A 56431-nucleotide genomic window follows, 5' to 3' on the forward strand; every position below is an offset into this window, starting at 1 on the left:
CTGTATCAGGATGAGCGGCCAGGCTAAGGGGATCCTGGAAGGGAAGTTTACCCTGAAGGCGGTGGCTCTGGACAGGGAGGCGGAGCCGAGGGTATTGCGTTTGAACGAGTCGCTGACGGCGGTGGTGTGCGGGAAGATGAAGGTGAAGGGAAGCTGTACGGACGGTGAGGAGATATTTAGGGGTAATGATGCGGAGTGTCGGCCTTTTATGGGGTGACAATCGGAGGGGAAGGGATATAAGAAAGAAAAAAGGGCGTGAGACACGTCCTTTCGGGAGAGGGGTTATTCGCTCCAGCTGACCCAGCCCAGCATCCAAGTAAGGAGAATCAGACCACCAAATACAATACGGTAGTAGGCAAAAGGCACATAGTTTTTACTGGAGACAAATTTCAGCAAAGCTTTTACTGCCAATAAACCGGCGATAAATGCTGCGATAAAGCCGATGGCAATTTGTCCGACATCTTGCAAGGTAAAGAGTTTGTAATTTTTTAAGATGTCGTAACCTGTTGCCGCAATCATCATTGGTACAGCAAGGAAAAATGAAAATTCGGTAGCCGTTTTACGTTCCAGTCCCCACAACATACCTCCCATAATCGTACTGCCTGAACGTGATGTACCAGGGATAAGGGCGCAAATTTGGGCGCATCCTACAACAAATGCGTCGATTGGGCGCATATCATCTACATGATTGACTTTAGGTTTGGCTGTTGCTTGGCGTTTTTCAACCCATAAAATGAAGAAGCCACCCAGTACCAGCATGGTAGCAACGGTAATTGGGTTGAAAAGGTGTAGTTTGATTTGTTTACTGAACAAGAGGCCCACAACCGCAGCTGGTATGAAGGCAATAAATAAATTCAGTACAAAGCGATTGGCTGTTCGTTCTTTACCCAGTCCTTTTATGATATGGGTAAATCGTTGGCGGTATTCAAATACGACGGCTAATACTGCACCGAGTTGGATAGCAATTTCAAATACTTTTCCGTTGCTTTGAAAGTTCATTAAGTCACCGAATACAATCAAGTGACCGGTACTGGAAATAGGGAGAAACTCGGTTAAACCTTCGATAATACCGAGAATAAGTGCTTTAAATAAAATCAGAATGTCCATAAGTTTTCAGACGGCCTTGAGGCCGTCTTTCTTTTGTTGAATAGTTAAATTGGTTTTGAGGATTGTTCGCGGCGGACTTTGACGATGAGCTCGTCTATGGTTTTCATACCGGCTTTCCAGTCGGTACCGTTGAAATTGACTTTGTATTTACCACCGACGATGACAGTTGGTGTGTTTTCAATTCGATAAGTTTCCGTTAATTGCTGCATTTTTGCAGCAGCCGACGCAGCAGCAGGACTATTGTAGGCTTGAAGCAGTTTTTTACTGTCAAAACCGGTCTGTTTACCCACCCATGAGAGGAATACATTGGTATCGGCCAGGTTGATTTTTTGTTCGTAAACTGCTTTGAAGATGACTGGATTGGCTTGATATTTCAAACCTGAAAGATTGACGGCTGCGGCTACTTTGGCCAAACCCAACATTTCAGGCATCCAAACGACGTGCTCTGTCCGTAAGGAAACATCTTTAGCAAAGGTTTTGCTGTGTTGCAACAAAACAGGATCGAGATGGTAACAATGGACGCAGAAGTAGCCGAAAAACTCAAGCACTTCAATTTTTCCGGTTTGTTGCTGCGGAATAGGGTGACTGAGGACAGTATAGTCTACGCCTTCGGTAGCAGCTTGCGCACTCAGACTGAGTAGGCTCAGGCTAAGTGCGGCAATGGTTTGTTTTATACGCTGCTTCATCAGTGATTCCATTATTTGGTAGAACGAATCAAGCTGTTGATATTATGGCCTTGCAGGTTTTTTTGCAGTTTTACAGCAGCTTCTTGCGGCATGGTGTTACTTTGAACTCGGTAAATGGTTTTATCGCCGTTTTGCGATTCAACCACTTTGGAAGACACACCTAAAATAGCCAGTTTTGCACGTTGTGAGTCTGCGCTGGAGCGGTCTGCATATGAACCAAGTTGCAGGAAGGCTTTTTTACCGCTGTTAGCAGCTGTTTCGGCTTTTTCTGTTGACTGTTTACTTACAGAGTTGCTGCTTTCTTTTGTTGCAGAGGTATTTGCAGCTTTACGTGCTTTTTCGATGCTGCCGCTATTGAGGATTTGTTCAGGTGTCGGCTTGTTTTGCTTTTTGGCTTCAGCCGCTTTTTTTTCGGCCAGTTTGCGCTCGGCACGCTCTTTTTGTTTGGCAGTCAGCTGGTCGGCTGCTTTTTTGTCTTTAGCAGCTTTATCGGCAGTTTCTTTTTCCGCTTTGGCTTTTTCTGCACGTTTTTTCTCTAACTCGGTTTTTTTCTCGGCCAGTTTTTTCTTAGCAGCTTCTTTTTCTGCTTCAGCTTTTGCCACTTTTTCTTTGGCTTCGCGTTCAGCTTTATCGGCAGCAGTTTTGTCTGCTCTTTCTTTGGCTTCACGTTCGGCTTGTTCGGCAGCGGCTTTTTCAGCTTTTTCTTTAGATTCGCGTTCGGCTTTATCAGCAGCGACTTTCTCTGCTTTTTCTTTAGCTTCGCGTTCTGCTTGTTCGGCTTTTTCTTGAGCTTCTTTTTCCGCTTGAGCTTTTTCTTCAGCTTCTTTGGCAGCTTTTTCAGCCTCTTCTTTAGCTTTTGCTTCTTTTTCTGCTTTGGCTTTTTCTTCATCTGCTTGGGTAGATGAAGTGTCGGTAGCTGGGCGTTTCTCTGCTTTGTCCTGAGGTTTCAGGATTTCAGGTTCTTCGCTTTGTTTAGGCTGAGTCAGCTCTTTGAAAACGTTTTGGTTGCCTTGGTTCAAGAAGAACAAAATACCGGCAATAATACCTGTTGCCAGTATTAGGCCGAAAAAGAAACCGGACAAGCCTTTACCATATTGTGTAGATTTTTTCATGACTTACCTTGTAATAATGTGTTCAGACGGCCTGAAGTGAGACTGTCTGAGTTTGGATTCGATATTTTATCAATAACCGTTATAGACGGCAAAATCCTGATGCTTTGTTTACTCTAGTTTTACTTAAACATAAAGATTCAGGCCGTCTGACAAGTTAAAGGGCGCGACGGAAGCCGATGGCTTTCATCACATGGGTTTTGCTGACTTCTTCGTCGCCTGCCAAATCGGCCAGCGTACGGGCGACGCGCATGATACGGTGGAAACTTCGGGCGGAAAGGGACAGTTTTTCGAGCATGGTTCCCAAGGCTTCTTGCGCTTCTTTTTGGATGCGGGCTTTGCCATCGAGCTCGCCGACACTCAGTTCTGCATTGACTTTGCCTTGTCGGTTGTATTGGATTTTGCGTGCGGCGGTAACTCGTTCCAATACGGTGGCACTGGATTCGCCTGCTTCTTGTTGCATCAATTCGGCAGCGGAAAGGCTGGGTACTTCGATGGTTAAATCAATACGGTCGAGCAATGGCCCTGAAATTTTGTTGCGGTAGCGGGCAACACTTTCAGGCGTACAGCGGCAAGGTTTGGACGGATGGCCAAGATAGCCGCAAGGGCAGGGATTCATGGCGGCGACAAGTTGGAACTTGGCCGGATAAACTGCTTGGCGTGCGGCGCGGGAAATATGGATTTCGCCATTTTCCAAAGGTTCGCGCAATACTTCTAATACTTTACGGTCAAACTCGGGCAATTCGTCTAAAAACAACACTCCGTGGTGTGCCAATGAAATTTCGCCCGGACGTGGGTCTGAACCGCCACCTACCATGGCAGCCGAGCTGGCGCTGTGATGAGGGCTACGGAAAGGACGGTTGCTGTCAAGTTGCTGTTGATGGTTGGGCAGGAGCGAACGCAATGCCCATACTTCGACCAATTCGTCTTCAGTCAAAGGCGGAAGGATACCGGGCAAACGTTGCGAAAGCATCGATTTGCCCGTACCCGGAGGGCCCATCATCAACAAGCTGTGTCCGCCTGCCGCTGCGATTTCCAAGGCAAGGCGGGCGGTATGCTGGCCTTTAACATCGGCTAAATCAGGAATTTTACTTTGTTCAGACGGCCTTTGCGTCAGCTTGCATTCGGTTTGTATCAACGGTTCGATGCCGTTTAAATGCGCGGCCACTTCGCCCAAAGAACGCGCGCCATAAACCGCGATACCGCGCATAACGGCAGCCTGTTCGGCATTTTCTTGCGGCAAGACGAATGAGCGGCCGGCCTGCATTCCCTGCCATGCCATGGCCAGTGCGCCGCGTACGGGACGCAGCAGGCCGGACAGTGCCAATTCTCCGGCAAATTCATATTGGGCGAGCTTTTCAGGGTTGATTTGTCCCGATGCGGCAAGAATGCCCAAGGCAATCGGCAAATCGAAACGGCCGGATTCTTTTGGGAGGTCGGCCGGTGCGAGGTTGACGGTAATTTTCTTGGCAGGAAAGTCGAAGCCGCTTTGGATGATGGCGGCACGCACACGGTCGCGGCTTTCTTTGACTTCAGTATCAGGCAAACCGACGATATTGAAATGTGGCAAGCCGTTGGCAAGGTGGGCTTCCACTTCGACCAACGGCGCATTCATGCCGCTTAAGGCGCGGCTGTAAACCAAAGCAAGCGACATGTTTCAGACGGCCTTATTCGGCAGCTTCGGTTTGTTGTTTGATTTCTGCAACAGCTTCTTCCGCAGCGGTTTCGGCCGCTTTCAAAGCCGCTTCTTCAGGCTCTTGAGCGGCTTCGAGTTTGGCCAAACGGGCTTCCAATTCGGCCAGTTTGGTACGGGTTTTAATCAAAACCTGTTGTTGGATGTCGAATTCTTCGCGGGTCACCAAATCCATGCGGTTGAACGCGCTGCCGAGCATGGCTTTAACGTTTTTTTCCATGTCTTTGGCAGGGCTGTTGGCGATGGTTTCGCTGATTTTGGAGCTGACTTCTTCAAAAAGTTGTTTGCCGAACATAATCCGTATCCTTTATTCAGAATGTATATAGAAATTCAAGTGGCTATTGTATAAGGAAAAAGGCCGTCTGAAAACGTTTTGCTTTTCAGACGGCCTCAAATGCGGAAGTTTACACGCCTGCGGCTGCTTTTAATGCGGCTGCTTTGTCGGTGCGCTCCCAAGTAAATTCAGGCTCTTCGCGGCCGAAGTGGCCGTAGGCGGCGGATTTTCCGTAAATCGGGCGCAGCAGGTCGAGCATTTGGACGATGCCTTTTGGACGCAGGTCGAAATGTTCGCGAACCAGGGCGATCAGTTTTTCTTCGCTGATTTTGCCGGTGCCGAAAGTATCGATGGAAATCGAAGTCGGTTCGGCAACGCCGATGGCGTAGGAAACTTGGATTTGGCATTGGGTTGCCAAACCGGCGGCTACGATGTTTTTCGCAACATAGCGGCAGGCGTAAGCGGCGGAACGGTCCACTTTGGACGGGTCTTTGCCGGAGAATGCGCCGCCGCCGTGCGGAGCTGCGCCGCCGTAGGTATCAACGATGATTTTACGGCCGGTCAAACCGCAGTCGCCTTGCGGGCCGCCGATAACGAAGCGGCCGGTCGGGTTGATCAGGTATTTGGTTTCGTCGGTCAGCAGTTCAGACGGTAGAACCGGTTTGATGATGTGTTCGATCACGGCGTTTTTCAGCTCTTCGTAACCGATAGACGGATCGTGCTGGGTAGACAGGACGACGGTGTCGATGCGTTTTACTTTGCCGGTTTTGCTGTCGTAAACCACGGTCAGTTGGGCTTTGGCATCAGGGCGCAGCCAAGGCAGGCGGCCGTCTTTGCGCAATTCGCTTTGGCGTTGCATCAGGCGGTGGCTGTAATAGATGGCAAATGGCATTAGGGTAGGGGTTTCGTCGCAGGCATAGCCGAACATTAAACCTTGGTCGCCCGCGCCTTGGTTCAGGTCGATGCCTTCGCCTTCGTTCACGCCTTGAGCGATGTCGGGGGATTGTTGGTCGTAGTACACGCCGACTGCGCAGCCGTTGGCGTCAAAGCCCAGCTCGGAGGAGTTGTAGCCGATGCGTTTGATGGTCTCGCGTGCGACTTTGATGTAGTCCACTTGGGCAGTAGTAGTAATTTCGCCTGCCAATACGCACAAGCCTGTATTGACCAAGGTTTCTGCGGCGACACGCGCTTTTGGGTCTTGCGTCAAGATGGCATCCAAAATCGCATCGGATACTTGGTCGGCAACTTTATCCGGATGGCCTTCGGATACCGATTCGGAAGTAAACAGATATTCGCTCATTGCTATTCTTTCATTAAAAACAGGCTGCTGTGTTTTCAGACGGCCTTTTATTTCGGACAGCGGAAATCATAACAAAAACTCCGCTTTTTCTCTATACAAGTGAGAAACATTCGCACTTGCCTGCTGTTTCGGAATCCTGTTGCGCGTTTCTTACAGGCAAAAAAATTCCCGCATTAAGCGGGTTTGGATTGCTCTGGCGAGCCACATCGGTTTTTCAACCGTCCACCTTACCTTTCCGTTTGAAAAGCAGGTTGGCATGGAATTCCCAACTCTTAATGCAGCGCGGATAGTAGCAGAAAAGCAGGTGTACCGCAATATATTTGCCCGAAGTCTGTTTTGTTCAGACGGCCTGTTTCGTTTACAATCTATCCACTTCATTTTGGTAAACCCTTATGCAAACGCTTGTTACCTTTGTTTTTAAATTTTTGGCCGCGCTGCCTTTGGCTTGGTTGCACAAATTAGGCAACCTGCTCGGCAGTTTGGGTTTCCGCGTGCTGTCGAAAGATCGCCGGCGTGTTTTCGAAAACATGAAACTTGCCGGATTGAACCCGACGGACGAGGCGGTGAAAAAAGTTTTTCGTGAAACGGCAAAAGGCGGCTTGGAATTGCCGGTGGCGTTTTTCAGACGGCCTGAGGAAATTGAAAACCTGTTTGTCAGTGTCAACGGTTGGGAACATGTTCAGACGGCCTTGAGCGCGGGCGAAGGTTTGCTGTTTATCACGCCGCACATCGGCAGCTATGATTTGGCGGGCCGCTACATCAGCCAGCAGCTGCCGTTTCCGCTGACGGCGATGTACAAACCGCCTAAAATCAAGGCTTTTGATGCGGTGATGCAGGCAGGGCGCGTGCGCGGCAAGGGCAAGACTGCGCCGACCAGCATTCAGGGTGTCAAACAAATCATCAAGGCCCTGCGCGGCGGCGAAGCGACCATTGTGTTGCCGGACCATGTACCGTCTCCAGAGGAAGGGGGCGACGGCGTGTGGGTGGACTTTTTCGGCAAACCTGCCTACACCATGACGTTGGCGGGCAAGCTGGCGCAAGTCAAAGGCGTGAAGGCTTTGTTTTTCTGCGGCGAGCGTCTGCCCGACGGGAAAGGTTTTGTCTTGCACATCGAGCCTTTGCGCGGCGAGTTGAACGGCGATAAGGAGAACGATGCGCGCGTGATCAATGAAAATACCGAGTATTGGATACGCCGTTTTCCGGAACAATATTTGTTTATGTACAACCGCTACAAACATCCCGAAGGCGCGCCTTTCCCGCCGCCGGAAGTATAGGCTTGCCGAATGTAAAAAACCTGCTTGGATTCAAGCAGGTTTTGTATTTGGTCGGAATGAGAGGATTCGAACCTCCGACCCCTTCGTCCCGAACGAAGTGCGCTACCGGGCTGCGCTACATTCCGAATGTGGGGAATTATAGGATAGGAGAAGCCGGTTTGTACAGGGGGTCGATAAATAATTAATAATTGGCCGCCGATGGATTTGTTTTGTTTTAGGCCGTCTGAAGCGATGTGTTTCAGACGGCCTGTGTTTTTGTTTGCTGCTTCTGCTGAAGCATTTGTCCTAATGGCATTATAATGTGGGCAATTGTTTTTTAGATTGTCTGCTATGTTTTATCTTTATCAGTCTGACCGTTTGGAAGCGCTTGCCGAAATGTGCGCGCATATTCATCAGGCCTTGCCTTTGGATGCGGTGTTGGCGCAGGAAGAAGTGGTGGTGCAGAGCCAGGGAATGCGGCGGTATCTGAATGTGTTTTTTGCGCGCAAACTCGGCGTGGCGGCGAATTTGAAGTTCAGCCTGCCGGCCGGTTTGGCGTGGCAGCTGATGCGTAAATTGGTTCCCGATGTGCCGCCGCTCAGCCCGTTTTCGCCTGAGGTCATGCGTTGGCGTTTGCTGAATTTGTTCCGCAGCGAAGCGTTTCAGACGGCCCCGGAATACGAAAACGTGCGCCTGAAGCTGGAAAGTTATTTGCACAGCTCGGCATCGGCGGATTATCAGCTTGCCGGACAAATGGCGGATATTTTCGACCAATATTTGGTGTACCGGCCGGATTGGATTGATGCGTGGCAGGCTGGGAAGTTACTGGGTTTGGGCGATGATGAGGATTGGCAGGCGCGGTTGTGGCGTTATTTGGACGATGGCAGCCAATCCGCGCCGCACCGCGTGGCCTTGTGGGAAAAGCTGTTGGCACAGTTGGATAAATCGGTTTTGCCGCAAAGGTTGTTTGTATTCGGCATTTCGACAATGGCGCCGATGTATCTGCAACTGCTGCACCAAATTTCCAAGCATTGCGATGTGTTTGTGTTTGCGCTCAACCCGAGCAGCCAATATTGGGGCGAGGTCATCGACGAGGCGCAGATTTTGAAAAGGGGCGATGAGGCGGATTTGTCGCAGGCAGGGCATCCGCTGTTGGCTTCTTTGGGCAAGCAGGGACGCGATTTCTTTGATTTTCTGTCGGAAGTGGAAACAGAGCAGGATATTCAGGTTTATGAAGAGGGAAAAGACGATACCTTGTTGCATTGCCTGCAAAACGATATCCAAAACTTAATTATGCCGTCTGAACGCTTATACCAACAGGAAGAAGGCGAGGCAGGCGCGCAGCAGGCTTGGGTTCAAGTCCACGATGCGGACGGCAATCCGGTGTGTGTCGAGCCGGACAAGCTGTTGAACGACGGCTCGGTCAAAATCGTCACGGCCCACAGCCCTTTGCGCGAACTGCAGATTTTGAAAGAAGAGCTGTCGCTGGTGTTGCAAAATAATCCCGACTGGCAGCCGCACGATATTGCCGTTTTGACGCCGAACATCGAGCCCTACAGCCCGTTTATCGAAGCTGTTTTTGGACAGGAGCAGGCCGGCAGCCAGGCTTTGCCGTATTCGATTTCGGATGTAAAACTCAGCCGCCGTCAGCCCTTGTTGTATGCTTTGGCGCAAACGTTGGACTTGCTGGAAAGCCGGTTTGAAGTGGACAAGGTTTTACCTTTGCTGGAAAGCCGGTTGGTGCTGCAACGCTTCGGTTTGAGCGAGGAAGATGTGCCGCTGCTGCATGAGGCTGTTGCCGGATTGAATGTGCATTGGGGGTTGGACCAAACCATGCGCGAGGGCAAAGACAACCTCTTTACTTGGCAGCAGGCGGTAGAGCGTTTGGCCTTGGGCTGGATGCTGCCCGAAGGCGGCAACGGCATGTGGCAGGGCGTGAGCGCGTGGCATAGCAATGTCAACCAGTTGGACGTGTTCAGCGGTTTTGCCGAATTTATCCGTACTTTGGCCGATATGGCGGCGCAATGGCAAGAGCCTGCCAATGTGGAAAGCTGGGTGCAGCGTTGTCGCGATTTGTTGGAGAAACTGTTTGCTCCGGATACGGACGACCAATACGCCAAGCAGCAGTTTGAGCAGTCTTTGGCGAAATGGCAGGAAGAGGCGCAGTTGGCCGAATTTGACGGATTGTTGCCGTGTAAAACCGTTATCCGCCATATCCGCCGCTTTTTGGATAGCGAAAGCCAAGCCGGATTTTTGAGCGGCGGCATTACTTTTTGCAGTATGGTGCCGATGCGCAGCCTGCCGTTTAAAATGGTTTGCCTGTTGGGTTTGAATGACGGCGATTTTCCACGCAATACCAAAGCGGCGGTGTTCGATTTGATTGCCAAACATCCGAAAAAAGGCGACCGCGCCCGCCGCGACGACGACCGCTATCTTTTCCTTGAAGCCTTAATCAGCGCACGTGAAATGCTGTATTTGTCTTATATCGGCCGCGATATACGCAATGATGCCGAGTTTGCGCCGTCTTCGTTAATCAGCGAGCTGCTGGATACCATTGCCGCTATGACAGGGAAAAGCGGGCGCGAGTTGTCGGAGAAATGGGTGAAACATCATCCGTTGCAGGCGTTTTCACGCCGTTATTTCCAAAAGGACGCGCTTTCAGACGGCCTCTTCAGTACGCGCCAAGATTATGCCGATGCGTTGAACCAACCGCAAGCGGAAGCGCAGCCGTTTTTCCTTGAGGCTTTAAGTCAGGAAGAGCCGGACAAAACCATTCATCAAGGCGAGCTCGTCAGTTTTTGGCGCAACCCTGTCAAAGTTTGGCTGAAGAAAAATTTAAGCTGGGATCAGCCGTATCTGGATGGTGCATGGGAGTCTGCCGAACCGTTTGAGCCGCAACATGAGGGTCGGATTGCCGATGCCTATTTGGATGCACGACGCAAAGGGGAAGACTTTGAAGATACGGCCATTCGGCTGAATGCCGAAAGCCTGATGCCGGTGGGTGAGTTGGGCGGTTTGTGGCAGAAGCAGTATCAGATATCTGCGAAAAACGTGGATGCCGAGCTGATACGCAGTAACAAAAGGCCGTCTGAACCTTATGAAGAACACTTTGACGATTTGGTTTTACAAGGCACCATCGGCAATCTTTATGAGTGCGGCCGCATTGTGTTCCTAAATCAAAAAGACAATGCGCCCAACCGCATTGCCCGTTTATTGGAGCATTTGATTTTTTGCGCCGTCGCCCCTAAATCCGTTGCAAACCGACAAACCTATATTGTCAGCTTGGGGCAGACCGAAACCTATGCCGCCATCGGGCAAGAGGCCGCGAGAGAGCTTTTGAAAGAATGGTTGGTATATTTCCGAATCGGACAAAATACCCCCTTGCCGTTTTTTGCCAAAACCAGCCTTGCCGCGGCGGAGGAATACAGCAAGAAAGAGGATTGGGATGCTGCCTTGAGAGAAGCCTATAAGGTTTTTAACGGCAATAAAATGAGCAAAGCGCAGAAAGAATATACCGAAGTGAAGTTGGTGTTTGGTCATTCGGATGAATCGCCTCTTGATGAGTCGCTATTTGAAAATCTCGTCGTCAATCTGCTTGTACCGCTTTTGACCGGCGTGGCAGGTAAAACCAATACAACAGAACAGGAGTAAAGCATGGCTACTTATGCAGAATATTTGGATTTTGATACCGAAGAAGATAAATTGAAACAGCAGCAACTATATCAGGCAACCGAGCTGTCGGCGCAAACGGTAGCGGCGGTCAAAAAGATCAGCCGTCCGCAAAACTGGCTGCTTGCCGCTGCGCCATATTGCCCTGATTGCCGCGTGTTTGTGCCGTTTATTCAAAAAATGGCGGAGTTGAATCCCAATATCCGCGTCAACTATATTGCCCGTAACGATTTTGACGACAGCAGCCGTTTTGAGAATCCGCGCCAACAGGAAATCGTCCGCGCCAATCAAAAAATCCCTGCGCTGTTTTTGATGGGTCATGAAGAGGCCGGGCCTGTATTTAACGAGTTTCCGCAAGTGGTGTTGAACCAAATTGCGGCAGATGAAACCCGTCGCACAGAATTGCGCGATGCGTATCGTGCCGGCGAATTTAATGCCGATATTGAGGCTCAGATTGTAGCGGCGTTGGCATGGGCAAGCCAGCGTTGTTGAGCAAATATTGCTGGTGTGTAAGGCTGTATTTTGAACCGCTTTGATATTTTGCTTTTTCATAAAAAGGCCGTCTGAAAAGATTTCAGACGGCCTTTTTTAATGCTTAACGCTCGATTAAATCTCGATTTTATTCGGCGTAAAGGTTTGCCATTTGTTGCAGGCTGGGCAGTGCCAGAAGAAGACTTGGGATTTGAAGTGGCAGTTGCGGCAGCGGTACATGAAGCTTTTTTGCAGCTGGCGGCCGATGATGGAACGAATCATATCGGTATCGGCTTTCCACTCCGGATTCATACTGCTGAGTTTCAAACCAAGCAGGCGGTACACGCCGTTGAGGTCGGGTTTTTGGCGGACGAGTTCGACAGCGATTTGCGCCGCTTCGGTTTCGCCTTTGAGCAGCAGGGCTTTCTCGTAAATGACGTTGATCAGGTCAAGATCGGGAAAGGTCTGCATATAGCCGATAAGGCGGTTGAGGCCTTCTTCCTGTTTGCCTTGCGCGGCATAGGCTTCATAGAGTTTCTCGCCGACCATGCTCAAATAGGCGTGGTTTTGCTGCTCGATGGCGGAATACGCTTCTACGGCGGCAGGGAAGTTGCCCTGACGGTATTCGATGTCGCCGAGAATGATGTTGGCGCGCGTACATTTTTTGTTGGCTTCGAGCGCTTTGCCGATGTTGTAGCGGGCGGCGTCGAAGTTAGATTTGAACAGCGCGGCTTGGGCGATTTCGCAATAGAACTGGGCGATTTCAAACTGGTAGGTTTGTTCGTCATGGCTCAAGAGCTGTGCCATTTCGATGGCCTTTTCCCAGTCGCGGTCTTGTTGGTAAATACTCAAAAGGTGTTGGCGGGCTTCGCGTGCCATATCGCCTTCCTGCAAACCGAGGAAGATTTGTTCGGCACGGTCTACCAAGCCTGCGCTTTGGTAGTTTTGCGCCAATTCAAAAAGCACGCGCGCGCGTTTTTCGTTGACTGTGTCGGGCGAATCAAGCAGGGCGCGGTGCATATTGATGGCTTTGTCGTTTTCGCCGCGTTGGCGGTAGAGCTTGCCTAGGGTCAGGTTTAGGTCGTATGACTGCGGCTGTTGGTCGATCACTTCCGCCAATTCGCGCGCGGCGCGGCCGCTGTTGCGGTCAACGAGGGCATCAAGGCTTTTGTAAAACCCTGCCGGTATGCTTTTGGCCTGTTTCAGGACGGTCTTCATATCGACGCGCGCGGCAAACCAGCCCATAGCGAAGAAAACGGGGAGGAGGACGATGGGCAGTAAGATAACCCACAATTCGTTGTCCATGGTATTCCTTTATTGATTGGTGGCGTTACGCTTTGGGAGTGGCTTCGGAAGTCGTTGCCGGTGTTTCGGTTTTGATCGGAGTCAGGTCTTTTTCGGAAAGGTGGGCATGTTTTTTCACTTCGGCGCGCAGGCGGTTGTTTTCGCTGCGCAGAGACAGCAGACGGCCGAAGAGGGCAAACATACCGAACACGATACCGATAATAAATGCACCGAAAAGCACGACAATCAGCGGCAGATTGATGTTTTGGCCGGGCAGGTAGAAGAAGGATACGGTGTGGGTATTGGTGATGGCCAGCAGGAGGAAAACAAGAAGAATCAGGATTTTGATGATGGTAGAGATGAGTTTCATGGGTTACTCCGGGTTGGCTGCGGTTGGGGCAGGCCGTCTGAAAAATGGTATCAGTTTAAACGATTTGCCGGATTTCGGATAGGACGGCATGTTTCAGACGGCAGGGGGACGGTGTCTTTATGCTGACGGGTACTTGTCAAACCCATATTGAAAGGCGTATTGTTCAGTCTTTAGTTATTATCTTACAAATCAGAATAAGAAAGGCAATCATCATGAGCAGACCAGTTCCAGCCGTATTCGGCAGCGTGTTTCACGCTGAAATGCCCGTTATCGCTTATCGTGAAGGTAAATGGCAGCCGGTAGAATGGCAATCTTCCAAAGACCTGACAATCGCCCCCGGCGCGCATGCCTTGCATTACGGCAGCGAATGTTTTGAGGGCTTGAAGGCATTCCGTCAGGCAAACGGCAAAATCGTGATGTTCCGCCCGACCGCCAATATCGCGCGCATGCAGCAAAGTGCGGATATTCTGCACCTGCCGCGCCCTGAAACTGAGGCTTATTTGGATGCTTTGATTGAATTGGTCAAACGCTCTGCCGAGGAAATTCCTGATGCGCCTGCCGCTTTGTACCTGCGTCCGACTTTGATCGGTACCGATCCTGTGATCGGTAAGGCCGGTTCTCCTTCCGAAACTGCTTTGCTGTACATTCTGGCTTCTCCTGTCGGCGACTATTTCAAAGCCGGTTCGCCCGTTAAAATCTTGGTGGAAACCGAACACATCCGTTGCGCCCCGCACATGGGTCGTGTGAAATGCGGCGGCAACTACGCTTCCGCCATGCCTTGGGTATTGAAAGCCAAAGCAGAGCACGGTGCAAACCAAGTATTGTTCTGCCCGAATGGCGATGTTCAGGAAACCGGCGCGTCTAACTTTATCCTGATTAACGGCGATGAAATCATTACCAAACCGTTGACCGACGAATTCCTGCACGGTGTTACCCGCGATTCCGTACTGACAGTTGCCAAAGATTTGGGCTACACTGTTACCGAGCGCAACTTTACCGTTGATGAGCTGAAAGCAGCTGTGGAAAATGGCGCAGAGGCGATTCTGACCGGTACGGCTGCGGTTATTTCTCCGGTAACTTCTTTCGTGATTGATGGTAAAGAAATTGAAGTGAAGAGCCAAGAGCGCGGTTATGCAATCCGTAAGGCGATTACCGACATCCAATACGGTTTGGCAGAAGACAAACATGGCTGGTTGGTCGAAGTTTGTTAAATAGAACGCATTCAATAAAAAAGGCCGTCTGAAATATTTTTTCAGACGGCCTTTTTTATTGGATTTTAGAGAGGGAAGACAAATAATAAAATGCTAAATTTTACAAACAAACGGTAGCATTTTAAGATAATCGGTATATAATGCGCAATTATGTTGTAAAAACACACATTGAAAATATCGAATTTTATTGATTTTTCGATGAAGTTAAAAACATTTATAGATATTTATTTTGTATATTTTGTAAATTTAGTTAAATGGGGAATGCTAAAAACATATTGTGTTAGAATTCCCCTCCTTTTTGGCTTCGCGGTATTAACTCTGTCACGCCAAAAAGAAAAACAATGCAAGATAAAACCATTTTTATTTTGCTATAAAAATCAAAAATAACTTAACTTTGGATGAACTAATTAATTAAAAAGGGACTCTGATACATTTTCCGTCAAAAATAACCGGACACATGGTACGCGGACAGATTGCCTATAAAAGCCATCCAAGGGTTCTGTCCAAACACCATTACCGTTTTCAATCAGAAAATCGGCAGAAGGGGAAACGCTGCCGAGTTTCTCAAAGTGGCTAGCTTTATACAGGCAATTGCTGTTACGACAGAATCCGTCTTACCTCTTTATTCATCGAACTTTTTTGTTGCACGCTTGTGCGGTGGAAAAGGACGATATTTGATACAAGGAAATACGCTGATTATGTCACATAAACTTGCCCCTCTTGGCCGTACCCATATCCGTCAAGGCTCCTCAACTCCTGAAACCACTTCCGAATCATCTTCTCCTCTAAAAGAATGGATACACACCCAAAATTTTGGGGGAAGTCCGTCTGTTTTTCCTGAACCCAAGCAATTAAGCGGTAAAAATACTGTAACGAGAGATGCGGTTCATGTGGCTGAGGCGGCAAGATTGAACAGTACCTCATCATCTTCAGACGGCGTTGTAACAAAAATGCGTGTCGTACGGGCCAGTGTTGCTTCTGCAAGTAGCGTTTCTGGTAAAAATACCATTGCGTCTAAAGTAACGGACAAACAGGTTGTTTCAAAAGAGCTGGTAAACAAACCGGTTAATCAATCAATGGAAAAAATTCTGGCTGAAAAGCAAAAAAAATACGAAGAGGCTAAAGCAAAAAAAATAGCCGAAGCCGCCACAGCCAAAGCAAACGCAGTCGAGCATGCAAAAGAAGCGCATAAAGCAGCAGTCGAAAAAGTGATTGCAGAGCGTAAAGCCAAACAAGACGCTGCCCGCAAAGAAAAAGAGGCAGAAGACAGAATTGCCGAAGGAAAAAAAACAGTCGAAATTGTGCATAAAAAGATTTTGAACGATTCAGACGGCCATAACAAAGTCGTGAGCGTTTCTTCCGGCAAAAAAACAGCCATGAGTCACGATAGCCACCTCAGTTCAGTCAAAGAAAACAAAATTGACGATCATGCCGAAAGCAGGGCTGTTGTATCTGGAAAATACCGCGTGTATCAATCTAAAGAGTACGGTAATTATGTTCGCGTGAATGATTTTGGTGCCGATGCGCAGGGTAAAAAAGACAGCCTTCAGGCATTTAAAGCGGCTTTAGAAGCGGCTCATAAAGAAAAAGCCATGGTCTTCTTGGATGGTACCTACTATATTTCTAACCAGATTGTGATGGATAAAACCATTTCCGGCGCACGCGGTTTGTTTGGTTCGGGGATGGGCAAAACCAAAGTAACGTTTGATAAGGCGCAGACAGGCGTGTTCAATCCGAACACCAACCATGATGACATTCGCCAATTTGCCGGTATCTTGATCGATGGACAAAACAATAAAACCATTGCCAACTTGTCGGTTCAATATACCAACCCTGATTTTTACCGCAAAGGCTTAAGCTATTTTGGCAAGGTAAACGGCATTTTGGTGAACGATGCGGACAATACTTTAATCAGTAAAGTAGAGGTTTCCGGTGCCAATCGTGCTGGTGTGATGTTCACGTCGACTGCTTCTTTGGAAAAGGAAAAAGGTCAAAAGCTGACCTTTAAAGAGCGCGTACAAAGCGGCGAAATTGATGAAAAATATGAAGCGCTGCCTTTGGGTGAAAACAACCGTATTGTTGATTCGTATCTGCACCACAACCGCGTTGCCGGTGCGCTGATCGGTTTCCAACAAAACTTTATCGGCGAGGGCAACCGTTTGGATTGGAACGGCCACGAAGCGGACGGCGGTACCGGTTACGGTATGGCTGTGGTTGCGGGCAGCTACAACTACGGTGTCACATACCGTAAAAACACGACCGACCACAACTACCGCAAAGGCTTGGATGTGCATGATGGTACAGGCATTGTCATTGAAGACAATGTGCTAACGGGTGACCGGCTGTATGGAATTGCTGCCTACAACCGCCAGTTTTCTATGGATAAAGTCAAAATTACCGGCAATACCATTATCCAAGACCCGAGCTTCCGTTTGAATGTTGATGATGACTTGGGCAAGTACTATCACATGTATTCAGGGATTCAGGTGCAAACCAATACCCAATACAAAGATTTGCACTCGGCTAACAAAGGCTATTTCGATATCAGCAATAATGTCATTAAAAATCTGACGGTTTATCAAAACAATATTCAGACTTACGCGATTGAGTTCCGTAACCATGAAAGCAAAATGGATTACACGCTCAATATGGCAAATAACAAGATCAGCGGCGAATCCACCAAATATCTGATTGCCGTCATCAACGATACCTACGACCGCGTTTTATCTAAAAACGGCATTGGCAGCGGTACTATTACCATTAGCGGCAATGATGCCGATATCGGCAAGATTATGAAAGGCGCAGTACCGGTTTATGTGGAAGAACACCATGGTAATGTCGCTATGCATGGTGCGGTGACAATTCACAACAACAAAATTTCCGTGCGTGAAAAATCTGACGGCTATGTCGAATTTGCTTATTTGAAAAGCAATGCCAAAGAGTACAACATCACTAATAACACATTGAAACTTGGTGGTGCCCTGGATGATGTTTTGGTAGACGTATACAGTACCAACCCTAAGGGCAAGGCATCTTTAAATGTAGCCAACAATAAAATCATGACGGACATCAAAGATGAACTGTATGATTCATGGCTGCGCTTTGAAAATAACATCAAAACGTATTCAGAAGGCAATAGCCATAATGGTGCAGCACTGACAAAGGTGAATACGACCGGCAGTAAAGTTGCCTTGAGCGATATCTTGTCAGAAGCCAACTATATTGTCGCAACAACTAAAGATGCTGTGTATCACCATACTAAGAATGTGTATACATCAGGAGTGGAAGAGCATCATACAACGACAGGGATTTTGTAAGCTGTTGAAGCTGTAATCTTTATGGTCTAAATATCGATAAATAAAAAAAGGCCGTCTGAAAATTTTCAGACGGCCTTTTCATCTAACTCACATTATTTAGCCAGTTCGGCACGCAGTTTGTGGGTTACATTCATCATCACTTGGAGTTGTTCCAGAGTTTCTTTCCAGCCACGTGTTTTCAGGCCGCAGTCTGGGTTAACCCACAGACGTTCAACCGGTACAACCTCGATGGCTTTGCGCAACAGATGCTCAACTTCAGCTTCAGTCGGTACGCGTGGGCTGTGGATGTCGTAAACACCTGGGCCGATGTCGTTCGGGTATTTGAATTCGCCGAATGCAGTCAAGAGCTCCATGTCGGAACGTGAAGTTTCGATGGTGATGACGTCAGCGTCCATAGCGGCGATGGCTGGCAGGATGTCGTTGAACTCAGAGTAGCACATATGAGTGTGGATTTGGGTGCTGTCTTCGCAACCGGTAGAGGACAGGCGGAAAGATTCACCGGCCCAGTTCAGGTAGGCATCCCAATCGGCACGTTTCAAAGGCAGACCTTCGCGGATGGCAGGTTCGTCAATTTGGATGACTTTGATGCCGGCTTTTTCCAGATCCAATACTTCGTCGTTCAGAGCCAGTGCGATTTGTTTGCACACGGTAGAGCGAGGAATATCGTTGCGGACGAAAGACCATTGCAGAATGGTTACAGGACCGGTCAACATACCTTTCATCGGGCGATTGGTCAGGCTTTGTGCGTAAGTAGACCAGGCGACAGTCATGGCTTCAGGACGGCTTACGTCACCGAAGATGATAGGTGGTTTAACGCAGCGTGAGCCGTAGCTTTGTACCCAGCCGTATTGGGTGAATGCAAAACCGCTCAACAGTTCGCCGAAGTATTCGACCATGTCGTTACGCTCGGCTTCGCCGTGTACCAGTACGTCCAAGTCCAGTTTTTCTTGCTCTTCAACTACCAAGGCGATTTCTTTTTTCATCGCAGCTTCGTAATCGGCGGCAGACAGTTCGCCTTTTTTGAAGGCTGCACGTGCTTGGCGGATTTCGGTAGTTTGAGGGAAAGAACCGATGTTGGTAGTCGGCAGTAGAGGCAGGTTCAACCATGCTTGTTGCGCTTTGATACGGTCGGCAAATGGAGATTTGCGTTGGTCTGCGTTGGCAGGCAAATCGGCCAGGCGTTTGGCAACGTCTGCACGGTGGATTTCGCTGCTGTTGGCACGGGAGTCGGCAGCAGCTTGGCTGGCAGCCAGTTCTTCGGCAACGGAATCACGACCTTCGTTTAATGCGGCTTTCAGAACGCGCAATTCTTGGGTTTTTTGCAGGGTGAATGCCAACCAAGAGTACAGGTCAGGTTTGTTGGCTTTCAGTTTTTCTTCAACTGACAAGTCAAATGGAGTGTGCAGCAGAGAGCAAGAGCTGGAGATCCACAAACGGTCGCCCAGTTTGGCTTGCAGAGGCTCGACAGTTTCCAAAACTTTGTTCAGGTTGGCGCGCCAAATGTTGCGGCCGTCGATAACGCCGGCAGACAGAACTTTGTCGTAGTCAGCAAATGCGTCCAGCTGCTCAGGAGCGCGTACCAGGTCGATGTGCAGGCCGTCAACAGGCAGGGATTTCAGCAAAGCAGCGTGTTCGGCAACAGAACCGAAGTAAGTGCTCAACAGGATTTTGGCGCTTACTTTGCTCAAAGTAGCGTAAACGTCTTTGTATGCTTCTACCCATTCTTTAGGCAGGTCAACAGTCAAAGCAGGCTCGTCGATTTGAATCCACTCGGCACCGGCTTCAACCAAAGCAGTCAGGATTTCAACGTAAACAGGCAACAGTTTAGGCAACAGGCTTAGACGGTCGAATTCAACAGCGCCTTTTTCTTTACCAACCCACAGGAAAGTCAACGGACCCACAACGGTCGGTTTTGCTTTCAGACCCAAAGCTTGAGCTTCTTGCAGTTGTTGAACGTAGTGTTTGGCGTTGGCTTTGAATTCGGTATCGGCGTGGAATTCAGGCACCAAGTAGTGGTAGTTGGTGTCGAACCATTTGGTCATTTCGATAGCGAATTGGTCTTTGTTACCACGGGCCAGTTGGAAGAATTGTTCCAAAGACAGGTTTTGGCTGTCGAAGCCGAAACGGGCAGGGATGGCACCGGTGGCAACTTGCAGGTCGAGGATGTGGTCGTAGAAAGTGAAATCGCCTACGGCAACGTAATCAGCGTTGGCCGCGGCTTGGTGTTTCCAGTTTTTCTCGCGCAAGTCTTTAGCAACAGCCAGCAATTCTTGCTCGCTGATTTCTTTGCGCCAGTATTTTTCTTGTGCGAATTTCAATTCGCGGAAGGCACCGACGCGCGGGAAGCCTGAAAAATGCAATGTTGTCATGTTAACTCTCCTAGTTGGAATTTTGAATCAGGCCGGTATGGCCTGAATGTTCGATATTGTAAATCAGAATGGGGAGGCCGTCTGTTTTATTAACGCGGACGCACGCCCAAAATATGGCAGATGGCGTAAGTCAGTTCGCTGCGGTTGAGGGTGTAGAAGTGGAAGTCTTTGACACCTTCGCGCGAGAGGACTTTGACCATGTCGATGGCGATGCTGGCGGCAACAAGGTTGCGCGTGCCTTGGTCATCATCCAAACCTTCGTACATTTTAGACAGCCAGCTTGGGATTTTGACGTTGGTCACTTGGGCCATTTTGGTCAATTGTTTGAAATTGGTTACGGGCAGGATGCCGGGAACGATTTCAACGTCAATGCCCATCATCACGCAACGGTCGCGGAAGCGCAGATAGCTTTCCACGTCGAAAAAGAATTGGGTAATAACGTGGTTTGCGCCCGCATCGATTTTGCGTTTCAGATTGATTAAGTCGGCTTGTGCGGATTTGGCTTCCGGGTGCACTTCTGGATAGGCTGCTACGGAAATATCAAAGTCGGCAACGGAGCGCAACAGCTTGACCAAATCTTCGGCATAGAAAGGTTTTTTCTCGTAGCCGGGCGGCTCGTCGCCACGCAGGGCGACAATGCGGCGGATACCGCTGTCCCAATAATCTTTGGCGATTTGGCGTAACTCGTCAGGGCTGGCATCGATACCAGTCAAGTGAGGGGCGGCTTCAAGGCCGGTTTCTTGTTTGATGCGTTTAACGATACTGTGTGTGCGGTCGCGTTCGCCGGAGTTTGCACCGTAGGTTACGGAAACGAATTTCGGATGCAAGGTTTGCAGACGATGGATGGAATCCCACAGCATGGTTTCCATTTGTTCGTTTTTCGGCGGGAAAAATTCGAATGAAACATTGATGTCGCCTTTCAAATCGGAAAGGCTGTTGTTTAAAGCGGCGATTTCTCGAGCGTGATTCATGGTTATGCACCTTCTGCATATCTTTTATTTGTTGTCAGGTTGCATAATAAATTTGAGGTTGGTATGAGTCAATTTCGAAATTTTCCGAAATTGTATGAATAGATTTAATAAAGACCTCAGGCCGTCTGAAAAAACAGCCTGAGGTCTTGTTTGATAGGGAAGGGAGAAAGATTATTCTGCTTCATCTATCCATGCTTGTTGCACGGCTTCGAGAATACGCTCGCCGCAACGCGCAGGATCATCGTCAAATTCAGGCAAAGCCATAATTAAATCACGCAGTTGGGTAAAACGTACGGTTTTCGGATCGATGCTGTCGCCGTGTAAGTCGTAGAGTTCTTCGGCGATGCGTTGGGTATCTGTCCATTTCATGATGTGTTCCTTTATTGGGTTTGGGCTATTAGTAATTATTTTAATCAAGAAGAAGTCAGACTGCCAGATTGTTTTACGGAAGATGGGCAGATAAATAATGATGTTGTTTTTTAACAAAATAGCATATTTGCGTTAAAATACGGCACGACACTTAAAAACTACGGCACATTCGCTTTGAATTTGCCGTTTTATATATTTTATTCCGTTTTGAATGATGGTTTGCGGATGAATAATTTACATTATCCCAATGCAACCAAATCATCTGGAACGGCTCTTAATACGAAATCCATCGCTTAAAAATAAAAGGAAAAAAGATGAATAACGCACTCAACGCCAAGCTGTCCAAACTGATTTACGCGCTTGCTTCAGATGATCCGGAGTATCTGTCTAATAAAGCAGGCGCATTTGACCGTTTGCTGTTGTTGGTTCGCGAACTTTATCGGATGCTGGACGAAACAGAAGGTTTGAAGCAGCTGGTGTTCCGTCTGTATTACGGCAAGCACTATGGCTTAATTAAACTGGATGCCGCTTCGCCCAATGACGATGCAGGCGCATTGAGGTTGAAACGTTGGATGGTTTATTCGCGTATCGCCGAGCGTATCGAAAAGTGCGGCAAGCATTTGTCGGTCGTACTTGAGGATGTGGTGTTGGAAAATGGCGCGGACAAATCTCATTATATAGATAAAGCCAATGTCATTATCGAGCGTTTCGGTTTGGTAAGGGATGAGGCTGCACTTTCGGCCATCGAGGCAGAGGAAGTGTTGAAAACAGAGCAAGAGTTGCAGGCGACAAGCGAGCCTCAAAAATCTGCTCCTAAGCATCACGGCAATATGCATCAAATCAGAATGCAAGAAAAAATTGAAAATTATTCCGCTATGCAGAAAGTGGCCTCCATGCAGATTTCGCGTATGCGTTTTATTTTCCCTCATATCAAATAATTTGCTGCATAACCCAAAGGCCGTCTGAAAACCATGAATTTGTGGTTTCAGACGGCCTTTTTCATTAAGCCTTGTTCTAGTGGTCTTCACGCGCATGGTTGATCGTATATTTAGGAATTTCTACGACCAAATCTTCATCGGCAACGACTGCCTGACAGCTCAAGCGTGAATCGGCTTCCAAGCCCCATGCTTGGTCGAGCAGGTCTTCTTCCAATTCGGTTGGTTCTTCCAAGCTGTCAAAACCTTTGCGGATAATCACGTGGCAGGTTGTGCAGGCACAGGATTTTTCACAGGCGTGATCGACTTCGATGTCATGGTCGAGCAGTACGTCAAGGACGGTTTGGCCTTCCGGTGCGTCTTCGATAACCGCGCCTTCGGGGCATAATGTCGCGTGTGGGAGTACGGTAATTTTTGGCATTTTTATTGTCTCAGTTGTTTAAGAGTGGTTGTGGTTAAAGCGGCTTCAGACGGCCTTGGGTATTCAATATTCAGGCCGTCTGAAAAATGGGTTTATAACATGATGCCTTTACTTTTTAAATTTTCCAGGCATTCGTCTAAGTAGGCATCATCATGTTCGGTGTAAATCGGCGAAGTAGCTGTTTCAGCAGTGTGTGCGTGGTATGGGGCAACGGCTTTGCCGCGATACAACGGGTCTTTCCATAAAACGTCAGGCTTGTAGCCGCATTTTTCCATTTCTTCCATAATCAGCGCGTGATACAGATAGAGCTTGTAAGGCGAATGGGTGAAGACGTAATTCACCGTCGCATGCGGCCTGCCCCAGCCTGCTCCACGTAAGGCGGCGCATTCGCGGTGTTGCCCTAAAAGTTGGGCGCGGGGGAGCAGGGGAATGAGGGTTTGGTGCCAGAGTCTCATTTTGATTCGAATAATGTCAGGTACTCGGAATAGGCTTGTTTTAAACCTTTTTTGGAGTAGGTGGTATAAATAATGTGCTGCCTTGGACGGTAATGTTGCCCTCGCGGCTGCGGATATTGATGTCGCCGCCAGCTTTCAGGCTGCTTTCGCGGCTTTGGCGGTAGTTTTGGTTTTGTTCCTTGCCGGCGGTTTTAAAGCCGAAGCCGGCTTCGACGGACAAGAGGACGGCGCCTTGCTGTCCGGTTTGGTTTTTGACGGCATCGGCCACTTTGCCGACGCCATCGGCCAGTTGGTAGGCTTGGGCACCGGCGTCATCTGATTATTTTGAAATTGCCATTTCAATGACTTGCTCAACATAGTTGTTTTCCAAATCAATTACGTCTCCTTTTCTTTGTTTTGATATTTTTAATTCGTCATACGCGTAAAAAATAGCAATTTTTTTCCCTTCACAAAATAAATGTCTGTCGGATTTATTCATCATATACATACTTTCATTCCTTACGATGCCTTCACCATCTATAAAACTAAAACTATTCGGTATGTTTCTTCTTTCCATTCCTGCCTCATATATTGACGATATTACTCCGGAAACGCTTCTGGTGATAATCTGTCCGGAATCAATATTAGCCCACCATTCATCCGACGCAAACAATCCTTTGTCTTTTTTGATGCCAAAGATACTTTCGTCATTCAATGACAGTAATCTTGTATCTTCAATATGCTCCTTCTTTTTTCTATTTTTCATATCTTTTTTAAAATCATAAACCAAATACATATCATCATCTAAATTTAAATAGCTCATTTTATATCTCCAATTTTTTCAAATGGAGTCCGTCTTCGATTTCAGTGGTTAATTTTGTTCCGCTTTTGCCGAAATATTCATCAGACAGACAATGCCGGATTTTTCCATCTTGATTCTTTATTTCGTTTTTACAGACGCTATCTTCAGACGGCCTATTTCGTTGTATAGGCCGTCTGAAACCTTTTACTGTCAAATGTTATCAACATTCTGCCCTGTCAGGGCGCGCTGTATGTTGCGGTTCATGCGCTTGGCGGCGAAGTTGTCGGTGCTGTGGCTGAGTTTGGCGACAGCGGCACGGATATCTTCGGCTTTGCCGTCTTTCAGACGGCCTTGCAAGTTGGCGATGTCTTGTTGAATCTGTTGCAATTCTTCGGCTTCCAACAAATCGCTGTCTAACTCAAGGGCTGCGTTAACGGCGTCGGTTAGGCTTTCGGCTTCGACTACGGCTTCGGCACGTGCGCGTGCGGCCATGTCTTCGGCGGCGTTGCTCATGCTGTCTTTGAGCATTTGGGTGATGGTGCTATCGTCCAAACCGTAGGAAGGTTTGACTTCGATTTGCGCCTGTACGCCGGTGCTTTGTTCTTGTGCGGAAACAGACAGCAAACCGTCAGCGTCAACTTGGAAGGTCACGCGGATACGCGCTGCGCCTGCAGCCATGGGCGGAATGCCGCGCAGGGTAAATTTGGCAAGGCTGCGGCAGTCGGAAACGAGTTCGCGCTCGCCTTGTACAATGTGTATCGTCATAGCGGTTTGACCGTCTTTGAAGGTGGTGAAGTCCTGCGCGCGTGCAGTAGGAATGGTGGAGTTGCGAGGAATGATTTTCTCGGCAAGACCGCCGTAGGTTTCCAGACCAAGCGACAAGGGTGTAACGTCAAGCAGCAGCCATTCGCCGTCGGTTTTGTTACCGGCAAGGACGTTTGCCTGTATGGCGGCACCGAGTGCGACCACTTCGTCAGGATTGAGGTTGTTCAGCGGAGTTTGACCAAAGAATGTGGCAACCGCTTGTTGAACGTGCAACATGCGGGTAGAGCCGCCAACCATAATCACGCCCTTGACATCGGCCTTGGTTACGCCTGCGTCTTTCAAAGCCTGTTTGACCGGCTCTATGGTTTTTTGTACCAGATTTTGGGTCAGATTGTGAAACTCTTGGCGGGTAATGACGGTATGAACTTTATGGCCGTCTGAAAGTGTGGTTTCGATGACGGCTTCGGTTTGAGTGGTCAGTTTTTCTTTGGCGGTACGGACAAGGGAAAGCAGAAGTTGGCTGTCTTGTTCGTTGAGTTTGGAAAGGTCGTTTTGTTCGAGCAGGTAGCAGAACAAACGATGGTCGAAGTCATCGCCGCCCAATGCGCTGTTGCCGCCGGTGGCTTTAACTTCAAACAATCCTTTGGTCAGTTGCAATACTGATACGTCGAATGTACCACCGCCCAGGTCGTAAACGACAAACGTGCCTTCTGAAGCGTTGTCCAGTCCGTAGGCGATTGCGGCGGCGGTCGGCTCGTTGAGGAGGCGCAATACATTCAAGCCTGCCAAGCGTGCGGCATCTTTGGTGGCTTGACGTTGGGCATCGTCGAAATAGGCAGGTACGGTAATGACGGCACCGACCAAATCGCCGCCTAATGTTTCTTCGGCACGCGATTTAAGGGCTTTGAGGATTTCAGCCGATACTTCGATAGGCGTTTTTGCACCTTGACGGGTGTTTAACTCGACCACGCGCTCATTGGGTGTAAATCGATAGGGCAGGTATTGCGCCTCTTGTGCGAGGTCGGTAAGGGTGCGGCCGATCAGGCGTTTGGCGGAGCTGACTGTATTTAGCGGATCGGTTTTTTGGGCAGAAAGGGCGTTTTTGCCGACTTCAACTTCGCCATCCAAATAACGGACAACCGAAGGCAGGGTGGCGCGGCCGTCTGAATCAGGCAGGCAGACTGCGCTGCCGCTGCGGACTGTGGCAACCAAGCTGTTGGTTGTGCCTAAATCAATGCCTACGGCGAGGCGGTGTTGATGGGGGGCGGCGGACATGCCGGGTTCTGAAATCTGCAAAAGAGCCATGATTGTGTGCCTTCTGATGCTGTATTTATTAGGATGGGGCAGATTTTAGCAGATTTTTGGCAGATAGTTGAGTGGTTTGCTAGGAAATAACCATAAGGCCTATTGTTGTTTTTTAATTGAAAAGAAAGTGGATTTTGAATCCGGACTTGTATTTTTTAAGAAATGCGGATAAAATTCAGCCTCTTTGCCTTGCCTTTTACTTCGCATGGTGAAAGGCTGTTTTTAATCATCCATAAGGAGATAACATGCGTCATTACGAGATCGTGTTTATCGTTCATCCTGATCAAAGCGAGCAAGTGCCTGCTATGGTTGAGCGTTACAAAACCATGATTACTGAAGCCAGCGGTAAAATCCACCGTTTGGAAGACTGGGGCCGTCGTCAATTGGCTTACCCAATCAACAAAATCCACAAAGCACATTATGTTTTGATGAATATCGAAACTACTCCTGAAGTGGTTGAAGAGCTGGAAACTGCTTTCCGCTTCAATGATGCCGTACTGCGTCACCTGACCATCAAAACAAAACACGCTGTAACTGAAGCTTCCCCAATGCTGGGCGGCGAAAAAGCAAAAAACTTGCTGAACGGTGCAGCTGAAGAAGTTGCAGCAGCCGAATAAGATTGAACAATCTGATTAAGCTTACCGCCCGTATCTTGCAGGTTCAGCCTTTGAGATATACGCCGGCAGGAATCCCTGTTTTAGATGTTGTGTTACAACATGAGTCTTGGCAGGAAGAAAACGGACAGAAATGTCTGGTCAAATTTGAAATTCCCGCACGGATTTTAGGTAAGCAGGCTGAGGAATGGCAGTATCGGCAAGATGCCATCATCGAGTCGGAAGGTTTTTTAGCGCAACGCAGCCAACGCTTCCCCAAGCCGGTACTACGCATACAGAACATTAAAGAATATAAAGGTTAAACGACAATGGCTCGTCAATCATTCAAACGTAGAAAATTCTGCCGCTTTACGGCTGAAAAAATCCAAGAAGTTGATTACAAACAAGTTGATTTGTTGAAAGACTTCATCTCTGAAAACGGCAAAATCATCCCTGCCCGCATTACTGGTACTAAAGCACACTACCAACGTCAGTTGGCTACTGCTGTGAAACGTGCCCGTTTCCTGGCTCTGTTGCCTTACACCGATCAACACAAATAATTTTGGAGTTTAAATCATGCAAATTATTCTGTTAGAAAAAATCGGCGGTCTGGGTAACTTGGGTGACATCGTTACCGTTAAAAACGGTTACGCACGCAACTTCCTGATCCCTGCCGGTAAAGCAAAACGTGCAACCGAAGCCAACATGAAAGAATTCGAAGCACGCCGCGCTGAATTGGAAGCCAAACAAGCTGAAATCTTGGCTGATGCTAAAGCACGTCAAGAAAAACTGGAAGGCCAAACCATTACTGTTGCTCAAAAAGCCGGTGTTGATGGTCGTCTGTTCGGTTCTGTTACCAATGCTGACATCGCTGAAGCGATTGTTGCTGCCGGTATCCAAGCTGCTAAAGCAAACGTACGTCTGCCTAACGGTCCTTTGAAAGCTGTTGGCGAATACGAAGTTGAAGTGGCTCTGCACACTGACGCTGTTGCTAAAATTACCGTTGCTGTTGTTGCAGCCGCTGAGTAATTGATTCATTCAAGGCCGTCTGAAAATCAAGGGTTTCCTTGGATTTCAGACGGCCTTGTTTATGTGTTTGAGCCGAAGCCAATAGGTGCCGAGTTGTTTATATTTTTGGCTGATTAAAAAGTATGGCAGTTGGCATAGAGAGATGATGTGTTGGACGAATATTCTTTCGTATTCGGATTTATCATAGTATTTAATAAAGAGATTATTTATGAATAAAATCAAAATCTTTGGGATGGGTCTGGCTGCTTTGGCTCTGGCTTCATGTAGTACCCCGCAAAAGCCTGCTGTTGATACGGCAAAACCTGTCGAGCCTGTTTCCTCTGCAAAACGACCTGTATTTGATGCTGCGGCTGAATCTGTTGCCAGCAGCGGTTTTAATGAGAACGTCAATGTTCAGCAGTTTATCCAATATGAAGTGAAAAACCGCCGTTTCAGTGCGGAAGAATTGCGCAATTTCTTTAATGGCGCGGTGTATAAAGGCAACATTATTACCATTATGTACCGCCCAAGCACTTCGCGTCCGTGGTATGAATTCCGTACCGGTAACTCCGGTGCAGCCAAATTTAATGGCGGCAGACAATTCTATGCGGCAAACCGTGCCGTAATTGATGATGTGGCACGCAAATACGGCGTACCTGCCGAATTGATTGTGGCGATTCTCGGTATTGAAACCAATTACGGCAAAAATACGGGCAGCTTCCGCGTTGCCGATGCCTTGAGTACATTGGCCTTTGATTATCCCCGCCGTGCCGAATTTTTCCAAAACGAATTGAGCGAACTTTTGCTGATGACAAAAGAAGAAAAAGAAAATATCTTTGACTTCAAAGGCAGCTATGCCGGCGCGATGGGCATGCCGCAATTTATGCCTTCAAGCTACCGTAAATGGGCGGTGGACTATGATGGTGATGGTCATCGCGATATTTGGAATAATGTTGGCGATGTGGCGGCCTCTGTCGCCAATTATATGAAACAGCATGGCTGGCAGACCGGCGGTAAGATAGTTGTGCCGGTCAGTCTGACGATTACGCCGCACTTGCAGGCGATTATCGATGAGAAAACTGCTTTGACACGTACTGTCTCAGATTTCAAAGCTTTGGGTGTCGTGCCTCAAGCTGCTGTTGCGGATAATGAAAAGGCTGTATTGTATGCTTTGGAAACCAGCCCGGGCGTATTTGAATACTATTTGGGCTTGAATAACTTCTACACAGTATGGCAATACAACCACAGCCGCATGTATGTAACAGCGGTGCGCGATATTGCGAATGCAATCAATAACAATGGCCTGTGAGCCATAAGAAAACCACCCTTCGGGGTGGTTTTTAAGTATTTATGACTTTGCAGAACAATTTAAGCTGTCAGTCTGATTTTCATGGCGTAACGTTTTTTGCTGTGTCCTGAAACAAACTGACCGCCTCGGGCAGGGGATAAAAACGCATTGCCTTCTGCAGTTGGCTCTGCACAAGTATATTGACCGTTTCGATCACTCCAAAGGGCATACACAGGCAGATTGTGGGTGCGGATATCCAGTTTCAAGCCGTCAAATGCAACGTGTGCATCCTGGTCGGAGGAAACAAATTCGGTATGGGAGATATAGTCGGCATCGTATGGCGCGCCGTTGAAATCAAATTGTGTACCTGCGGCGGTAAAGTAGGGGTGGAATCCTGGGGACGTGCGGACGGGTGATTCGCCGTAATTGTAGACAGTTAGGATGGCGATGGCTTCATTTTCGTTAGGCAGACTGTAATCAAGCAACCATTTGACGTGTTCATAGCCTTTTTCTGTGCTGATTAATTTCAAGCCGATATCCGATTCATTTTGATGGCGGATTTCCCAGTCTGAAGTTCTGCCGAAACCATGTTGGGCCAGATGATTTTTGCTGTCCGGTCCGAATTGGGGTAAGCAAACGTGCATACCACCGCGTAATTTTGTGTCATTAGCGACTTGGACGCTGGTTTTCGGAAATAAGACTTCCCGTCCTTTTAGAATCAAGGAATCAATATATCCGCCCATTGTATTGACTTGCATAGTGGCTGATTGGTTGCGTAGTATGATTTCGGACATGATGTTTCAAACTTCAAATTACTTATCATTTATGTAGCACTCTAACATTGCAATGACATGCTGTCGCCGTAGCCTTGATAGAAAATCCTTAATAAAAATCAAAAAAATGCTAGAATATATGCCATTTTCTGAGGCCGTCTGAAAAGCGGATAATTCTTTTCAGACGGCCTTCCGATTTATTTCCCGTAGAGAAACAACATGGCTTATCAAGTTCTTGCACGAAAATGGCGTCCGAAAACCTTTGCCGATTTGGTCGGTCAGGAACACGTCGTCAAAGCCCTGCGCAACGCGCTGGACGAAGGCCGTCTGCACCATGCCTATCTGCTGACAGGGACGCGCGGTGTGGGCAAGACTACGATTGCCAGGATTTTGGCTAAGAGCTTGAACTGCGAAAATGCCGTGCATGGCGAGCCGTGCGGTCAGTGTGAAAGCTGTACGCAAATCGACAGCGGCCGTTATGTGGATTTATTGGAAATCGACGCGGCATCGAATACCGGTATCGACAATATCCGCGAAGTGTTGGAAAACGCACAATACGCGCCGACTGCGGGTAAATACAAAGTCTATATCATCGACGAAGTGCATATGCTTTCCAAAAGCGCATTCAATGCCATGCTGAAGACTTTGGAAGAACCGCCTGAACACGTTAAATTCATTTTGGCAACCACCGATCCGCACAAAGTCCCCATTACCGTATTGAGCCGTTGTCTGCAGTTTGTGTTGCGCAACATGACAACGCAGCAGGTTGCCGAGCATTTGGCGCATGTATTGGACCGTGAAAACGTTCCTTATCAGCCACAGGCTTTGCAACTTTTAGGCCGTGCTGCCGCCGGCTCGATGCGCGATGCGTTGAGTCTTTTGGATCAGGCGATTGCCATGGGTTCGGGTAAAGTGGCCGAACAAGATGTCCGCCAGATGATCGGAGCGGTCGATAAACAATACCTGTTTGAATTGCTTGAAGGAATCATCAATCAAAACGGCGAGGCCTTGCTGGAAAAAGCTCAGGAAATGTCCGCCAGAGCGATTGGTTTTGACAGCGCATTGGCAGAATTGACCATGTTGTTGCAACGTTTGGCTTTGATTCAAACCATTCCTTCTGCCTTGGCAAATGACGACCCTGAACGTGAAACCTTGCTGCGATTAAGTCAGGCTTTGAGTGGCGAGCAAATTCAGCTTTATTATCAATGTGCTATTCATGGCAAACAGGATTTACCGCTGGCTCCGGACGAGTATGCCGGTTTTGTCATGACGCTTTTGCGCATGCTCGCATTTGCGCCGTTGGCCGCTTCCGGTTGCGATACACAAAGTCAGATTGAACATACGGATTTGCATTCCGACCATCAGAAAGCTGAGGCCGAAAAAAAGCCTTTTCAGCTGCCGAAATCTGAGCCGATAGCAGCAACGGCGGTTGAGAAAGAGGCTGCTTCTGCCAAACAGGATGCCGTTGAAAGGCCGTCTGAAGAAACCGTTCAGCCTGTTCTGCAACAACAGGCGGATGTACCGCCTTGGGAGGAAATGCCGAGCCAAGTATCGGCTGAGCCGCCTAAAACACAAACGGTGCAGATGCAAGAAGCGGAGGCGCCATTGCCTGTTGCAAAAGTTCAGACGGCCCCTGAGCCGGAAGAATATCCGCACATGGATGAGGAAATTCCACCTCCGTATTTTGATGAAGCATATGCATTTGAAGATTCACATCGTGCTGATGTGATGGAAGTACCGCAGCCGGTTGTGTCTGCTGAGCCTGAAGAAGAGGAGGGAGATGAAGAAGAGCTTCAGTTCGCTCCTTTGCCTGAGTTTAAAACTGAGAATTGGCACAGCATTATCGAACGTTTCGCCCGTAAATTAGGTGCGGCGCAGATGTTGGCACAAAATGCGGCATGGACGAGTTATGATGCGGAAGCAGGATTAATCATGCTGTCGTTGACGGATGAGGCCAAAGCCACTGCCAATAAAGAGCGCTTGGATAAAATCTGCCAGACGTTGAGCGAGGCATACCATCTTGGCAATTTAAGGCTGCAAACCGAGCCTTGGCAGGATGATAAAGGCTGGGAAACGCCGGTTATGCGCCGCAAACGTATTCAAGAAGAAGGGCGGCAGCAGGCGCAAGATTTGCTGGAAGCGGATACAACGGCGCAGAAAATCTTGCAAACCTTTGAAGCGCAATGGCTGCCGGATTCTTTAGAATTGGCAGGACATTCTTAAAATACTGATATACAAGGCCGTCTGAAAGGCAAGAGCGTTTTTCAGACGGCATGAGTGAACCCATTTATTTCAAACCCATAGGAGTAAAATATGTTCGGAAAAGCCGGATTAGGCGGCCTGATGAAACAGGCTCAACAAATGCAGGAAAACATGAAAAAGGCACAAGCCAAGCTGGCTGAAACCGAAGTTGAAGGTGAAGCAGGCAATGGTTTGGTGAAAGTTGTGATGACGTGTTCGCATGTTGTCCGCAAACTTGAAATCAGCCCTGATTTGATTCAAGAAGCCGCTGACGACAAAGAAATGTTGGAAGATTTGGTATTGGCCGCTATCAATGCCGCTTCTGAAAAAGCCGAAGAAACCACCAACAAAACCATGGGTGCATTCACCCAAGGCCTGCCTGCAGGTATGGGCGATTTCTTCCGTTGATTTAAAAATAAATAAAAGGCCGTCTGAAGCCAGATTTGGGTTTCAGACGGCCTTTTTTATTATGAGGATTCATGGGCTTTCTTTGGGAAAGAACAAGCGTTCCTTATTGATGTAAGGAAGCCTGAACAGCAGTTCAGGCTTTTGAAATTTGGCTCCCCGACCTGGGCTCGAACCAGGGACCTGCGGATTAACAGTCCGTCGCTCTACCGACTGAGCTATCGGGGAATGGGGCGTATTATAATGGCTGGAAAAAATGTGTCAATCAATATTTTTAAGAAAATGGTGCAAAATATTTCAAATGTTTGAATGTTAAAAATATTTTGTAATCAAGTTTCACATGCTCCCCAGCCGTTTCAGACGGCCTTTAGTATTTGGCGTTAACCAATTTGCCGTTTTGGAACACTTGCTGCTGCATCACCGTGCCGTTGTAGGCGTAAGTGGTCAGCGAGCCGTTGCTTGGCGTGGCGCGGAACTGCATCAGTTGGTTGCGGCTGAGGACGTAGGGGTCCGTGCGTTTTTGGCTGTTGTCGCTGTAAAAGTCTTGGACGACATATTCGTTGTTGCGTTTGCTGATCAGTTGGCGATGGAAGCCGCCTTTGACTGCGCTGTTGCTGGGTGTGCCGTGTGCATCGAAATAGGTCACGATTTGTTCTTCTGAGATACGGATGCCGTCTGAATCCGTGCCTTTGGTGGTTTTGTCCAAGCCAACAGGGATGTTGATGGATGTGCCCAAGCCGACGTGGCGGCCGATACTTGTGCCGACGCCTAAGCCGACGGAAACGCCGGGTGTGCCGACTGTACATGCGCTGAGTGAAGCGGCCAAAAGGGCAGGTAAGAGAACTTTTTTCATAATGTGTATCCTTGTAATAAGAAATGTTTGTAATGTGGGAAGTATAGTATTTTTGCGGGGTGGCTGGTGTTAGTATTGGTAAAAGGGCGCAATGCCGTCTGAAAAACAAGATAGAAACGGATATATCATTCTGGTGTAGAATGTGCCGAAATAATGATTTAATAAGAATGTGAATGAATAATGAAAACTTTAAAATTTACGAAGATGCACGGCTTGGGCAATGATTTTATGGTGGTCAATGCCATCGAGCAGGACTTTGATCCGTTGGCTGCGCCGCTTGCTCAATGGGCAGACCGCTATCGCGGCGTGGGTTTTGATCAGTTTTTGGTAGTGGAGAAGCCTTCTTCTGATGCGGTCGATTTTCGGTACCGCATTTTCAATGCCGATGGTCGGGAAGTAGAGCAGTGCGGCAATGGAGCGCGTTGTTTTGCGCGTTTTGTCGCGGATAAGGGTTTGACGGATAAAACGGAAATTTTGGTCGAAACGGCCAAAGGGATTATTGTGCCGAAGCTGTTGGATAACGGTTTGGTTGCCGTCAATATGGGTAAACCGCGTTTCATGCCGTCTGAAATTCCGTTTGTGCCTGCACATGGTGAAAATGAAGATGCGCTGACACATATTGTCTTAGTCGGTTTGGAGTCTGTACCGGTAAGCTGTGTGAATATGGGTAATCCGCATGCGGTGATTTTGGTTGATAATGTTGAAACCGCACCGGTGGAGCATTGGGGCGGCGCTATTGAATCTCACGAGCAGTTTCCTGAACGGGTCAATGTCGGCTTTTTGCAGGTTGAAGATGAGTTGTCAGTCCGCCTGCGTGTGTTTGAACGCGGGGTGGGGGAAACTCAGGCTTGCGGCACCGGAGCGTGTGCGGCGGTGGTGGCAGGCGTGCGCAATGGCTTGCTGAAAGCGGGTGCGCCTGTGCGTGTTACTTTGCCTGGAGGCGAATTGTTTATCAGTTGGGAAGAAGGTGGCGATGTGCAAATGACCGGCCCTGCTGAAACCGTTTTTGAAGGCGAGTTGCAGTATTCATGATGGTTTCTTTGGATTTTTGGTTTGCCATTGCGTATGCTGCGGTATCGTTGGCATTTATTTTTCGCGCACAGCGGTTTCAATGGCTTTGGGCTACGGTGTTGTTGTGGCTGGGGATTTCGGCACTGGGCGCACGCTTGTTGCCCGGAATGTGGGGCTTTACGCATACGGGCCCTTTGTTTATCCCTCATTTTTATCTGACAATCGCCAGTATTTTCTTCTTTATTGATGACTGCAGTAAAACGGAAGACAAAAAGTTTTGGTCGGCAGGCGAATATGCCGGTTTGACCTTATTTGCGGTTTCCAATGTCGTCATGACTTTGGCTTTTGTTTTCTTGGCAGGCGTGGTTTATTTCATCTTGCCGCTGGCAGGCTCGGTTTTTGCATGGGTGGCCTTACTGAAAATTTATGCTTTGAAACCCATTTATTGGTTTGCATTGCAGGGCGTCCTGATGCTGGTGTTTTATCTGCACAGAGTGGTTGTTTGCAAGCAGTCTGCCTCTCTTTTCAGTATGCGGCAGATGTGGGCAGGCTGGATGGTTGCCGTCGTGATGCAGGCTGTGGTTGCCGTTGCATTGATTTTTGAGCGCAGTGGATATTGACCGCGCTTGAACCAAAAGTTATAAAGAAAGAAATTTTCGATATTGGTTTTTCAGACGGCCTGAGTTTAATATGCAGGCTGTATTACATCTAAATCAGGAGCAGGAAATGAAAATTGCAAATAATATTACCGAGCTGATCGGCAACACACCTCTGGTGAAACTGAACCGCCTGACCGAAGGTTTAAAAGCGCAAATCGCCGTTAAACTTGAATTCTTTAATCCAGGCAGCAGCGTGAAAGACCGTATTGCCGAAGCCATGATTGAAGCGGCCGAGCAAGCCGGTAAAATCAATAAAGATACCGTTATCGTCGAGGCAACCAGTGGCAATACCGGTATCGGTTTGGCCATGGTGTGCGCGGCCCGCGGTTATAAATTGGCCATCACCATGCCTGAAAGCATGAGTAAAGAACGCAAAATGCTGCTGCGTGCGTTTGGTGCAGAATTGATTTTGACTCCTGCTGCCGAAGGCATGGCAGGCGCTATTGCCAAAGCCCAATCTTTAGTGGACGAACATCCGGGCACTTATTTCATGCCGCGCCAATTTGATAACGAGGCCAATCCTGAAGTTCACCGCAAAACCACTGCCGAAGAGATTTGGCGTGATACAGACGGTAAAGTAGATATTTTCGTGGCCGGTGTGGGTACTGGCGGCACGATTACCGGCGTGGGCGAAGTGTTGAAAAAATACAAACCCGAAGTTCAAATCGTGGCTGTCGAGCCTGAAGCTTCTCCGGTATTGAGTGGTGGCGAAAAAGGCCCACATCCGATTCAAGGTTTGGGCGCAGGCTTTATCCCCAGCGTTTTGAATACGACTGTTTACGACAGCATTGTCAAAGTACCTAACGAAGCAGCGTTTGAAACTGCACGCGCTATGGCTGAAAAAGAAGGCATTTTGGTAGGTATTTCTTCAGGTGCCGCAGTATGGAGCGCATTGCAACTGGCCAAAAAACCTGAAAACGAAGGTAAGCTGATCGTTGTCTTGTTGCCATCATATGGCGAACGCTATCTTTCTACGCCTCTCTTTGCCGATTTGGCATAATATAGGATTGTTGTTAAAAGGCCGTTTTCAGACGGCCTTTTTTGCGTATGGGCTTGAGATATCGTATGAAATCTGTTGTAATTCAGTTAATGAGCTTTGAATACCGTTATTCAAAAGTTGGTTTCTTCAACGAATCATGCTTATAATGCGCATCATGAAAAAATACATTCTTCCTATCCTTGCTGTGGCGGCACTTGCCGGTTGTGAATCAATTTATGTTCCAACATTGAAAGAAGTGCCAGTTCGACCAACCAACGTCAAGAAACCTAAGGCTGATTCACAAGTTTCAGCTACCGGTTATCATTTGGCTCCTTCGCATTGGGCAGATGTTTCCAAGATTCATGATGAAGCACGTCGCTTGAGTACCCAAGTGAGCCAAGGTAGTCTGACTAAAGTTCAGGCTGCCCAATATTTGAACCGCTTCCGTATCCAACAAGTGGGACGCAACTCTGTCGATGACAGTATGTACGAAGTTTATCTGCGTTCTGCCGTTGACAGCCAACGTGGTGAAATTACTACCGAGCAATCCAAACAGTACATCCAAGGTGCTTTGCGTGGTTGGCAGCAACGTTGGAAAAACATGGATACCAAGCCAAGCAATCCTGCGTTTACCAATTTCCTAATGGAAGTTATGGGTATGCAACCTTTGAAATAAAAAAGTCATAAACTGAGAAGGCCGTCTGAATATTCAGACGGCCTTCTTCTCATATTTATATATGTGTAGTCGAATTGTATCCAATTAAGAACCAAACAGCTTGTCAGCCGCTTGACGGGCTTTTTCTTGAATATCTTCGGTCAGATAGTTTTTCATCTGAGAATAAACCAGCGCAATGACGGCAATGTCATCGCTGAAGCCAAATGGAATCAGAAGGTCGGGAATGCTGTCGATAGGGCTGAGGAAATAAACCAGTGCGCCGACAATAATCATTTTAGCCCGTTTGGGCGTGTGTTCAGATTCCCAAAGGTAATAAAGTGCATAAAGCTGTCGGACGACAGGTTTGCCCAGGCGGCCGGCAAAGCGTCCGAGTTTTTTCATAAAACCGGATGTGTCCAAGTTTCGACGGCGGAAGGAGGGGATGTAGTCTTCCGGATCGGGTGTGTTTTGATGAGGGGAATGTGTCATGATGCAGCTTCCTTATAAGGTATGGAAACATTGTTGGTGTTGTGCCGTATTTTAGTCCATCTAGAGATGGATGAAATGTCTTTGAATGTATAACTATGTAAGAGTAGTGGTGATAATGCAATGGTAATAAGTTAAGAATGGCTTATGCCTTTGTAAAGATTAGGTATCAAGAGTGAGAATTTATCTCACAATAGATACAATTCTCAAACAATAATGATGTTATCGTAAGTGCTTTGATGGGGAGATGCTTAATTGCAGGAAAGTAACAAAAAAGGCTAGCCACGCAAAAAAAAATCTAAGAATGATTGTTTGATTTTATTAGTCTTTTGGTAAAAATCATTAGAGCATTCATAAATTGCACTGTTCAAAATGAGATAAAACAGGTAAATTATGGTTTATGTAGCTTATTGTAGTGCTGAGCTATAGGTTTTGAGCTGATAATAAATCTAGAGGAACTGACCATGTCCGCCAAATCACGCCCGGTATTTTTGGAAATTCCGAATATCCGATTGCCCATACCGGGGATTGTATCTATTCTTCACCGTATCAGCGGCGTCGGCTTGTTTGTGATGCTGCCTGTTCTCTTGTATTTCTTCTCTGGAACGCTGGATCGCGAAGCGTCGTTTGAAGCATATCGTTCTGCTATTTCCAATCCGTTTGTGAAGCTGATCCTTATCGGTCTGTTGTGGGCATATCTGCACCACTTTTTTGCCGGTATCCGCTTTCTGTTTTTGGATGTGCATAAAGGCCTGGAATTAAATACTGCCCGTACTACTGCTAAAGTTGTATTTGCTTCTGCTTTGATTCTGACCGTCGTTTTGGGAGCTTTGTTATGGTAGAACGTAAATTGACAGGTGCGCATTACGGTTTGCGCGATTGGGCAATGCAACGTGCAACTGCGGTCATCATGCTGGTGTACACCGTGGTTCTTTTGGTTGTTTTGTTTACGTTGCCTAAAGAATATTCGGCATGGCAGGCATTTTTTGATCAAACTTGGGTGAAGGTGTTTACCCAAGTGAGCTTCTTGGCCGTATTCCTGCATGCATGGGTAGGTATCCGTGATTTGTGGATGGACTACATTAAGCCTTTCGGCGTGCGTTTGTTTTTACAAGTTGCCACCATCGTTTGGTTGGTAGGCTGCTTGGTGTATTCAGTTAAAGTAATTTGGGGGTAAATATGGGTTTTCCTGTTCGCAAGTTTGATGCCGTGATTGTTGGCGGTGGTGGTGCAGGTTTACGCGCAGCCCTCCAATTGTCTAAATCCGGCCTGAATTGTGCTGTTTTGTCTAAAGTCTTCCCAACCCGTTCTCATACTGTAGCGGCTCAAGGTGGTATTTCTGCTTCATTGGGTAATGTGCAGGAAGACCGTTGGGATTGGCATATGTACGATACCGTGAAAGGTTCTGACTGGTTGGGCGACCAAGATGCGATTGAGTTTATGTGTCGCGCCGCGCCTGAAGCCGTAATTGAGTTGGAACACATGGGTATGCCTTTTGACCGTGTGGAAAGTGGCAAAATCTACCAACGTCCTTTCGGTGGTCATACTGCAGAACACGGTAAACGCGCGGTAGAACGTGCATGTGCTGTTGCTGACCGTACCGGTCATGCGATGTTGCATACTTTGTACCAACAAAACGTCCGTGCCAATACACAATTCTTTGTGGAATGGACAGCGCAAGATTTGATTCGTGATGAAAACGGCGACGTAGTCGGTGTAACCGCCATGGAAATGGAAACCGGCGAAGTTTATATTTTCCACGCTAAAGCTGTGATGTTTGCTACCGGTGGTGGCGGTCGTATTTATGCTTCTTCTACCAATGCTTATATGAATACCGGTGACGGTTTGGGTATTTGTGCCCGTGCAGGTATTCCGTTGGAAGACATGGAATTCTGGCAATTCCACCCGACCGGTGTAGCCGGTGCCGGTGTATTGATTACCGAGGGTGTGCGCGGTGAGGGCGGTATTCTGTTGAATGCCGACGGCGAACGCTTTATGGAACGTTATGCTCCAACCGTAAAAGACTTGGCTTCCCGTGACGTGGTTTCCCGTGCGATGGCGATGGAAATTTACGAAGGTCGCGGCTGCGGTAAAAACAAAGACCACGTATTGCTGAAAATCGACCATATCGGCGCAGAAAAAATTATGGAAAAACTGCCGGGCATCCGCGAGATTTCCATTCAGTTTGCCGGTATTGACCCGATTAAAGACCCGATTCCTGTTGTGCCGACTACCCACTATATGATGGGCGGTATTCCGACCAACTATCATGGCGAAGTTGTTATTCCGCAAGGTGAAGATTACGAAGTGCCTGTAAAAGGTCTGTATGCGGCAGGTGAGTGCGCATGTGCTTCCGTACACGGTGCGAACCGCTTGGGTACCAACTCCCTGTTGGACTTGGTGGTATTCGGTAAAGCTGCCGGCGACAGTATGATTAAATTCATCAAAGAGCAAAGCGACTGGAAACCTCTGCCTGCTAATGCCGGTGAATTGACCCGTCAACGTATCGAGCGTTTGGACAACCAAACCGATGGTGAAAACGTTGATGCATTGCGTCGCGAACTGCAACGCTCTGTACAACTGCACGCCGGTGTGTTCCGTACTGATGAGATTCTGAGCAAAGGCGTTCGAGAAATCATGGCGATTGCCGAGCGCGTGAAACGTACTGAAATCAAAGACAAGAGCAAAGTGTGGAATACCGCGCGTATCGAAGCTTTGGAACTGGATAATCTGATTGAAGTAGCGAAAGCGACTTTGGTGTCTGCCGAAGCGCGTAAAGAATCGCGCGGCGCACACGCTTCAGACGACCATCCTGAGCGCGATGACGAAAACTGGATGAAACATACCCTGTATCATTCAGATACCAATACTTTGTCTTACAAACCGGTACATACCAAGCCTTTGAGCGTGGAATACATCAAACCGGCTAAACGCGTTTATTGATGAGTTTTCAGACGGCCTTTATCTTAAAGGCCGTCTGAAACCTAACCATACCCACATTGAACTGCTTGAATTCATAATACAAAATCATTGGGCAGTTTATGAGAAAAGGAACACTTCTCATGGAAAAAATGAGTTTTGAAATTTACCGTTACAACCCGGACGTTGATGCCAAGCCTTATATGCAACGTTACGAGTTGGAATTGGAACCAACCGACGTTAAACTTTTGGATGCTTTAGTGCGCCTGAAAGCACAAGACGATACATTGTCTTTCCGCCGTTCTTGCCGCGAAGGTATTTGCGGTTCTGACGGTATGAACATCAACGGCAAAAACGGCTTGGCATGTCTGACCGATCTGCGCGGCCTGAAACAGCCGGTTAAAATCCGTCCTCTGCCAGGCCTGCCTGTTATCCGCGACCTGATTGTGGATATGACCCAATTCTTCAAACAATATCACTCCATCAAACCTTACGTTGTCAACGATAACCCTATCGATGCGGACAAAGAGCGTCTGCAAACTCAGGAAGAGCGTAAAGAGTTGGACGGTTTGTACGAATGTATTTTGTGTGCTTGCTGCTCGACTGCCTGCCCGTCATTCTGGTGGAACCCTGATAAATTCGTTGGTCCGTCTGGTTTGCTGAATGCTTACCGTTTCATTGCGGATAGCCGTGATACCATTACTAACGAGCGTTTGGATAATCTGAACGACCCATACCGTTTGTTCCGTTGCCACACCATTATGAACTGCGTAGACGTATGTCCTAAACACTTGAATCCGACCCGAGCCATCGGTAAGATTAAAGAGATTATGTTGAAACGAGCCGTTTAAGAAATGATGGTTTTTGACGATATTGCCAAACGGAAAATCCGTTTTCAAACCCGCCGGGGATTATTGGAATTAGATTTAATCTTCGGCAGGTTCATGGAAAAAGAATTCGAGCACCTGAGTGATCAGGAGTTGTCCGAATTTTCCGAAATCCTCGAATTTCAAGACCAAGAGTTGCTTGCCTTGATTAACGGACATTCGGCGACGGACAAGAAACACCTGATTCCCATGCTTGAAAAAATCAGACAGGCATGACGTGTTATAGAGCTTGTTTGCGATGCCAATCCGAACAAGCTCTTTCCATACGGAGGCCGTCTGAAAAAAAGGACCGTGCCGCTTGGGCGGCAACGAAAGCCCCAACTTACAAAGGAGTTTAAGAATGTCTAAATCAGTCAAGCTCACCACCCCAAATCAAGAGACCTTGGAACTGCCAGTATTGGAAGCAAGTATCGGCCATGATGTGGTTGATATTCGTGCTTTGACAAAAAATACAGGTCTGTTTTCCTTCGACCCCGGATTCGTGTCAACTGCAAGTTGCGAATCCAAAATCACTTATATTGATGGCGATGAAGGTCTGTTGTATTACCGTGGTTATCCTATCGAGCAGTTGGCCGAAAAATCCGATTACTTGGAAGTTTGCTACCTGTTGATTTACGGCGAACTGCCTACCCCTGAACAGAAAAAAGAATTTGATGCCACAGTCGGTCGCCATACTATGCTGCATGAGCAGCTGACTTGGTTCTTCCGCGGTTTCCGTCGCGATGCGCATCCGATGGCGATGATGGTTGGCGTGGTTGGCGCTTTGTCTGCTTTCTATCAAGACAGCTTGGATATTGCTAATCCTGAACACCGCAAAATTGCGATTTACCGCTTAATCTCCAAAATCCCGACAATTGCAGCAATGTGTTACCGTTATTCCAACGGTCTGCCGTTCAATTATCCAAAAAATAACCTTTCCTATGCTGAAAACTTCTTGCACATGATGTTTGCAACACCATGTGAAGAATACAAACCTAATCCAGTATTGGCTCGCGCGCTCGACCGCATCTTTATTTTGCATGCCGACCACGAGCAAAACGCTTCTACTTCGACCGTACGTTTGGCCGGCTCTTCTGGTGCAAATCCATTTGCCTGTATCGCTGCCGGTATTGCCTGTCTGTGGGGTGCTTCACACGGCGGTGCAAACGAAGCTGTGTTGAAGATGCTGGACGAAATCGGCGATGTATCTAATGTTGCCGCATACATGGAAGGTGTGAAACAACGTAAATACCGTCTGATGGGCTTCGGTCACCGCGTATACCGCAATATGGACCCACGAGCCAGCATCATGCGCGAAACCTGTTATGAAGTCTTGAAAGAATTAGGCTTGGAAGACAGTCCTAAATTCAAGCTGGCGATGGAATTGGAACAAATTGCACTGAAAGATCCATTCTTTGTTGAACGCAAGCTGTATCCAAATGTCGATTTCTACTCCGGCATCGTCTTGTCTGCATTGGGCATTCCAACTGAAATGTTTACCGTTATCTTCGCATTGTCGCGCAGTGTAGGTTGGATTTCTCATTGGCATGAAATGATTAGCGATCCGGCACTGAAAATCGGTCGCCCACGTCAACTGTATACCGGTGCAGAGCGTCGCGATTACGTTCCGGTAGATAAACGCTAATAAACAATACATTAATATATTGTTGAAAAGTCGTTTGAAAAAATCGAATTGCCGTTTTCAATGAGGTTGGTCGTAATTAATTAAGTTGATAGCAGGTAATTTGATTTGAAATAGGGTAGAATAAAGTGTCATTTCAGACGGCCTGAATTCCGTTCGGAGAACACGGGATTCTACCCTTTGTTTATATTTTAAAGAAAAGAGCTCACGCCATGATGGACGAAAAACTCAATTTCTCTTATCTGTTTGGTTCTAATGCGCCATACATCGAGGAGTTGTATGAAAAGTTTCTGGATAATCCGGAATCTGTCGATGAAAAATGGAAACAGTACTTTACCGATTTGAGTAAACAGCCGGGCGCAGTCGCTGTCGATGTTGCCCATACACCGATTCGTGAATCATTTGCCACTTTGGCTAAAAAGAAAATTGCCGCAGCCGTCGCAGGCGGTGTGGATGAGGCAATGATGAAAAAGCAAGTCAGTGTTTTGCGACTGATTTCTGCCTATCGTATCCAAGGCGTGGGTGCAGCCCAACTTGATCCGCTCAAACGTATTCCTCCTCAAAATATTGAAGCTCTCGATCCTAAATTCCACGGTCTGTCAGATGCCGATATGGCGCTTCAGTTCAATATGGGCGAGGGCGATTTTTCCGGTCAGAGCAAACTGCCTCTGTCCCAAATCATCAGCAACCTCAAACAAACCTACTGCGGCCATATCGCGGTAGAGTACATCTACATTCCAAATACCGAAGAGCGCCGCTGGGTTCGCAATTATTTTGAAAGCGTACTGTCTACGCCAAGCTACAACGTTGAACAAAAACGCCGTATCTTGAAAGAAATGACTGCTGCCGAAACTCTGGAACGTTACCTGCATACCAAATATGTTGGTCAAAAACGCTTTGGTGTAGAAGGCGGCGAAAGCGCTATTGCCGGTTTGAATTACTTGATTCAAAACGCTGGTAAAGACGGCGTGGAAGAAGTCATCATCGGTATGGCACACCGTGGCCGTCTGAATGTTTTGGTTAACATTTTGGGCAAAAAACCGGCTGATTTGTTTGCTGAATTTGAAGGCCGTGCCGAAATCAAATTGCCTAGTGGCGACGTGAAATACCATATGGGCTTCAGCTCCGACATCGCTACGCCACACGGCCCAATGCACGTTTCTTTGGCATTCAACCCGTCACACTTGGAAATTGTTAACCCAGTAGTGGAAGGTTCTGCGCGCGCTAAACAAAAACGTTTGGGCGAAAACGGCCGCGATAAAGTCTTGCCAGTATTGATTCACGGTGACTCCGCATTTATCGGTTTGGGTGTTAACCAAGCAACATTCAACCTGTCTAAAACACGCGGTTATACCACCGGCGGTACTGTTCACATCGTGATCAACAACCAAATTGGCTTTACAACTTCCGATACCCGCGATACCCGTTCTACCGTACATTGTACCGATATTGCGAAAATGGTTTCCGCTCCGGTTATCCATGTGAATGGCGATGATCCTGAACGCGTTTGCTTTGCCATCCAAGCCGCTTTGGATTACCGCAAAAAATTCCATAAAGACATCGTGGTCGACGTTGTCTGCTACCGTAAATGGGGCCACAACGAGGGTGATGATCCGACCCTGACCCAACCGATGATGTACAAAAAAGTATCGCAACACCCAGGTGCGCGTGCTTTGTACACCGAGCAACTGATTGCCGAAGGTGTGGTAACTCAAGCTGAGGCTGATGGTTACATCCAAGCCTACCGTGATGCTTTGGACAAAGGCGAACATGTTGAGCAAACAACTTTGAGCAATTTCCAACGCACACAAATCGATTGGAGCAAATACCAAGGCAAAGATTGGCGCGAACAAATCGAAACCGGTTTGCCTGCCGCAGATATTGAGCGCCTTACCGAGAAATTTACCGCTGTACCGGAAGATTTTGCCCTGCATCCGACTGCAAAACGTGTGATCGAAGCGCGTAAAGCCATGGCATCCGGCAATCAAGCCATCGACTGGGGTATGGCCGAAACCTTGGCATACGCAAGCCTGCTGACTAAAGGTCATGGCGTGCGTATCTCCGGTGAGGACTCCGGCCGCGGTACATTCTCACACCGTCATGCAGTGTTGCACGATCAAAAACGCGAAAAATGGGACGACGGTACTTATGTTCCTTTGCGCCATATGGGCGAAGGCATGGGCGAGTTCCTGGTTATCGACTCCATTTTGAACGAAGAAGCCGTGATGGCGTTCGAGTACGGCTTTGCCTGCTCCGCACCTGACAAGCTGACCATTTGGGAAGCTCAATTCGGTGACTTCGCCAACGGCGCGCAAGTGACTATCGACCAATTCCTGTCTTCAGGCGAAACCAAGTGGGGTCGTTTGTGCGGTCTGACCACCATCCTGCCGCACGGCTACGACGGTCAAGGCCCTGAGCACTCTTCTGCACGCGTAGAACGTTGGCTGCAACTGTGTTCTGAGAACAATATGCAAGGCATCATGCCGTCTGAAGCGTCGCAAATGTTCCACCTCTTGCAACGTCAAGTCTTGGGTTCATACCGCAAACCGCTGGTGATTTTCATGTCCAAACGCCTGTTGCGCTTTAAAGGTGCAATGAGCCCGCTGGAAAACTTCACCGAAGGTTCGACTTTCCGTCCGGTTATCGGCGATACCGCCGAACGTGCAAGCAATGACAGCGTGAAACGCGTAGTATTGTGTGCCGGTCAGGTTTACTATGACTTGGAAGCTGGTCGTGCCGAGCGTAAACTGGAAGATGATGTTGCTATCGTCCGCGTTGAGCAGCTGTATCCGTTCCCATACGATGAGGTTAAAGCTGAACTGGCGAAATATCCGAACGCAAAATCTGTGGTTTGGGCGCAAGAAGAGCCGAAAAACCAAGGTGCGTTCTACCAAATCCGCCACCGTATCGAAGACGTTATCAGCGAAGAGCAAAAACTGTCTTATGCCGGTCGTCCAAGCAGTGCATCGCCTGCAGTGGGCTACTCAAGCAAACACATTGCTCAATTGAAACAATTGGTTGAAGACGCTTTAGCGTTGTAAGCCAAGCAGCATTCCGTCTGAGGCTGCTCAGGCGGAATGCCCATATGCAGAATTAAAAACACACAACAGGCCGTCTGAAAGGGCCATTGGAGACACAAAATGATTATTGATGTAAAAGTACCTATGCTGTCTGAAAGCGTATCTGAAGGCACGCTCTTGGAATGGAAGAAAAAAGTTGGCGAAGCAGTTGCCCGTGACGAAATCCTGATCGATATCGAAACTGACAAAGTGGTTTTGGAAGTACCTTCTCCACAAGCCGGCGTATTGGTTGAAATCGTAGCGCAAGACGGTGAAACCGTTGTTGCCGACCAAGTTTTGGCGCGCATCGATACAGCTGCTACTGCCGCTGCTGAAGCCCCAGCCGCCGCGCCTGCCGAAGCAGCCCCAGCTGCCGCTCCTGCTGCTGCACAAAACAACGCCGCTATGCCTGCTGCCGCCAAACTGGCTGCCGAGACCGGTGTTGACGTGAACGCATTGCAAGGTTCTGGCCGTGACGGTCGCGTATTGAAAGAAGACGTACAAAATGCCGCTGCCAAACCTGCCGCAGCCGCTGCTCCTGCTGTTGCACTTCCTGCCGGCGCACGTCCTGAAGAACGCGTACCAATGAGCCGCCTGCGTGCCCGTGTTGCAGAACGCCTCTTGGCTTCTCAACAAGAAAACGCCATTTTGACTACATTCAACGAAGTCAACATGAAACCGATCATGGACTTGCGTGCGAAGTACAAAGATAAATTCGAGAAAGAACACGGCGTAAAACTGGGCTTTATGTCCTTCTTCGTTAAAGCCGCTGTTGCCGCCCTGAAAAAATACCCGGTTGTGAATGCTTCTGTTGACGGCAAAGACATCGTGTACCACGGCTACTTCGACATCGGTATCGCAATTGGCAGCCCACGCGGTTTGGTTGTGCCAATCCTGCGCGATGCCGACCAAATGAGCATTGCCGACATTGAACAAGCAATTGTTGATTATGCGAAAAAAGCAAAAGACGGCAAAATCGCTATCGAAGATCTGACCGGCGGTACATTCAGTATTACCAACGGTGGTACTTTCGGTTCTATGATGTCTACCCCGATCATCAACCCGCCTCAATCTGCGATTTTGGGTATGCACGCCACTAAAGAGCGCGCCGTGGTTGAAAACGGCCAAGTTGTTGTCCGTCCAATGATGTATCTGGCTCTGTCTTACGACCACCGTATCATTGACGGCCGCGAAGCTGTATTGACCTTGGTAGCCATTAAAGACGCGTTGGAAGATCCAGCTCGCCTGTTGTTGGATCTGTAATCGTTTCAGACGGCCTTTTATTTGTTAATGAAAAGGCCGTCTGAATTTTTATTTAGATGTAGCGTAATGTAGTATCGTGCTACAATAGGCTCAACGAACGATTGAGGCCGTCTGAAACATTTGATTCGAATGAATCGACAGATATGGACTTTCAGACGGCCTTTTCTTAAAACCATCAAAACGCAGTCATTCAAAATAAAAAAGAAACAAAAAGTATCGTTTTTATTTTGAGATACTGCAAAAAGCAAAGGATGACACGATGTCTCAATATGATGTAGTAGTGATTGGTGCTGGCCCGGGCGGATACGTTGCCGCCATCCGTGCCGCGCAACTGGGTTTCAAAACCGCTTGCGTCGACGCAGGCGTTAACAAAGCAGGCAATGCCCCTGCATTGGGCGGTACTTGCTTGAACGTAGGCTGTATCCCTTCTAAAGCCCTGTTGCAATCCAGCGAACATTTTCACGCTGCGCAACACGATTTTGCCGAGCACGGTATCACTGTCGGCGACGTAAAATTCGACGCAGCCAAAATGATTGAGCGCAAAGATGCCATCGTGACCAAGCTGACCGGCGGCGTGAAATTCCTGTTCCAAAAAAACAAAGTAACCAGCCTGTTCGGTACTGCTTCCTTTGCCGGTAAAAATGGCGATGCCTACCAAATCGAAGTCGATAACAAAGGCGAGAAAACCGTTATCGAAGCCAAACACGTCATCGTAGCGACCGGTTCCGTACCGCGTCCGCTGCCACAAGTCGCTATCGACAATGTGAACGTGTTGGACAACGAAGGCGCATTGAACCTGACCGAAGTGCCTGGCAAACTCGGCGTAATCGGTTCCGGCGTGATTGGTTTGGAAATGGGTTCCGTATGGAACCGCGTGGGTGCAGAAGTTACCATTCTTGAAGCTGCGCCGACCTTCTTGGCTGCCGCCGACCAACAAATCGCAAAAGAAGCCTTCAAATACTTCACCAAAGAGCAAGGCTTGAGCATTGAATTGGGCGTGAAAATCGGCGACATTAAATCTGAAGGCAAAGGCGTTTCCGTTGCTTACGAAACTGCTGCCGGCGAAGCCAAAACCGAAGTATTCGACAAACTGATCGTTGCCATCGGTCGTATTCCAAACACCAAAGGCCTGAACGCCGAAGCAGTAGGCTTGGAAAAAGACGAGCGCGGCTTTATCAAAGTAGATGGCGAATGCCGTACCAACCTGCCTAACGTATGGGCAATCGGCGACGTGGTTCGCGGCCCGATGTTGGCACACAAAGCCAGCGACGAAGGCGTTGCCGTTGCCGAGCGCATTGCCGGTCAAAAACCGCATATCGACTTCAACAACGTGCCGTTCGTGATTTACACCGACCCTGAAATCGCTTGGGTGGGTAAAACCGAAGAGCAGCTCAAAGCCGAAGGCGTGGAGTACAAAAAAGGTACTTCAGGTTTCGGTGCAAACGGTCGCGCATTGGCAATGGGCAAAGCTAAAGGTACGGTTAAAGTATTGGCAGATGCCAAAACCGACCGCATCTTAGGCGTACACATGATTGGTCCGGTTGTCAGCGAATTGGTTACCGAAGGCGTGACTGCGCTCGAATTCTTCGCCAGCAGCGAAGACATCGCCCGCATTATCCATGCCCACCCAACTTTGTCCGAAGTGGTTCACGAAGCTGCATTGGCGGCCGACAAACGCGCTTTACACGGTTGATAGACATTAAGGCCGTCTGAAATTTTTCAGACGGCCTTAAGGCCTTCGACAAATTGAATGTTCCGAGCGCTTCGTTTTCTGATTTATAATTCAGTCAGACAAACACACAGCATTTACATTCATTATGAACAAAGAAATAGTCGGTATTTTCTTTATACCGGCGGGCATCATCAGCATGTGTATGGCCGCATTGTGGCAGATGTATGTGATGATGACCGAAACTTATACGCTCAACCGTTTCAAAGATAAAGAATTGGTTTGGCGCGTGGCATTGTTGTTTATCAGTTTCAGCCTTGCCGTTTATCTGCTCTGCCCGAATTCGCGTAAAAAAGGCATTGTCTTTTTTATTCTCGGAGGAGGCGGCGCAACCATGTATCTGCTGGCGCGGATGTGGTTGCCCTTCAGTAAATAGTAGGGCCGTCTGAAAATATGGGATTGGCCGCAGGGCGATTCCTAAAACCCACTCACCTTAAGGAGAAATCCATGAATTTACACGAGTATCAGGCTAAAGAACTGCTGGCTAGCTACGGTTTGCCCGTACAAGGCGGTATTTTGGCACACAACGGCGAAGAAGCCGCTGCAGCTTACGACAAATTGGGCGGCAAATTCGCTGTTGTCAAAGCACAAGTACACGCCGGCGGCCGCGGTAAAGCGGGCGGCGTAAAAGTCGTTAAAAGCCGCGAAGAAGCTAAAGAAGTGGCTGAAAGCCTGATTGGCACCAACTTGGTAACTTACCAAACCGATGCCAACGGCCAACCTGTCAACAGCGTTTTGGTTTGCGAAGACATGTATCCGGTTCAAACCGAGCTGTACTTGGGCGCAGTGGTTGACCGTTCTACCCGCCGCGTTACATTCATGGCTTCTACCGAAGGCGGCGTGGAAATTGAAAAAGTTGCTGCCGAAACTCCAGAAAAAATCTTCAAAGTAACCGTTGATCCGCTGGTCGGCCTGCAACCTTGCCAAGCTCGCGAAGTTGCCTTCCAACTGGGCTTGAAAGACAAACAAATCAACGAGTTCGTCAAACTGATGACCGGCGCGTACAAAGCGTTTATCGAAAACGACTTCGCCCTGTTTGAAGTAAACCCATTGGCAGTTCGCGAAAACGGCGCGCTGGCTTGCGTAGATGGCAAAATCGGTATCGACAGCAACGCGCTCTACCGCCTGCCAAAAATCGCTGAATTGCGTGACAAATCTCAAGAAAACGAACGTGAGCTGAAAGCTTCCGAATTCGACCTGAACTATGTTGCCCTGGAAGGCAACATCGGCTGTATGGTTAACGGTGCCGGTTTGGCGATGGCCACTATGGACATTATCAAACTCAAAGGCGGCCAACCTGCCAACTTCTTGGACGTTGGCGGCGGCGCAACCAAAGACCGCGTGGTTGAAGCGTTCAAACTGATTTTGGAAGACAAATCCGTTAAAGGCGTATTGATCAACATCTTCGGCGGTATCGTACGTTGCGACATGATTGCGGAAGCCATCGTGGCAGCCGTTAAAGAAATCAACGTCAACGTTCCTGTCGTTGTTCGTTTGGAAGGTAACAACGCCGAACTCGGCGCGAAAATCCTGAACGAATCAGGTCTGAAACTGACTTCTGCAGACGGCCTGAATGACGCAGCCGAAAAAATTGTTGCAGCCGTAAACGCCTAAGGAGAAAAGAATGAGCGTATTGATTAATAAAGACACCAAAGTATTGGTTCAAGGTTTCACCGGTAAAAACGGTACTTTCCACTCCGAACAAGCTCTGGCTTACGGCACTAAAGTTGTCGGCGGCGTTACCCCGGGTAAAGGCGGTCAAACCCACCTGGACCTGCCTGTGTTCAACACCATGAAAGAAGCCGTTAAAGAAACCGGCGCGGACGCATCTGTAATTTACGTTCCCGCTCCGTTTGTATTGGATTCTATCGTTGAAGCCGTTGATTCCGGCGTAGGCTTGGTCGTTGTGATTACCGAAGGCGTACCGACTCTGGACATGCTCAAAGCCAAACGCTACTTGGAAACCAACGGTAACGGTACCCGTTTGGTCGGCCCTAACTGCCCGGGCGTGATTACCCCAGGCGAGTGCAAAATCGGCATTATGCCGGGCCACATCCACACTCCCGGCCGCATCGGCATCATTTCCCGTTCCGGTACATTGACTTACGAAGCCGTGGCACAAACCACCAAACTGGGCTTGGGTCAATCAACCTGTATCGGTATCGGCGGCGACCCGATTCCTGGTATGAACCAAATCGACGCACTGAAACTCTTCCAAGAAGACCCAGATACCGACGCCATCATCATGATCGGTGAAATCGGCGGTACTGCGGAAGAAGAAGCAGCCGAATACATCCAATCTAACGTAACCAAACCCGTTGTCGGCTACATCGCAGGTGTTACTGCCCCTAAAGGCAAACGCATGGGCCACGCCGGTGCGATTATCTCCGGCGGTAAAGGTACTGCCGAAGAAAAATTCGCCGCTTTCGAAAAAGCCGGCATCGCCTACACCCGCAGCCCTGCCGAATTGGGCAGCACCATGCTGGAAGTGTTGAAAGCAAAAGGTTTGGCATAAGACTTAAGTCTTTAAGCTGAATTGAAAAGGCCGTCTGAAGTTTTCAGACGGCCTTTTTTAATTTCATTTGGTTGTTTTTACATATTTGATACTTAATTTGATTGGAATTAATGCGATAACCGGAGAGAAATGTTTATAATTGATTAACAGATAAACAGTCTGTAACCATATCAACCTATCTCAAGGAGAAAAACATGAAAAAACACGATTTTGAAGCACGTCGCGAGGCTTTGCTGAAAGACATCCGAGAAGTGATGGATGATGTGGAAGAGTTGTACCGCGACGGTGTGGAAGCCGGTTCGGAAGAGGGCGGCAAAGCCCGGGCCAAATTGGAAGAGAAATTGGCCGCGGCCAAAGAGCGTTTGAGTCGTTTTGAAGAAGAGGCCGGCGAACGTTTGCGCCATCATGCCGAGCGTGCGCGTGAGAAATACGAGCAGTTTGAAGAGGCGGCCCAGGAGCGTTTTAAAGAAGGCAAAGAGCGCTTTGCCGAATTTGAAGCCGATGCGGGCGAGCGTTTGAAACGCGGTGCCAAACATGCTGATGAAGTGGTGCATGAAAAACCATATTATGCGATGGGTTTTGCCGCATTGGCCGGTTTGGTTGTCGGTGTGTTGTTGAACCGCCGTTAATGTGAATATGTTAAGGCCGTCTGAACAGGCGTACACATGAAATCTTGGATTTCATTGCGCCGTGCAGACGGCCTTAGCCTTATGTTTCCTGAGAAAAAGGATAATCGAGATGGGGATTCGCCAACGTTTTGAACATGGCAAGGCTTTGTTGAATCAGGGCGCGGATTTGCTGCTGCTGCGTTTGCAGGTGTTGAGCTTGGATTTGACGCGTCAGGCGGAGAATGTGTTCCGTTTGGCGATCTGGCTGGTGTTGTCCGGCGCGCTGTTGATGGTGGGCTTGGTCGGTTTGCTGTTCGGCTTGAACCGCGTGCTGTCGGATGTGGCCGCTTTGTGGGTATTTTTCGGCATTTTCTTTGTAAGTCTGCTGATTATTGCCGTATTGTTCCGCAAAGTATCGGCGGACTATCGGGAGCAGGGCAGTCGCGTGGCTGAGACCTTGCAGGATATTCGATCGGATATTGCGTATTTGCGCGGTGAGATAGACAAGGATGCGGACGATGAAGCAACAGGAGTATGAAGAAGCGCGCGAGCTGCTGCTTTTGGAAGCCAAGCTGGTGCGGCTGAGGATTGAAGCGGAAAATTTGAAACTGCGTAAAGTGGAAGAAAGCAAAACACGACAGGGCAATCAGTTGATTAAGCTCGCAGATGTGGTGTATCAGCTGAGCCAAACGCGTTTGTTGTCTCAACGCTCTTTGTTCTCTACATCACGCCGTCGGCATTGGATTTGGCTGGTGTTGGCGGTCATACTGGGTTTGTCGAGATAATCGAGGGCGGAGGTTTGGTCTAAATGATATTTGCGGCGAGTTGTTGGCTCGTGTGAGCCGCTTATTGAGGACGCTGCGTCATTGTATTGCCGAAACTGAAACTTTATCTATGTTGAGTATTTTTTACAAAAGACACCGGCCGTCTGAACATTTCAGACGGCCTCAATGTTTGGAGTTTCAGATATAATGGCGGCAATTTTGAAATTATTAAATGAAGGATAGATGATGAACCGTTTGTATCCCCACCCGATTATCGCCCGTGAGGGCTGGCCGATTATCGGCGGCGGTTTGGCTTTGAGCCTGCTGGTGTCGATGTGCTGCGGCTGGTGGTCTTTGCCGTTTTGGGTGTTTACCGTATTTGCCCTGCAGTTTTTCCGCGACCCTGCGCGTGAAATTCCGCTAAATCCTGAAGCGGTGTTGAGTCCGGTTGACGGCCGTATCGTGGTGGTCGAGCGCGCACGCGATCCGTATCGTGATGTCGATGCTTTGAAAATCAGTATTTTTATGAACGTGTTCAACGTGCATTCGCAAAAATCGCCTGCCGATTGTACGGTAACGAAAGTGGTCTATAACAAAGGCAAATTCGTGAATGCAGATTTGGACAAAGCCAGCACGGAAAATGAACGCAATGCGGTGTTGGCGACTACGGCTTCTGGTCGTGAAATTACTTTTGTTCAAGTGGCCGGTTTGGTGGCGCGCCGTATTTTGTGCTACACCCAAGCAGGTGCGAAATTGTCTCGCGGCGAACGCTATGGCTTTATCCGCTTTGGCTCGCGCGTGGATATGTATCTGCCTGTCGATGCGCAGGCGCAAGTGGCGATTGGCGATAAAGTTACCGGCGTCAGCACTGTATTGGCGCGTTTGCCGCTGACTGCGCCGCAAACTGAATCTGAGCCTAAAGCCGCAGCTGTTCCTCAAGCTGCGCCTGCTTCTCAAGCTACTCCGGCTTCTCAAGCTGCTCCGGTTGAGACAGTGGCAAGCCAATCTACCGAACAGCAGCAAATCGAAGCAGCGGCGGCTAAAATTCAAGCGGCTGTGCAAGATGTATTGAAAGATTAATAGTCAGTTTTAAATGATTGGTTAAAACAAGAAAAAGGTTTTCAGACGGCCGTCTGAAAACCTTTTTTGTTTGCCTATCTAGTTTTAAAATTTCACGTTTACGCCGCCGGTAAAGCTGCGGCCCATTTGCGGCGTATCAGAGAGGAAGCTGCTGTGGGCGTAAACGGATTGGTTGAGCAGGTTGTCGGCTTTGACGTACCAATTCCACTCGCCATAGCGCGTATTGCGGCGGTAGTTTGCGCCGAGGTTAAGCATATGGTGTCCGGGCGTGCGCGTTTCGTAGCGGGCGAGTTTGTTTTGGGCGAACACGCGGTAGTAGTCCAAATTGGCATCGATACGGTCGGTCAGCGAGGCTTTCAGGTGGAAGCCGAGACGCGCAGCCGGAACACGAGGCGCGTTTTGGTCGTCCTGCGCGATGAAAGGACGGTTGCCGTAGGCATCTTCCCTGCCGGGCAGGGATGGCAGGTTTTTCAGACGGCCTCGTACATAGTCGCCGGAAACGCCGATGCGGTAGCGCGGTGTCGGTTTGAAGTAGATTTCGCCTTCCGCGCCGTAGAAGTCGGCACCGGATTGGTTGTAGCGCACGAGCTTCATTTCGCTGTCGTCTTCGATGGATTTGGGGCCGCGTCCGTCGTTTAAGGTTTGGGCGTAGATGTAGTTGCCGAAGCGGTTGCGGTAGAGTGCCAGATTGTATTGCCAGCGGTCGCCTTCGTAGCCCAGCGCGAGTTCGATGTTGTTGGAACGCTCTTTGTTGAGGTGTTTGTTGCCGACTTCAAAGGTGTTGGTGGCGACGTGTTTGCCGTGCGCGTACAGTTCTTGCGTTGACGGCAGGCGTTCCTGATGCGAGGCGGTCAGGCTGAGTTTGTGGTGTGGCGTGAAATACCAGTTGCCCGAAAGTGCGAACGAGCGGGCGGTTTGGCGGTGCGCACCGAGGTCGGGCAGGGGCTGGTTGTAGTAGTTTTCCCGATCAATCAATGCTTTGTCGTACTGAATGGAGGCTTTTTGTTTTTCCACGCGTACGCCGCCTTCAAGCGTGAAGTTGTCCCAGTTTGCCTGTTCTACACCGAAAAAGCTGTAATGGCGCACATTGTTGTCAATCAACATTGGTTGTTGGACGGTTTCGGGAATGGCGGAAAGCGCGCTGGATTTTTGTCCCAAATATTGCACGCCCCAGCTGCCTTTCAGACGGCCTATGGGTTGGTGGCGCAACTCGATACGGGCGTTGTGTGTTTTGTTGTTGAAGAAGTTTTCTACTGCATCGCCTGCTTTTTCGTCGTGGTGGTAGTCGTTGCGGTTCAGGTGTACGCGCAGGGCTTCAAAACCGGGGAACGGTTGCTTCCATTCGGCGCGGAGTTCATAGCGTTTGTTGCGCAGGTCTATCCACGGTTTGCCGTTGTGTGCATGGGCGTGTGCATTATCGTCGTCGTGGAAGCCGCAGCTCAAGCCCGGATTGTCGTAATCGATGTCTTCTTCGGTCAGCAGGTGCGGATAAAGCTGCAAATAGCGTTTGTTAATCAAACTCTTCTGCCAGATGATGTCGGCGTGGCAGTCGTCGTAGAGATGGCTGTGGGCAGGCAGGCCGTAGCGGTCGCGACGGTCGCTGTACGCCACGCCGAGGAAACCTTTCTCGCCCACCCAAGACAGCCCGATGCTGCCTGTTTTTGAATCGGCATGGCTGTCGGGCAGCCGTTTCAGACGGCCTTCTTCTTTTTGATAGCGCGGTACGGCGTAATCGCCCGATTTGCGGTACAAGCCTTCAGTATGCAGCACGAAGTTTTTGCCTAAACCGATATTGATGCCTGCGGATGTCAATTTTTCCAAATTGCCGCTGCTCAAACGCAATCCGGCTTCGCCCGATACGCCGTTTTCAGGCATTTTTTCGGGGATTTTTCCATCGGCAACATCCACCAAACCCGCCACATTGCCCGAGCTGTACAAGAGCGTAACCGGGCCGCGCAGGATTTCGACCTGTTGCGACAAGGCGCTGTCCACCATCAGGGCATGGTCTGGCGAGAAGTCCGCCATGTCGCCCGTTTCGCCGTGATGGTTCAACACTTTAATCCGTCTGCCCGTCTGCCCGCGAATGACAGGAGCGGATGCGCCGCCGCCGTATTGCGAAGCATGAATGCCCGGTACGCCGTCCAAAGCATCACCCAAGTTGACGGCTTTTTGGCGCAAGGTATCGCCGGAGATGATTTTGTCGGAGGCGGTCGAAGCGTGCAGCAGCCCCGACGTTGCGCGCGGACGGCTTTTGCCGACGACGGTAACCTCGTCCAAGTCAACCGACTGCTCGGTTTCATGCGCTTGGGAGAGGATGGGGGTGCTGATTAAAAGAATAGATAAAACAATGGGCTTGAGTGTGGTTTGTGTCATTTTAGTTTCTCATCATATTTCGAAAGGCTGTTATTATATAACATTGCGTCATTTATATGATAAGATTTTTGAGAAAAAAGGCCGTCTGAAAACGAAGCGTGGTTTTCAGACGGCCTTTGTCTTGTATGCAGGTTTAAATGAAAATGGAACAATCTTTCTGCTGCCTGGTTTTATTAAGACAGAAAATCACGGCAGATTATTTGCTTTCATTGAAAGCATTACTTGGTTTCGGCGGCTTTAGCACCTGCGGTTTCTGCAATCAAATCCAAGAATACCAACGGTTTTTTGCCGATATTTTTCAACGCATGGGACTGGCCGGGGCGGGCGATGGTAATGTCGCCGGCGCCGACTTCGGTTTGTTTGCCTTCGCTGTCGGTAAACAGACCTTTGCCGGATACGATGATGTAAACATCTTCATTGCCGGTGTGTTTGTGCTGACCGATGGAAGCGCCCGGCGGTAATGTGAGCCAGCCGATTTCTTTGAATGCGTCTTGGTCGGCGGTTTGATGGCGCGTGAAGGCAAAGCTGCCGAGCAACGGGCCTTGGC

General features: G+C 48.6%; 54 protein-coding genes, 2 tRNA genes, 1 pseudogene and 1 riboswitch (1 of these 58 cut by a window edge). Of the genes and pseudogenes, 34 read left to right on the forward strand and 23 right to left on the reverse strand.

Features of this window, described 5'->3' with window-relative positions; all coding sequences use genetic code 11:
* A pseudogene (locus HMPREF2606_RS11120) lies at window positions 1–217 on the forward strand (type IV pilin protein); the annotation flags it as partial.
* 65 nt (window positions 218–282) lie between these two features.
* On the opposite strand, the gene HMPREF2606_RS04345 reads toward HMPREF2606_RS11120, so the two are convergent.
* The 6 genes from HMPREF2606_RS04345 to metK all read right to left on the reverse strand — a co-directional run bounded on the left by HMPREF2606_RS04345 (window position 283) and on the right by metK (window position 6169).
* A complete protein-coding gene (locus HMPREF2606_RS04345; RefSeq protein ID WP_070713410.1) occupies window positions 283–1107 on the reverse strand; it encodes an undecaprenyl-diphosphate phosphatase in 825 nt (274 codons plus the stop codon).
* A gap of 44 nt (window positions 1108–1151) precedes the next feature.
* A complete protein-coding gene (locus HMPREF2606_RS04350) occupies window positions 1152–1793 on the reverse strand; it encodes a thiol:disulfide interchange protein DsbA/DsbL (RefSeq protein ID WP_070713445.1) in 642 nt (213 codons plus the stop codon).
* An 11-nt stretch (window positions 1794–1804) separates the two neighbouring features.
* Window positions 1805–2905, reverse strand: coding sequence for an SPOR domain-containing protein (locus HMPREF2606_RS04355; RefSeq protein ID WP_070713407.1), 1101 nt, complete (start codon window positions 2903–2905; stop codon window positions 1805–1807).
* 154 nt (window positions 2906–3059) lie between these two features.
* Window positions 3060–4556 (reverse strand): YifB family Mg chelatase-like AAA ATPase, encoded by a 1497-nt coding sequence (locus HMPREF2606_RS04360; RefSeq protein WP_070713402.1) that lies wholly within the window; start codon window positions 4554–4556, stop codon window positions 3060–3062.
* A 13-nt stretch (window positions 4557–4569) separates the two neighbouring features.
* Window positions 4570–4890, reverse strand: a complete 321-nt coding sequence (locus tag HMPREF2606_RS04365; protein ID WP_049328707.1) for an accessory factor UbiK family protein — start codon at window positions 4888–4890, stop codon at window positions 4570–4572.
* Between the two features lie 109 nt (window positions 4891–4999).
* Complete coding sequence (metK, locus tag HMPREF2606_RS04370) at window positions 5000–6169, reverse strand: methionine adenosyltransferase (protein ID WP_070713398.1); 1170 nt, start codon at window positions 6167–6169, stop codon at window positions 5000–5002.
* A gap of 173 nt (window positions 6170–6342) precedes the next feature.
* Window positions 6343–6453, reverse strand: a riboswitch (SAM-I-IV-variant riboswitch).
* Window positions 6454–6561: 108 nt separating this feature from the next.
* Here metK and HMPREF2606_RS04375 point away from each other — a divergent pair.
* Window positions 6562–7443 (forward strand): lysophospholipid acyltransferase family protein, encoded by an 882-nt coding sequence (locus HMPREF2606_RS04375; protein ID WP_003745542.1) that lies wholly within the window; start codon window positions 6562–6564, stop codon window positions 7441–7443.
* A gap of 48 nt (window positions 7444–7491) precedes the next feature.
* On the opposite strand, the gene HMPREF2606_RS04380 is transcribed toward HMPREF2606_RS04375, so the two are convergent.
* Window positions 7492–7568 (reverse strand) — tRNA-Pro (locus HMPREF2606_RS04380).
* Between the two features lie 205 nt (window positions 7569–7773).
* Between HMPREF2606_RS04380 and recC the strand changes: the two genes are divergently transcribed.
* Together recC and HMPREF2606_RS04390 are read left to right on the forward strand one after the other, a co-directional pair.
* Entirely contained in the window at window positions 7774–11073 is a 3300-nt protein-coding gene (gene recC, locus HMPREF2606_RS04385; RefSeq protein WP_070843365.1) for an exodeoxyribonuclease V subunit gamma, read from the forward strand.
* A gap of 3 nt (window positions 11074–11076) precedes the next feature.
* Window positions 11077–11583, forward strand: coding sequence for a thioredoxin family protein (locus HMPREF2606_RS04390; protein ID WP_070843366.1), 507 nt, complete (start codon window positions 11077–11079; stop codon window positions 11581–11583).
* A 114-nt stretch (window positions 11584–11697) separates the two neighbouring features.
* Here HMPREF2606_RS04390 and lapB read toward each other — a convergent pair whose 3' ends face one another.
* Together lapB and HMPREF2606_RS04400 are read right to left on the reverse strand one after the other, a co-directional pair.
* Window positions 11698–12867 (reverse strand): lipopolysaccharide assembly protein LapB, encoded by a 1170-nt coding sequence (lapB, locus tag HMPREF2606_RS04395; RefSeq protein ID WP_070843367.1) that lies wholly within the window; start codon window positions 12865–12867, stop codon window positions 11698–11700.
* 25 nt (window positions 12868–12892) lie between these two features.
* Entirely contained in the window at window positions 12893–13216 is a 324-nt protein-coding gene (locus HMPREF2606_RS04400) for a LapA family protein (RefSeq protein ID WP_070843368.1), read from the reverse strand.
* 212 nt (window positions 13217–13428) lie between these two features.
* Here HMPREF2606_RS04400 and ilvE point away from each other — a divergent pair, with 212 nt between their 5' ends.
* Both ilvE and HMPREF2606_RS04415 read left to right on the forward strand, forming a co-directional pair.
* On the forward strand, window positions 13429–14427 hold the full coding sequence (gene ilvE / locus HMPREF2606_RS04405) for a branched-chain-amino-acid transaminase (protein ID WP_070843369.1): 999 nt from the start codon (window positions 13429–13431) through the stop codon (window positions 14425–14427).
* Between the two features lie 698 nt (window positions 14428–15125).
* Window positions 15126–17744, forward strand: a complete 2619-nt coding sequence (locus HMPREF2606_RS04415) for a right-handed parallel beta-helix repeat-containing protein (protein ID WP_349267267.1) — start codon at window positions 15126–15128, stop codon at window positions 17742–17744.
* Between the two features lie 92 nt (window positions 17745–17836).
* On the opposite strand, the gene metE is transcribed toward HMPREF2606_RS04415, so the two are convergent.
* From metE to iscX, 3 genes are all read right to left on the reverse strand, one after another.
* Complete coding sequence (gene metE, locus HMPREF2606_RS04420; RefSeq protein WP_070843370.1) at window positions 17837–20113, reverse strand: 5-methyltetrahydropteroyltriglutamate--homocysteine S-methyltransferase; 2277 nt, start codon at window positions 20111–20113, stop codon at window positions 17837–17839.
* A gap of 89 nt (window positions 20114–20202) precedes the next feature.
* Entirely contained in the window at window positions 20203–21084 is an 882-nt protein-coding gene (gene metF, locus HMPREF2606_RS04425) for a methylenetetrahydrofolate reductase (RefSeq protein ID WP_070583669.1), read from the reverse strand.
* Window positions 21085–21255: 171 nt separating this feature from the next.
* Window positions 21256–21453: a Fe-S cluster assembly protein IscX gene (gene iscX, locus HMPREF2606_RS04430; RefSeq protein ID WP_003682097.1), complete on the reverse strand. Its 198-nt coding sequence runs from the start codon at window positions 21451–21453 to the stop codon at window positions 21256–21258.
* A gap of 314 nt (window positions 21454–21767) precedes the next feature.
* On the opposite strand from iscX, the gene HMPREF2606_RS04435 reads away from it, so the two are divergent.
* The gene (locus HMPREF2606_RS04435) at window positions 21768–22391 is read left to right on the forward strand and encodes a hypothetical protein (RefSeq protein WP_070713391.1); all 624 of its coding nucleotides are present in this window, start codon (window positions 21768–21770) and stop codon (window positions 22389–22391) included.
* A gap of 76 nt (window positions 22392–22467) precedes the next feature.
* On the opposite strand, the gene fdx is transcribed toward HMPREF2606_RS04435, so the two are convergent.
* The 5 genes from fdx to hscA all read right to left on the reverse strand — a co-directional run bounded on the left by fdx (window position 22468) and on the right by hscA (window position 26115).
* Window positions 22468–22809 carry an ISC system 2Fe-2S type ferredoxin gene (gene fdx / locus HMPREF2606_RS04440; protein WP_003686005.1) on the reverse strand — a complete coding sequence of 114 codons (342 nt, stop codon included), beginning with the start codon at window positions 22807–22809 and terminating at the stop codon, window positions 22468–22470.
* Between the two features lie 92 nt (window positions 22810–22901).
* A complete protein-coding gene (locus HMPREF2606_RS04445; protein WP_070713389.1) occupies window positions 22902–23264 on the reverse strand; it encodes a TIGR02328 family protein in 363 nt (120 codons plus the stop codon).
* A gap of 40 nt (window positions 23265–23304) precedes the next feature.
* The gene (locus tag HMPREF2606_RS10660; RefSeq protein ID WP_283122343.1) at window positions 23305–23532 is read right to left on the reverse strand and encodes a hemagglutinin repeat-containing protein; all 228 of its coding nucleotides are present in this window, start codon (window positions 23530–23532) and stop codon (window positions 23305–23307) included.
* A 51-nt stretch (window positions 23533–23583) separates the two neighbouring features.
* A complete protein-coding gene (locus HMPREF2606_RS04455) occupies window positions 23584–24066 on the reverse strand; it encodes a hypothetical protein (protein ID WP_013449309.1) in 483 nt (160 codons plus the stop codon).
* A gap of 189 nt (window positions 24067–24255) precedes the next feature.
* On the reverse strand, window positions 24256–26115 hold the full coding sequence (hscA, locus tag HMPREF2606_RS04460) for a Fe-S protein assembly chaperone HscA (RefSeq protein WP_070843371.1): 1860 nt from the start codon (window positions 26113–26115) through the stop codon (window positions 24256–24258).
* Window positions 26116–26360: 245 nt separating this feature from the next.
* Here hscA and rpsF point away from each other — a divergent pair, with 245 nt between their 5' ends.
* The 5 genes from rpsF to mltB all read left to right on the forward strand — a co-directional run bounded on the left by rpsF (window position 26361) and on the right by mltB (window position 29025).
* Window positions 26361–26732 carry a 30S ribosomal protein S6 gene (rpsF, locus tag HMPREF2606_RS04465; protein WP_003686150.1) on the forward strand — a complete coding sequence of 124 codons (372 nt, stop codon included), beginning with the start codon at window positions 26361–26363 and terminating at the stop codon, window positions 26730–26732.
* Window positions 26729–27031 (forward strand): primosomal replication protein N, encoded by a 303-nt coding sequence (gene priB / locus HMPREF2606_RS04470; protein WP_191620669.1) that lies wholly within the window; start codon window positions 26729–26731, stop codon window positions 27029–27031. Before rpsF ends, priB begins: the two co-directional genes overlap by 4 nt.
* A 6-nt stretch (window positions 27032–27037) precedes the next feature.
* A complete protein-coding gene (gene rpsR / locus HMPREF2606_RS04475) occupies window positions 27038–27268 on the forward strand; it encodes a 30S ribosomal protein S18 (protein WP_003678863.1) in 231 nt (76 codons plus the stop codon).
* Window positions 27269–27284: 16 nt separating this feature from the next.
* Window positions 27285–27737, forward strand: coding sequence for a 50S ribosomal protein L9 (gene rplI, locus HMPREF2606_RS04480; RefSeq protein ID WP_003678862.1), 453 nt, complete (start codon window positions 27285–27287; stop codon window positions 27735–27737).
* A gap of 208 nt (window positions 27738–27945) precedes the next feature.
* The gene (mltB, locus tag HMPREF2606_RS04485) at window positions 27946–29025 is read left to right on the forward strand and encodes a lytic murein transglycosylase B (protein WP_070843372.1); all 1080 of its coding nucleotides are present in this window, start codon (window positions 27946–27948) and stop codon (window positions 29023–29025) included.
* A 59-nt stretch (window positions 29026–29084) separates the two neighbouring features.
* Here mltB and HMPREF2606_RS04490 read toward each other — a convergent pair whose 3' ends face one another.
* Window positions 29085–29798 carry an aldose epimerase family protein gene (locus tag HMPREF2606_RS04490; RefSeq protein ID WP_070843373.1) on the reverse strand — a complete coding sequence of 238 codons (714 nt, stop codon included), beginning with the start codon at window positions 29796–29798 and terminating at the stop codon, window positions 29085–29087.
* Window positions 29799–29996: 198 nt separating this feature from the next.
* On the opposite strand from HMPREF2606_RS04490, the gene dnaX reads away from it, so the two are divergent.
* Together dnaX and HMPREF2606_RS04500 are read left to right on the forward strand one after the other, a co-directional pair.
* Window positions 29997–32000 (forward strand): DNA polymerase III subunit gamma/tau, encoded by a 2004-nt coding sequence (gene dnaX / locus HMPREF2606_RS04495; RefSeq protein ID WP_070843374.1) that lies wholly within the window; start codon window positions 29997–29999, stop codon window positions 31998–32000.
* Window positions 32001–32090: 90 nt separating this feature from the next.
* Window positions 32091–32426, forward strand: a complete 336-nt coding sequence (locus tag HMPREF2606_RS04500) for a YbaB/EbfC family nucleoid-associated protein (protein ID WP_003678854.1) — start codon at window positions 32091–32093, stop codon at window positions 32424–32426.
* Window positions 32427–32575: 149 nt separating this feature from the next.
* Here the strand turns inward: HMPREF2606_RS04500 and HMPREF2606_RS04505 are convergent.
* Both HMPREF2606_RS04505 and HMPREF2606_RS04510 read right to left on the reverse strand, forming a co-directional pair.
* Window positions 32576–32651: transfer RNA gene (locus HMPREF2606_RS04505), tRNA-Asn, on the reverse strand.
* Between the two features lie 139 nt (window positions 32652–32790).
* A complete protein-coding gene (locus tag HMPREF2606_RS04510) occupies window positions 32791–33276 on the reverse strand; it encodes a NemA protein (RefSeq protein WP_070583654.1) in 486 nt (161 codons plus the stop codon).
* Between the two features lie 180 nt (window positions 33277–33456).
* Between HMPREF2606_RS04510 and dapF the strand changes: the two genes are divergently transcribed.
* From dapF to HMPREF2606_RS04530, 4 genes are all read left to right on the forward strand, one after another.
* On the forward strand, window positions 33457–34308 hold the full coding sequence (dapF, locus tag HMPREF2606_RS04515; protein WP_070583651.1) for a diaminopimelate epimerase: 852 nt from the start codon (window positions 33457–33459) through the stop codon (window positions 34306–34308).
* A complete protein-coding gene (locus HMPREF2606_RS04520; RefSeq protein ID WP_070713376.1) occupies window positions 34305–34907 on the forward strand; it encodes a hypothetical protein in 603 nt (200 codons plus the stop codon). The genes dapF and HMPREF2606_RS04520 overlap by 4 nt, the downstream gene beginning before the upstream one ends.
* 106 nt (window positions 34908–35013) lie before the next feature.
* Window positions 35014–35946 carry a cysteine synthase A gene (gene cysK / locus HMPREF2606_RS04525; RefSeq protein WP_100066632.1) on the forward strand — a complete coding sequence of 311 codons (933 nt, stop codon included), beginning with the start codon at window positions 35014–35016 and terminating at the stop codon, window positions 35944–35946.
* A gap of 145 nt (window positions 35947–36091) precedes the next feature.
* Entirely contained in the window at window positions 36092–36601 is a 510-nt protein-coding gene (locus HMPREF2606_RS04530) for a membrane lipoprotein lipid attachment site-containing protein (protein ID WP_049344413.1), read from the forward strand.
* An 84-nt stretch (window positions 36602–36685) separates the two neighbouring features.
* Here the strand turns inward: HMPREF2606_RS04530 and HMPREF2606_RS04535 are convergent, their stop codons facing one another.
* On the reverse strand, window positions 36686–37069 hold the full coding sequence (locus HMPREF2606_RS04535) for a YkvA family protein (protein ID WP_049329785.1): 384 nt from the start codon (window positions 37067–37069) through the stop codon (window positions 36686–36688).
* Between the two features lie 461 nt (window positions 37070–37530).
* Here HMPREF2606_RS04535 and sdhC point away from each other — a divergent pair, with 461 nt between their 5' ends.
* The 16 genes from sdhC to HMPREF2606_RS04615 all read left to right on the forward strand — a co-directional run bounded on the left by sdhC (window position 37531) and on the right by HMPREF2606_RS04615 (window position 53511).
* Window positions 37531–37908, forward strand: a complete 378-nt coding sequence (gene sdhC / locus HMPREF2606_RS04540) for a succinate dehydrogenase, cytochrome b556 subunit (protein ID WP_004519263.1) — start codon at window positions 37531–37533, stop codon at window positions 37906–37908.
* The gene (sdhD, locus tag HMPREF2606_RS04545) at window positions 37902–38243 is read left to right on the forward strand and encodes a succinate dehydrogenase, hydrophobic membrane anchor protein (protein ID WP_004519264.1); all 342 of its coding nucleotides are present in this window, start codon (window positions 37902–37904) and stop codon (window positions 38241–38243) included. Before sdhC ends, sdhD begins: the two co-directional genes overlap by 7 nt.
* A gap of 2 nt (window positions 38244–38245) precedes the next feature.
* On the forward strand, window positions 38246–40009 hold the full coding sequence (gene sdhA, locus HMPREF2606_RS04550) for a succinate dehydrogenase flavoprotein subunit (protein ID WP_070583647.1): 1764 nt from the start codon (window positions 38246–38248) through the stop codon (window positions 40007–40009).
* Between the two features lie 119 nt (window positions 40010–40128).
* A complete protein-coding gene (locus tag HMPREF2606_RS04555; protein WP_002241462.1) occupies window positions 40129–40836 on the forward strand; it encodes a succinate dehydrogenase iron-sulfur subunit in 708 nt (235 codons plus the stop codon).
* A 3-nt stretch (window positions 40837–40839) separates the two neighbouring features.
* Entirely contained in the window at window positions 40840–41088 is a 249-nt protein-coding gene (locus tag HMPREF2606_RS04560) for an FAD assembly factor SdhE (RefSeq protein WP_003678830.1), read from the forward strand.
* Window positions 41089–41212: 124 nt separating this feature from the next.
* Window positions 41213–42496 (forward strand): citrate synthase, encoded by a 1284-nt coding sequence (gene gltA / locus HMPREF2606_RS04565; protein WP_070583645.1) that lies wholly within the window; start codon window positions 41213–41215, stop codon window positions 42494–42496.
* A 209-nt stretch (window positions 42497–42705) separates the two neighbouring features.
* Window positions 42706–45534: a 2-oxoglutarate dehydrogenase E1 component gene (locus HMPREF2606_RS04570; protein ID WP_070843375.1), complete on the forward strand. Its 2829-nt coding sequence runs from the start codon at window positions 42706–42708 to the stop codon at window positions 45532–45534.
* Between the two features lie 99 nt (window positions 45535–45633).
* Window positions 45634–46815, forward strand: a complete 1182-nt coding sequence (odhB, locus tag HMPREF2606_RS04575) for a 2-oxoglutarate dehydrogenase complex dihydrolipoyllysine-residue succinyltransferase (RefSeq protein ID WP_063075931.1) — start codon at window positions 45634–45636, stop codon at window positions 46813–46815.
* 259 nt (window positions 46816–47074) lie between these two features.
* Window positions 47075–48508 carry a dihydrolipoyl dehydrogenase gene (lpdA, locus tag HMPREF2606_RS04580; protein WP_070583641.1) on the forward strand — a complete coding sequence of 478 codons (1434 nt, stop codon included), beginning with the start codon at window positions 47075–47077 and terminating at the stop codon, window positions 48506–48508.
* A gap of 124 nt (window positions 48509–48632) precedes the next feature.
* Window positions 48633–48920, forward strand: a complete 288-nt coding sequence (locus tag HMPREF2606_RS04585) for a hypothetical protein (protein WP_002242554.1) — start codon at window positions 48633–48635, stop codon at window positions 48918–48920.
* A gap of 17 nt (window positions 48921–48937) precedes the next feature.
* Entirely contained in the window at window positions 48938–50158 is a 1221-nt protein-coding gene (gene sucC / locus HMPREF2606_RS04590) for an ADP-forming succinate--CoA ligase subunit beta (protein WP_004519273.1), read from the forward strand.
* 10 nt (window positions 50159–50168) lie between these two features.
* Entirely contained in the window at window positions 50169–51059 is an 891-nt protein-coding gene (sucD, locus tag HMPREF2606_RS04595; protein WP_045074653.1) for a succinate--CoA ligase subunit alpha, read from the forward strand.
* Window positions 51060–51253: 194 nt separating this feature from the next.
* Window positions 51254–51688 carry a DUF883 family protein gene (locus HMPREF2606_RS04600; RefSeq protein ID WP_070843376.1) on the forward strand — a complete coding sequence of 145 codons (435 nt, stop codon included), beginning with the start codon at window positions 51254–51256 and terminating at the stop codon, window positions 51686–51688.
* A gap of 109 nt (window positions 51689–51797) precedes the next feature.
* Complete coding sequence (locus HMPREF2606_RS04605; RefSeq protein WP_070632098.1) at window positions 51798–52205, forward strand: phage holin family protein; 408 nt, start codon at window positions 51798–51800, stop codon at window positions 52203–52205.
* Window positions 52186–52452, forward strand: a complete 267-nt coding sequence (locus tag HMPREF2606_RS04610; RefSeq protein ID WP_070843377.1) for a hypothetical protein — start codon at window positions 52186–52188, stop codon at window positions 52450–52452. Before HMPREF2606_RS04605 ends, HMPREF2606_RS04610 begins: the two co-directional genes overlap by 20 nt.
* Window positions 52453–52677: 225 nt before the next feature.
* On the forward strand, window positions 52678–53511 hold the full coding sequence (locus HMPREF2606_RS04615) for a phosphatidylserine decarboxylase (protein WP_070843378.1): 834 nt from the start codon (window positions 52678–52680) through the stop codon (window positions 53509–53511).
* An 84-nt stretch (window positions 53512–53595) separates the two neighbouring features.
* Here HMPREF2606_RS04615 and znuD read toward each other — a convergent pair whose 3' ends face one another.
* A complete protein-coding gene (gene znuD / locus HMPREF2606_RS04620; RefSeq protein ID WP_070843379.1) occupies window positions 53596–55884 on the reverse strand; it encodes a TonB-dependent zinc receptor ZnuD in 2289 nt (762 codons plus the stop codon).
* A gap of 218 nt (window positions 55885–56102) precedes the next feature.
* Window positions 56103–56431, reverse strand: the 3' portion of a protein-coding gene (locus HMPREF2606_RS04625) for a cupin domain-containing protein (RefSeq protein WP_070713367.1). The gene runs 154 nt beyond the window's last position; the window shows 329 of its 483 coding nt (coding positions 155–483); the start codon falls outside the window, past its right edge; its stop codon occupies window positions 56103–56105.

This window comes from Neisseria sp. HMSC070H10, assembly GCF_001837635.1.
Lineage (GTDB): Bacteria > Pseudomonadota > Gammaproteobacteria > Burkholderiales > Neisseriaceae > Neisseria > Neisseria subflava_A.

Bases quoted from the DNA above. Each gene is read 5' to 3' on its own strand.
- HMPREF2606_RS04345 (WP_070713410.1), bottom strand. From the start codon at position 1,107: ATGGACATTCTGATTTTATTTAAAGCACTTATTCTCGGTATTATCGAA.
- HMPREF2606_RS04350 (WP_070713445.1), bottom strand. From the start codon at position 1,793: ATGAAGCAGCGTATAAAACAAACCATTGCCGCACTTAGCCTGAGCCTA.
- HMPREF2606_RS04355 (WP_070713407.1), bottom strand. From the start codon at position 2,905: ATGAAAAAATCTACACAATATGGTAAAGGCTTGTCCGGTTTCTTTTTC.
- HMPREF2606_RS04360 (WP_070713402.1), bottom strand. From the start codon at position 4,556: ATGTCGCTTGCTTTGGTTTACAGCCGCGCCTTAAGCGGCATGAATGCG.
- HMPREF2606_RS04365 (WP_049328707.1), bottom strand. From the start codon at position 4,890: ATGTTCGGCAAACAACTTTTTGAAGAAGTCAGCTCCAAAATCAGCGAA.
- metK (WP_070713398.1), bottom strand. From the start codon at position 6,169: ATGAGCGAATATCTGTTTACTTCCGAATCGGTATCCGAAGGCCATCCG.
- HMPREF2606_RS04375 (WP_003745542.1), top strand. From the start codon at position 6,562: ATGCAAACGCTTGTTACCTTTGTTTTTAAATTTTTGGCCGCGCTGCCT.
- recC (WP_070843365.1), top strand. From the start codon at position 7,774: ATGTTTTATCTTTATCAGTCTGACCGTTTGGAAGCGCTTGCCGAAATG.
- HMPREF2606_RS04390 (WP_070843366.1), top strand. From the start codon at position 11,077: ATGGCTACTTATGCAGAATATTTGGATTTTGATACCGAAGAAGATAAA.
- lapB (WP_070843367.1), bottom strand. From the start codon at position 12,867: ATGGACAACGAATTGTGGGTTATCTTACTGCCCATCGTCCTCCTCCCC.
- HMPREF2606_RS04400 (WP_070843368.1), bottom strand. From the start codon at position 13,216: ATGAAACTCATCTCTACCATCATCAAAATCCTGATTCTTCTTGTTTTC.
- ilvE (WP_070843369.1), top strand. From the start codon at position 13,429: ATGAGCAGACCAGTTCCAGCCGTATTCGGCAGCGTGTTTCACGCTGAA.
- HMPREF2606_RS04415 (WP_349267267.1), top strand. From the start codon at position 15,126: ATGTCACATAAACTTGCCCCTCTTGGCCGTACCCATATCCGTCAAGGC.
- metE (WP_070843370.1), bottom strand. From the start codon at position 20,113: ATGACAACATTGCATTTTTCAGGCTTCCCGCGCGTCGGTGCCTTCCGC.
- metF (WP_070583669.1), bottom strand. From the start codon at position 21,084: ATGAATCACGCTCGAGAAATCGCCGCTTTAAACAACAGCCTTTCCGAT.
- iscX (WP_003682097.1), bottom strand. From the start codon at position 21,453: ATGAAATGGACAGATACCCAACGCATCGCCGAAGAACTCTACGACTTA.
- HMPREF2606_RS04435 (WP_070713391.1), top strand. From the start codon at position 21,768: ATGAATAACGCACTCAACGCCAAGCTGTCCAAACTGATTTACGCGCTT.
- fdx (WP_003686005.1), bottom strand. From the start codon at position 22,809: ATGCCAAAAATTACCGTACTCCCACACGCGACATTATGCCCCGAAGGC.
- HMPREF2606_RS04445 (WP_070713389.1), bottom strand. From the start codon at position 23,264: ATGAGACTCTGGCACCAAACCCTCATTCCCCTGCTCCCCCGCGCCCAA.
- HMPREF2606_RS04455 (WP_013449309.1), bottom strand. From the start codon at position 24,066: ATGAGCTATTTAAATTTAGATGATGATATGTATTTGGTTTATGATTTT.
- hscA (WP_070843371.1), bottom strand. From the start codon at position 26,115: ATGGCTCTTTTGCAGATTTCAGAACCCGGCATGTCCGCCGCCCCCCAT.
- rpsF (WP_003686150.1), top strand. From the start codon at position 26,361: ATGCGTCATTACGAGATCGTGTTTATCGTTCATCCTGATCAAAGCGAG.
- rpsR (WP_003678863.1), top strand. From the start codon at position 27,038: ATGGCTCGTCAATCATTCAAACGTAGAAAATTCTGCCGCTTTACGGCT.
- rplI (WP_003678862.1), top strand. From the start codon at position 27,285: ATGCAAATTATTCTGTTAGAAAAAATCGGCGGTCTGGGTAACTTGGGT.
- mltB (WP_070843372.1), top strand. From the start codon at position 27,946: ATGAATAAAATCAAAATCTTTGGGATGGGTCTGGCTGCTTTGGCTCTG.
- HMPREF2606_RS04490 (WP_070843373.1), bottom strand. From the start codon at position 29,798: ATGTCCGAAATCATACTACGCAACCAATCAGCCACTATGCAAGTCAAT.
- dnaX (WP_070843374.1), top strand. From the start codon at position 29,997: ATGGCTTATCAAGTTCTTGCACGAAAATGGCGTCCGAAAACCTTTGCC.
- HMPREF2606_RS04500 (WP_003678854.1), top strand. From the start codon at position 32,091: ATGTTCGGAAAAGCCGGATTAGGCGGCCTGATGAAACAGGCTCAACAA.
- HMPREF2606_RS04510 (WP_070583654.1), bottom strand. From the start codon at position 33,276: ATGAAAAAAGTTCTCTTACCTGCCCTTTTGGCCGCTTCACTCAGCGCA.
- dapF (WP_070583651.1), top strand. From the start codon at position 33,457: ATGAAAACTTTAAAATTTACGAAGATGCACGGCTTGGGCAATGATTTT.
- HMPREF2606_RS04520 (WP_070713376.1), top strand. From the start codon at position 34,305: ATGATGGTTTCTTTGGATTTTTGGTTTGCCATTGCGTATGCTGCGGTA.
- cysK (WP_100066632.1), top strand. From the start codon at position 35,014: ATGAAAATTGCAAATAATATTACCGAGCTGATCGGCAACACACCTCTG.
- HMPREF2606_RS04530 (WP_049344413.1), top strand. From the start codon at position 36,092: ATGCGCATCATGAAAAAATACATTCTTCCTATCCTTGCTGTGGCGGCA.
- HMPREF2606_RS04535 (WP_049329785.1), bottom strand. From the start codon at position 37,069: ATGACACATTCCCCTCATCAAAACACACCCGATCCGGAAGACTACATC.
- sdhC (WP_004519263.1), top strand. From the start codon at position 37,531: ATGTCCGCCAAATCACGCCCGGTATTTTTGGAAATTCCGAATATCCGA.
- sdhD (WP_004519264.1), top strand. From the start codon at position 37,902: ATGGTAGAACGTAAATTGACAGGTGCGCATTACGGTTTGCGCGATTGG.
- sdhA (WP_070583647.1), top strand. From the start codon at position 38,246: ATGGGTTTTCCTGTTCGCAAGTTTGATGCCGTGATTGTTGGCGGTGGT.
- HMPREF2606_RS04555 (WP_002241462.1), top strand. From the start codon at position 40,129: ATGGAAAAAATGAGTTTTGAAATTTACCGTTACAACCCGGACGTTGAT.
- HMPREF2606_RS04560 (WP_003678830.1), top strand. From the start codon at position 40,840: ATGATGGTTTTTGACGATATTGCCAAACGGAAAATCCGTTTTCAAACC.
- gltA (WP_070583645.1), top strand. From the start codon at position 41,213: ATGTCTAAATCAGTCAAGCTCACCACCCCAAATCAAGAGACCTTGGAA.
- HMPREF2606_RS04570 (WP_070843375.1), top strand. From the start codon at position 42,706: ATGATGGACGAAAAACTCAATTTCTCTTATCTGTTTGGTTCTAATGCG.
- odhB (WP_063075931.1), top strand. From the start codon at position 45,634: ATGATTATTGATGTAAAAGTACCTATGCTGTCTGAAAGCGTATCTGAA.
- lpdA (WP_070583641.1), top strand. From the start codon at position 47,075: ATGTCTCAATATGATGTAGTAGTGATTGGTGCTGGCCCGGGCGGATAC.
- HMPREF2606_RS04585 (WP_002242554.1), top strand. From the start codon at position 48,633: ATGAACAAAGAAATAGTCGGTATTTTCTTTATACCGGCGGGCATCATC.
- sucC (WP_004519273.1), top strand. From the start codon at position 48,938: ATGGGATTGGCCGCAGGGCGATTCCTAAAACCCACTCACCTTAAGGAG.
- sucD (WP_045074653.1), top strand. From the start codon at position 50,169: ATGAGCGTATTGATTAATAAAGACACCAAAGTATTGGTTCAAGGTTTC.
- HMPREF2606_RS04600 (WP_070843376.1), top strand. From the start codon at position 51,254: ATGAAAAAACACGATTTTGAAGCACGTCGCGAGGCTTTGCTGAAAGAC.
- HMPREF2606_RS04605 (WP_070632098.1), top strand. From the start codon at position 51,798: ATGGGGATTCGCCAACGTTTTGAACATGGCAAGGCTTTGTTGAATCAG.
- HMPREF2606_RS04610 (WP_070843377.1), top strand. From the start codon at position 52,186: ATGAAGCAACAGGAGTATGAAGAAGCGCGCGAGCTGCTGCTTTTGGAA.
- HMPREF2606_RS04615 (WP_070843378.1), top strand. From the start codon at position 52,678: ATGAACCGTTTGTATCCCCACCCGATTATCGCCCGTGAGGGCTGGCCG.
- znuD (WP_070843379.1), bottom strand. From the start codon at position 55,884: ATGACACAAACCACACTCAAGCCCATTGTTTTATCTATTCTTTTAATC.